Raw genomic sequence first — 57,671 nt, forward strand, 5'->3', positions numbered from 1 at the left:
GGGCTTGCCCCCTCCCCCTGACCGCAATTCGTGACTTTCAGTAAAAACTCCTTTCCGCATTCAGCGGTTTTTCCGAAGGAACGACAAGCAGATACTCGACTCCATTGCTTGTTCATTCCTTCCTGGAGTTACTGATGTCTACCCCTACGCAAAACGTCCCGGCCTTTGGCCTTGGCACCTTCCGCCTGCAAGGCAACGTGGTGATTGACTCCGTCAGCACCGGCCTGGAACTGGGCTATCGCGTCATCGACACCGCGCAGATCTACGAGAACGAGGCAGAGGTTGGCCAGGCCATCGCCAACAGCGGCATCCCGCGAAATGAGCTGTTTATCACCAGCAAGATCTGGATCGCCAATTTCGCCGAAGGCAAGCTGATCCCGAGCCTCAAAGAAAGCCTGCGCAAGCTCAAGACGGACTATCTGGACCTGACCCTCATCCACTGGCCGTCGCCCGAGGATCAAGTACCCGTCGCTGAATTCATGGGCCAATTGCTGGAAGCCAAGCGCTTGGGCTTGACGCGCCAAATCGGCATTTCCAACTTCACTATCGACCTGATGAAACAAGCGATTGCTGCGGTCGGTGCCGACAACATCGCCACCAACCAGATTGAATTGCACCCCTACCTGCAAAACCGCAAGGTGGTGGAGTTTGCCACCGCCCACGGTATCCAGATCACCTCGTACATGACCTTGGCCTACGGCGAAGTGCTCAAGGACCCGGTGATCCAACAGATCGCCGAACATCATCAAGCCACCCCCGCACAAGTGACCTTGGCCTGGGCCATGCAATTGGGTTACGCGGTAATCCCATCATCGACCAAGCGCACCAACCTGGACAGCAACCTCAAGGCCGTGCAGCTGACCTTGAGTTCAGCGCAGATGGAGCAGATTGCGACCCTGGAGCGCGGCCATCGCTTGACCAGCCCCAAGGGCATCGCACCGAAGTGGGACTAGACGCCCGCCACCGGCGTGCGGGATAACTCCCGCAGCCACGGTAACACCCGCAGGCCGGCGGCGGCCTCGGGTGGGTCGATGATGTCCATGAAGTGTTCGAGGTTGACGTTGTCCGGCACGCCGGGCAACCGCACCAGCACGGCCGGCGTTGAACCGGCCGGTGCCCCCAGGTCGAGGTGGTCGTAGACCAGCACATGCCGCACCTGGGGTTGGGGCTCACAGGTATGCACCGTAAGGCCCGCATTGATGATCAGTACGTCAAAGGGCTCGGCCGGAATGGCGGTGAGAATCTGCACCTCTTCGAAGGTCTGGACCGGGACAATCCGGTGATACCCCAGTTGATTGAGCATTTTTTCGATGTAGAGCCGTTGCAAGTGCTGTTCATCGGCGATCAGGATGGTCAGTGCTTTGTTCGGCATGGCAAACCCCTGGAAAGGCAGCGCTCGTCAGTGAGCGAGGCCCATTCTCCAGACATACTCCGATGAGAAAATCAGGCTTGTTCCCCTTTCACGTAGGACTTCTCCCAAGTACACCGAATGGTTACCCACCTCAGTCAAGCCTGCTTGCCATAACTATTCAAGCCGTGATCCAACGCCTCGATGGCCGCGCCCACTGCATCGACAGCAGCGCCCAGCGCTTTGCGATCGCGTAGCTCACAGGCGCGCTCCAACGTTTCACAGCAATCGGTCAATGCCTGGGCCTTGACCATGCGTGCCCCCCCTTTGACGCGGTGAGCAAGGTCATGCAACTTGGCGAAATCCACCGGATCCATCAGCGCAGGCAGTAACGCGCGATCGTCGTCGAGACTGACCAGCAAAGGTTCCAGCAACTCATTGAGGGCGGCGTGATCGGTCCCGGTCAATGCGATCAGCGAACTCAAGTCGAACAGCGGTCTAGCCGGTTCATCTTCGGCAGCGACCGTGCACACCGCCAAGGCTGAACGCAAGTCTTCAAGCCCGGTGGGCTTGAACAGGCAGCCGTCCATACCGGCTTGCTTGCAACGTTCGATTTCCTCCGGCTGGGCGTTGGCCGTAAACCCCAATAACAAGCATGGTTTCAGCCCGCGCTCGCGCTCATGTGCACGAATCTCACGCGCCAGGGCGTAACCATCCTTACGGGGCATATTGCAATCGGTGATCACGCCCTCAAAGTGGCCAGACTGCCACAGGGCAAGCCCCTGTACGCCGTCTTCCGCCGTGGTGATCTGGTGCCCCAGAAAGCCCAGTTGACGTGCCAGCAGCAGGCGGTTAGCCGGGTAGTCGTCCACCACCAGGATGCTCAACCCACACACAGGCGCAGTATGCGGCACAGGTGACGCAGTACGTGCCACGCTGGTCAGTGCCAACGTTAGCACCACATCGACCCGCGTACCCTTGCCGAGCACACTGCTCAAATGCAGTTGCCCCCCCATCATCTCGCACAGGTTGCGGCTGATCACCAAGCCCAGGCCCGAACCACTGCGCGCCGACTGCCCATGGTTGCTACCCTGGATAAAAGAGTTGAACAAGCGCTGCTGGTCCTCGGCGCTGATGCCAATACCGGTGTCTTCCACCCACAACCGCAGGGTCAACGGCCCATCATTGCCCAATGATGTTCCTTGTGCCCCCAAGCGAATGTGGCCGGAGGCGGTGAACTTGATCGCATTGCCCAGTACGTTGGACACCACCTGTTTGAAGCGCAGTGGATCGATCAATACCGCCTGGTCGGTCGATGAATCGAGTTCGACTTGCAACGTCAGGCCCTTGTCCCGCGCCAGCCCTTCAAACACCCGCACCAACGACGCCAGCAGGTCATGCAGGTTCGCGGGTTCCAGCGTCAGCGACAAATGGCCGGACTCTATTCGCGCAATATCCAGAATATCGCCGATCAACTCCAACAGACTGTGGGACGCCACCGACGCGACCTCCAACGCATCCCGATCGACACGGCCCAACTCGGCATTTTTCGCGGCCAGTTCGATCATGCCAATCACCGCATTCATCGGTGTGCGGATCTCGTGGCTCATGGTCGCCAGGAATGTGGTCTTGGCTCGGTTGGCCGAGTCGGCCTCCTCCTTGGCCTCCTGTAACTGGCCCAGCAAGCGTTGGCGCTCACTCACATCGACCCAGCCAGCGATCATGCCCACCACTTTTTCGTCGGCATCGCGATAAGGCAACATCCACTGGTAGATGGTCAGCACTTCGCCATTGGGCACCTTCAGCACGCGATCATGAATCTGCGGCTCGCCTCGCTCCATCAGACGCAAATAGTCGGCATGAAACGACTGGGCTTGGGGTGGGTTACCGGTGTCGGTTTCCACTACCGTCTTGCCGATCACGTCTTCCAACTTGAAGCCAAACACATCGAGGTAGGCGTTGTTGCAGGCCATCAACCGGCCCTGGCGATCACGCACATAGATGGGATGGGGCGTACCGTCGATCAGCACACTCATAAAACGCAACTGGTCGCTCAAGGCCCGCTCGGCCTGGGTGCGTTTGTGAATCAGGTTGCGCAGGTAAAACACCCAGCCCAGGGCCACCAGCAACAGCAATGCAGCCAAACCGAAGCCCTGGATGATCACGTTGCGGTGGCGCAACCAATAGCTGTCTTCGATGATGATCTCGCTACGCCAATGGTTGGTCAGCTCGTCCATTTCTTCCGGCGTGATGCTCATCAGCGCCTTATCGAGGATCGAATACAACTCCAACTCGCTGCGGTTGACGCCAAAGGTAATCCGCGCGGGTTCCGTGCCGACGGTGCTGGTGATACGCAGATGATCACGGTAATTGCGCGCGATCATATAACGCGCGCTGATCAGCGAGAGAACGGTCGCATCAGCGCCGCCCTTGGCCACCAACGCCAAGGCTTGCTCTGGATTTTCGACATCGACGAATTCAATGCCGGGGTAATCCTGCGCGATTTGGGCGGCGAGGCTGTTGCCGCCAATAAACGCCAGGCGCTTGCCGGGCAAGTCCTCCAACGTTACCAGGCGCTTGTCATCGTCACGCACCACCAACACGTAGGGATTGGACAGGTAAGGTCGGGTAAAGCGGATTTTTTCAGCGCGTTCAATACTCGGCGTAATCACCGCCAGCATATCCACCTGGCCCGTGCTGGCTTCGTCTATTTGTCTGGGCAGCGAATCGCCCTGTACCACATCAAACTTCAACCCCGTGCGCAAACTGATGCGCGACAGCACTTCGGCGCTCAACCCTTCGAACTGCCCGCGCTCGTCGAAGAATGACAGCGGCGCGAATTTATCGAGCACTGCCACTTTCACCCGAGGGTGCTTGTCCAGCCAACGCTGTTCGTTGGCGCTCAAGCGCAATTGGCTCGCTTCCAGCATGCCGCCGGCGCCCGCGCTCCAGCGTCGCAGGATTTCCATTTGCTGGCTGGCCGGCACGGCCGCCAGGGCAGCATTGACGATGTTCAACAGACGCGTATTGCTCTGGGTGAACGCGAACCCGAACGGGTTAACCTCCAGGGCGGAAAAGTCCGCCATGCGCACATTGTTTAGGTGATTCTTGTTGATCAGGTAACGCGTGCTGATGGCGTCGCCGAGGTACACATCCGCCCGTCCAAACGCCACGGCGCCGAGCGCCTCGAAGGTCGAGGCAAACAACTGCAGGTGTGCGCGCGGGTAGAAGGCCTGGACGGCGTCAGGCTGCATGTAGTGGTAGAGCATCGCCACACGCTTGCCGGCAAGGTCGGCGCTCAGCGCCTGGCGATCGCCCGTACGAGTCACCAGCACCGGCTGGTCATTGGCGTACGAGCGGGACAACACTAATTGCGGGTCGGCCGCTTCATAGCCATTGGCCGACCCCACGAAATCCACTCTCCCTGATTTGAGGGCGTCGATCACTTCGTCACGGGTGTCGTAACGCTGTACCTGTATGGAGATATTCAATGCCTGGGCGACCAGCGCGGCATAGTCACCGGTGATGCCCTCGAACTCGTCATAGTTATTGGTCTGGTCAAAGGGCGCGTAATCGGGGGCCGATACGCCCATCACCAACGTGCGCCGCTCACGTAACCAGCGCCAATCGGCCTCATCCAGCGCCACCGCTGGACTCTCAAGTGTGGAGTGGCCCAACAGCCGCAGGGTATGCGGCTGATCCTGGGCCATCACTGATTGAGCCCAACAAACCAACAGCAGGATAGCCGTCAGATTCAACAGCCGGAGGGTGATCATTTCAGATCAGATGATTGCGTTGGGCAAACTTGGACAAGTGCACCACCGAAGACATGTGCAGCTTTTCCTTGAGCCGGGTCTTGTAGGTACTGATGGTCTTGTGGCTTAGCAACATTTGCTCGGCAATTTCCTTGTTGCCCAGGCCAAGGGCGAGCATCTGCAACACCGTCAGTTCTCGATCCGACAACGACTCCACCAGCGCCAGCTCCGTGGTCTGTAAGTCGTCGCGACGCACCGAACTGGTAGCCACGTTTGGGAAGCAACTGTAATTGGACATCACGGCCTTGATTGCCTTTTGCAACTCGTCCAGCTCACCGGTCTTGGCCACAAACCCCATGGCCCCGGCGCGCATGCACCGGGTGGAGAAGAACACCGCCAAGTACGAGGTAAGGACCAGGATCTTGCAGTTCAGGCCCAAGGCCTTGATTCGACTGATGACTTCCAACCCGCCAAGCTTGGGCATCGCAAGATCAAGGATGACCAGCTCAGGGCGCTCCTCGCGAGCAATCTGCATGGCGTCCGCGCCGTTGCCCGCCTCAAAGATTTTATCGAAGCCTTCTTGCTTCAACAGATACTTCACAGTGGCGCGTATAAAAGGGTGATCGTCCACGATTAAAGCTTTGTTGCTCATAAGACTCCCCTGGGAGGATCAGTACGCTTACATATCACGCGGCACCTATCTACCTGTGAGAACTGACAGTGCCGACAAACGGTACTGATCACTCTGCACAACACTTCAGGCAGAACGGGCCCCTTCTCTTGAAAAAACACGGCAAACACGTAAAGCCGCACCGGCTGCCTGGGCAGGCGCAAGCGCGCAACCTTAACAACCGTGCGCGGGCTCAAATGAAGGGATAGTCTCGAATGCTTGTAGGACTTTTCCTCATAAAAGCATAGCCAGCTTTATGCAAGGCGATGTCTGACACCTGGGGACTACTCGGTCGTACTTGGACTCCAGAATGCCTGCACCACCAGCGTTGACATCGAAATGCGCGCGACCAGCGCATCCAGTTCATCACCGTCCACCGACGTCGCCACCAGGGTGGCTTCGACTTCCACTTCCTCATTACCGAACGGCCGTACGTCGACATCGCTGGCCGGGTAGTTGCAGCGCGCCAGCTCTGCCTCCAACAACGCCAATACGGCCTTTTGCTGAGTACGCCGAGCGATCACGTACAGGATATTGGTGACCTCCGCCGACACCACATCCAATGGCTGGCGGTTGATGTTATTGACGATCGGCCGCAGCAGCGTGTTGGCCGCCAGCACAAACAATGTGCCCAGCAGCGCTTCAAGCACCAGGTCGGCACCGGCGCAGGCCCCCACCGCCGCAGAGGCCCACAGAGTGGCGGCAGTGTTGAGTCCGCGCACATTGCCTTCTTCACGCATGATCACACCGGCCCCCAAAAAGCCGATGCCCGACACCACATACGCCACCACGCGCACCGCGCCTTCTGCGCCGCCGAGGCGGTTGGCCATGTCGACAAAAATCGCCGCACCCACCGCGACCAGCACATTGGTACGCAGCCCCGCCGTGCGCTGACGGTATTGACGTTCGAAACCGATCAATCCACCGAGGATGAAAGCAGCAGTGAGGCTCACCAGGGTATCGACCAGAGAATTGAGATTGATGTTATTGATTGCTTGCATGAAAAAGCTCCATGAATGCTGCTGGCTGAGAAAACCATCGCGCAGGTGTGCCCGTCGCTTCCCGGGGTCTATCCGGGGTGCTGGTCAGCGTCATGAGAGAGGATCGAAACAGGGCCAGGACTGGCCGCTGCCGGGATGCCGCTTCTCGCTTTATTGGCGAGACAACGGCATCGAGAAATGCGCGCTACCTTGCCAAGGATGGACCGGTTACCGAAACCGGCCGACAACTGTCACTCGAACAAGTACCCACAGAGGGTCTCCGCTATTGATGAAAACGCGCGAAGCTTACGCCGGGATGACAGGGGAGTAAATCGTAGGAAAGTTTCCCGTTGCGGGAATGAAAGGACTCTTCAGGGTAGGTTCAGGTCCACAAGTGCTTGGATTCACCAAGGGCCAACCTATGGAAGCAGGCTTTTTGTGGGAGCATGGCGTTGGGTCAGCTTGCAGGTGTGCTGACTGACACGCCGCCTTCGCGGGCAAGCCCGCTCCCACATTTGGCTTTGTGCCAGACTCAAGAAACAGTCACACCGCCAATCCCCTGTGGGAGGGGGCTTGCCCCCGATGACTGAGTGTCAGTCGGCACACCTGCCAGCTGACCCGCCGCCTTCGCGAGCAAGCCCGCACACACATTGTTGGCCGGTATACATTCATGACTATCGTGTGCCCGGTCGATCTCGCGCCACCAAGCTCAAGTAATGCTCAAGCGGCTGCCCCGCCACCCCCTTGACCTGAATCGACACCCTATTCACCTGGCCCCCCAGGGTGATCCCATCACGCGTACGCACCTGCACGTACCCACGCTTGGGCCAGAACCGCTCGGCTTTGGTATTACCGATAACCACCGTCAGTCGGAGCCATTGCGCACCGTTGCTGACGGCCCAAGCCTCAAGGTCTGCGTGCAATCGTTGCGCAATCCCCGTGCCCCGCACGCGCACATCCACCAGCAACAGCCCGATATGCCACACACCCACCGCCAGCATATCCGCCGCTATATTCACCACGGCAACCAGTTGGCCTTGAATGTCGCGATAACCCAGCCAGTACATTCGGCGGCAATGCCAACCCGCCGGTAACTCCCCGCGCAACTCCTCGCGCGCCTCGGTGGGTGTGGCCGGCTCGCCATTCACGGCGATAAAGTAATCCGGCGCACGCTCGAAAAACTGTTGCAGCTCGGCCTCGTCGCGACCGTCCAGCTCCACCACACGAATGCCGTCAACGGAACAACCCGGCAACCCAGCTGAATCCACATCCATGCTCAATCATCCCGCGTCAGCACTTCCAGCAATTCAATCTCAAAACGCAGATTGCTATTGGGCTTGATATGCGCGCCCATGGACCGTTCGCCATAGGCCAAATGCGCGGGCACGAACAATGTGCGTACGCCGCCCACCTGCATGCCCATCAGGCCCTGGTCCCAGCCCTTGATGACGCGGCCGGTGCCGATCACGCATTGGAACGGTTTGCCCCGCTCCCAGGAGGAATCAAATACGGTGCCGTCTTCGAGGGTGCCGGTGTATTGGGTGGTGATCAGCGCACCCTTGACCACGGTTTTACCGTCGCCAAGGCGGACGTCAGTGATCTGCAGTTCGTCGTTGTTCATCGGGGTTCTCGTAACCGGCATAAAGGCAGGGGTTTTCCCAGAATCGGGTGGGTTTGGCAAGCATCTGCACTATTCTGAGCCCCGAATGTCGTACGTCCATGCCCTCAACGCCGGAGCCCCCATGACCCAGGATGTACTCGCCAAGGAAACCAACCGCCGCCAGTTGCAGCAAATCATCTCCGGGCTCTCCGATGGGGTGATTCTGGCCGAAGTCGACCAAACCATTCTCTGGGCCAATGAAGCCGCGCTGACCATGCATGGCGTGGGCGACGTCATGGGCCTGGGCGCCAATGGCCAGCAATACGTCGAGCGTTTCGCCCTGCGCTATCGCAACAACCACGCCGTGCAGCCGGAAAACTACCCCTTGGCACGGGCGGCGGCCGGGGATGAATTCAGCGATGTGGTGGTGGAGGTCACCCCCACCGCCGACCAGGACAAAACCTGGGTGCATCGCCTGCGCAGCCTGGTGATCACCGACGCCAAGGGTGAACCGGAATTGCTGGTGCTGATCCTCAGCGACGCCACCGAATGGGCCAGCGCCGAGCAACGCTTCGAAAAAACCTTCAACGCCAACCCGGCGCCGGCGGTGATCTGCCGACTCAGTGACCTGCGCTATATCAAGGTCAACCAGGGCTTCCTGGAAATGACCGGCTACAACCGCGACCAGGTGATCGGCAAGTCCGTGTATGAGCTGGACGTGCTGGAACAAGCCGAGCGCAAGGACCTGGCCATCCAGCGTCTTGGCGAAGGTGCGACCATCCCGCAGATGCAGGCCGAACTGCGCCTGCCCGAAGGCGGCAGCAAACTGGTGATCGTCGCCGGCCAGCCGTTGGACATGAACGAGGAAGACTGCATGCTCTTCTCCTTCATGGACCTGGAGCCGCGCCGCAAAGCGGAAATTGCCCTGCGCCAGAGTGAAGAGCGCTTCGCCAAATCCTTCCGTCTTACCCCGGTGCCGACGCTGGTGTGCAGCGCGGACAACCGCCAGGTGGTGGACGTCAACGAAGCCTTCATGAACATCACCGGGTACATCAGCGAGGAGCTAATCGGCAAGGCCATCGAAGACATCGACTTTATCGACAGCCCCCAAGCCAGCGCGCAATTGTTCGCCAACCTGGAGAAAGCCGGCAACCTCGACGGTCATGACCTCAAGGTGCGCAAGAAAGGCAATGAGATCATCGACTGCGTGGTGTCCGCCGACACCGTGATCATCCAGGACATCCCCTGCTATCTGCTGGTGATGATGAACATCACCGAACGCAAGCGCTCGGAACTGGAGCTGGTTGCCGCCATCGAAGAAGTCATGCAGGACGCCTCGTGGTTCAGCCAAACGCTGATCGAAAAACTCGCCAACGCCAAGAGCGTCAACAGCCCCAGCCTGCCGAACGTGGCCTTCACCGACCTTACCGCCCGTGAACGCGATGTGCTGGGGTTGATCTGCGAAGGGCTGGCCGACAAAGAGATCGCCTCGCGCTTGAAACTAGCGCCCAACACCGTGCGTAACCATGTGGCCACGGTGTACTCCAAACTTGGGGTGCACAGCCGCAGTGCCGCCATTGTCTGGGCCCGAGAACGCGGGCTGTTTGCGGGGGATTTGCGGGTAAAAAAATGAGCACCGGCAGTGCAAATGCACTAGGTCGGCTAGTGCGAATTCGCCTTATTGCGGCGGGTCGCAATCAATAACCTTCAAGGCATCGAATATATGTCCTGAAGGAACCAGCATGTTTACCCTCGCCCAACTGCGAAACTGCATCGAAGAAGGCCTGTCGCCGCTGACCTGTGAGTTCACCCTGTGCCGGGATGCGTCACTGACCCTCAAGGTCTACGATGCCGAAACCGGCCGGGTTGACCTGGTGGTCACCGGCATCAGCACCAACCGGCTGCAGACCCCGCAAGAAGTGGAAAAGATGGTGGAAGAGTTGCGCTACGAACTGCAAAGCAACAACGTGGGCAAGCTCACGCTGGATGATTGGCCTTCAGCGACGCCCCAATGAAATAGAACACCCCTCCCCCCACGATAAACGCCCCCAGCATGTAGAACATATAGAGGGCCGGCAGGCTGGCCAGCACCAGCCCGCACAACACCGGCCCCAGGGCAGCACCAAGGTTGGACAGGTTCTGCGCACCGTAATACATGCCCCGCAGGTGGTCCGGGGCGATGCGGTCGATAAACATGTACTCGGCCGGAAACACGATGATCTCCCCCACCGTGAACACCGCCATCGCCAGCACCCACCACAACACGCTGGTGGACAGTGCAAAACCGATCAACCCCAGCATAAACATGCCCAGCCCGGCGATCAGCCACTGGCCCAGGTAACGGTGGGAGATACGCCGGCCGATCAGGTACTGCAAGGCAATCACCAACACCGCGTTGGTGGTCAGCACAGCGCTGACCACGGTGTAGGTGTATTCCGCCGTGGTGGTGGTCACCAGGTATTGCGACAGCCAGGCCGTGAACTGGCCGAACACCACCGCACTGAGCACGCCGCCGAGGGTGAAACACACCAAGCGGCGGTCCCTCAACAGCACGCCGCCGACGGCGAGGAACGACACGGGTTTCTGCGCCACGTCCACGGTGGTCAATGTGCGATCCCCCCAGCGTCCATACAGCAGGAAAAATCCCACACCCAATAGCGCCGACAAAATAAACGGCAGGCTGATATCCAGTTTGGCCACCATCGCCCCAAACGCCGGCCCGACCGCGTAGCCGATATTGGTCAGGGTGTACTTGATGGAAAACACCTCGCTGCGCGCCTCTTCGGGCAACAAACTGGCGAAGCCGGCCTTCACCGCGATATCAATCACCGCGTACGCCAGGTTGATCAGAATCAGGCAGCTGTAGAACACCCAGATAGTCTGCGCCAGCACCGTGCCGATAAAGCCCAGCACAAACAGCACGCTCAGGCCGAGCAATAGCCGGTAGCTGTTGATGCGGTCCACCAGGAAGCCGCCGTACACGCTGAGCAGTGAGCCGACAATCAACGAACTGCCGATCACCAGGCCGACCTGGGTGATGTCCAGGGCAAAGTGATGGGTGAGGTAGATAACCAGGTAGGGAAAGGTGATGGCCTTGGCCAGCGTCAGCAGCAACGTGGCGGACAGCAGCAAATTCACCGTGCGGGGATAGTTTCTTATTGTGGCAAGCATCCTGCTCTCTTTCATCGAAGGTAACGCGGCCTTTATAGCCGGTTACCTCAACGCAGGAAACAGGTCATTTTTTTACGGGGGTAATCTCGAGAATGGTGCCGTTGGTGGTCTTGAGCAGCACGAATTTATCGCCGACCCGCGCCCATTGGCTGTCAGCCTCGGGTTGCTTGAGGCCACGCTTTTTCCAGTCGCTGACCGCCGATTCCTTGCGCATCAACATATCCGGCGCGCGGTCGCCTTCTTTCAGCTCATGGGTGTTGATGTTGGAGGGTTGCACGGTTTCCTGTGGAGTATCCGCTGCCTGCACGACAAAGCTGGCGGTGGACAGGCTGGAGGCAACGAGCAGGCAGGCGGCTAGGGATTTGGCTTTCATGGGTACTCCTTCAAAGAATGATGCGTACCCAAGTTCCGACCGCCGACGCGCAGGATCATTCAACCCAAAACCCGTGGCGAGGGAGCTTGCTCCCGCTGGGCTGCGCAGCAGCCCCAAAAAGCTCAACCGAGAACCACCTGAACGAACGCGGTGTTTGGGTTGGGGCCGCTTCGCGACCCAGCGGGAGCAAGCTCCCTCGCCACGGGTGGATAGCCTTCATAACCAGGCGGCGTCCCATAGCGGGTAATCACCCACATGTTCGACCAAGCCTGCTCGTAAGGGGTTGCCGATGATGTAGCGGGCGATTTGAATAAGATCCTCTTCCGCGCGCGTAGCGCGGTCGTGGTATCCGCTTTGCCAGAACGCTCCCTGTGCGCCGATGGCCCGATTGATAGTCAACGTGCTTTTCGATTTAACCCGCTGCATTACTTGGGGCAACGACGCGCTCCGCAACTCAAACAACCAATGGAAATGATCCGGCATGATCACCCAGGCAAGCGAGTCGACCAGGCTTAGGTCATGGGTCTGCTTGAGCTCTGCGACCAGCAACCGCCCCAAGAAGAAATCGGTAAATACTGACCGCCGTTGATACACCACAGCAGTTACCAAATAGGCACGGCCCGATTCTGAGTAGCGACCACGGCGTAACAAATGAGAATTTGGCTTCTGACGCAACACACTGCTCCCGTGAATTGATATGAGTTCAACTCAAGCTAGCAGTCACCACCAATCTCTCTGCCCAATTCAATTTCCCCCTATTTCAAGCCACACACTGTGGCGAGGGAGCTTGCTCCCGCTGGGCTGCGCAGCAGCCCCAAAAAGCTCAACCGAGAACCACCTGGACGAACGCCGTGTTTGGGTTGGGGCCGCTTCGCGACCCAGCGGGAGCAAGCTCCCTCGCCACAATGTCTTCGCCAATACTGAACGTGCCAATTGCCAGAATGAAAATTACAATGTAATTTTTCATGAAATTATTCGACATAAATTTCATGACACCCCAAGAAGAACTCGCCACCCTCGCCGCGCTGATCCATGACCTGCGCAAGCACAAGAAGCTGACCCTCGCTCAACTCGCACAAAAGATCGAGCGTTCGGTGGGCTTTCTGTCCCAGGTCGAGCGCGGCCTGTCACGCCCGACCGTGGCGGATTTGACCGCTATCAGCCACGCCCTCGACGTGCCCACCACGTATTTCTACAGCCAGCCCAAACCCAAGGCAGTGGACTGGATTACCCGCCCCAACGAGCGGCGCACGGTGTATTACGCCAACGGCATCACCGACATTCTTGTGTCGCCGAGCATGAACGGCGCTTTTTCGATGCTCGACAGCCTGTTGGCCCCCGGTGCCAACAGCGGGGAGCAAACCATGAGCGACCGTGCCGAGCAGGCCGGTTTTGTGCTGGAAGGCGAACTGACGCTGTGGGTGGAAGGTGAGTCCGATTCGGTCACCCTCGGCCCAGGCGACAGTTTCCACCTGGCCAGTTTTGCCCATTGCCGCTACGCCAACCTGACCGACCTGCCCGCCCGCGTGCTGTGGGTTTACAACTAGGAGCTGCACCCGTGAAAAGCCATTCCTCAACGTTGCTGGCCGAAGTGCGGACCTTTCGCCAGAACCACCCTGACGTGCGTTACGTCGACCTGATCGCCCTGGACATTCCGGGGCATTTCTACGGCAAGCGCTACCCGGTGGAGATGCTCGAAAAAGTGGCTGCCGGCAGCCCGTTGAAGCTGCCGCAGAACGCCGTGTTGCTGGGGGCCCAAGGGGGGCTTTTCAAGATCGGCGACTACTGCTTCAACGACGGCGACCCGGATGCCAATCGCCGTCTGGTGCCGGGTACGCTCAAGCCGGTGAGCTGGGAGTCGCAGCCGCTGGGGCAGATGCTGATCACCTCGGACGGCACCGAAGGGCCCATCGAATTCGAACCCCGCGAAGTGCTGGCCAAAGTGCTGGAACGCCTGCAACACAAGGGCATTCACCCAGTGGTGGCGTTCGAGCTGGAGTTCTACCTGTTCGATAAAAAACTCGACGACGGCTTGCCGCAATTCGCCCGCGACCCGCTGAGCGGTGACGCCGACGACCAGCCCAATCTGCATATCGAACGCTTGTCGCGATTCAGCGAAGTGCTCGACGATATGGCGCAGACCGCCAAGGACCAAGGCATCGATATCACGGTGATCACCGCTGAAATCGGCCCCGGCCAGTTCGAGATCAATTTCGGTCATCTGGACGACGGCCTGCGCGCCGCCGACTGGGCTGCCCTGTTCTGCCGCAGCACCCGCGGCGTGGCGCTAAAACACGGCTATCGCGCCAGCTTCATGGCCAAACCGTACCTGCAATACCCTGGCAGCGGCATGCACGTGCATGTCAGCCTGTATGACGGCGCCGGCAATAATCTGCTCGCGGCCCATCAGCAGCAACCGTTGCGCCATGCGGTGGCCGGTTGCCTGGAATTGCTGCCCCACTGCATGCCGATCTTCTCGCCCAACCACAACGCGTTCCGCCGCCTGGGTGGTACGGTCAACGCGGCGACCCGCGCCAGTTGGGGATTTGAGGACCGCGACGCGTGCGTGCGCATCCCCGAATCCGACCCGCGCAACCTGCGTATCGAACACCGCCTGGCCAGTGCCGACGCCAACCCCTATCTGGTGCTGGCGGCGATCCTCGTCGGCCTGGAACACGGCCTTGAAGCCAAACGCGAACCCATCACCCCGCTGAACGAGGACCGCAACAGCGGCACCGACTTCCCCCTTGAAATGCTCGACGCCGTGCGTGCCATGCAGCATCAAACGGTATTGCGCGATAAGCTGGGCGCCGAATTTATCGACGTGTACTGCGAGAACAAACGCCAGGACCACCTGGCCTTCCAGCAAGAGATCCATGCGCGGGAATATCGCTGGTTTCTCTAACTTCCAAGGACTCACCGATGACCGACCAAAGCGCCCCGGCCCTCAAGGAAATCTTCAACGTCGAACGCCTGCAACATATCGCCACCGAAATGACGGCGGTGTACCCGGCATTCGACGCCAAGGGCTTCCTCAAGCACGCCAAGGCCGGGCTGGCCGAGTTGTCGGTAATGCAACGCATGGCACGGGTCAGCGAGAGCCTGCACGCGGTGATCCCGCTGGATTACCCGCAAACCCTCAAACTGCTTTACGCCCTGGCGCCAGGCATCAACAGCGGGTTTGTCAGCCTGTTCCTGCCGCACTTCGTGGCCAGTTACGGGCAGGGCGACTTCAAGCGCTCCATGGCGGCGCTCAACTACTTCACCACCTTTGGCTCTGCCGAATTCGCCATCCGGCACTTTCTGCTGCACGACTTCGAACGCACCCTGGCCGTGATGCACACCTGGTCGCTGGACGCCAACGAACACGTACGCCGCTTGGCCAGTGAAGGCTCGCGACCGCGCCTGCCATGGTCATTTCGCCTGGCCAACGTACAGGCCAATCCCCAATTGTGCGCGGCGATCCTCGACAACCTGAAGGCCGACCCCAGCCTGTACGTGCGCAAGTCAGTGGCCAACCACCTCAACGACATCACCAAGGACCACCCGGAGTGGGTGCTTACGCTTATCGAAGGCTGGTCCCTGGACAATCCCCACACCGCGTGGATCGCCCGTCATGCCCTGCGCAGCCTGATCAAGCAAGGCAACACCCGCGCATTGACGATTATGGGTGCCGGAGCCAAGGCCGAAGTGAGGCTGCATGGGTTGAGCGTGACACCCGCGGTGATCAACCTGGGCGAACGGATCAACCTGGCGTTCAGCCTGGAATCCACGGCCACCACGGCACAAAAGCTCGTGGTGGACTACGCCATCGACTACGTGAAAAGTGCCGGGCACAGTGCGAAGAAGGTGTTCAAGCTCAAGGCGTTTACTCTTGGCGCGGGGGAGCAGCACAACCTCAAGCGCGAGCAACATATTCGGGAATTGACCACGCGCAAGCACTATCCAGGGCGGCATGTGGTGCATGTGATGGTGAATGGGGAAAGGCTGGGCAGTGCCGAATTCGAACTGCGCGCCTGACACGATTCAAGCAACACTGCAATTCTAATGTGGGAGGGGGCTTGCCCCCGATGGCAGTGTGTCAGTCACTACATTCTCCAGCTGATACACCGCTATCGGGGGCAAGTCGAATCGTCGCACCGCCCCTCCCACAGTTTTGAGCCAGTTTTAGTCAGTTAGATTTCGCCGAGGAGCAAACTTTGCTCCCGCGCGCACAATTCCACCACGTAATCCCACAACACCCTCAACCGCACCGACTTGTGCAGCTCCCTGCGCGAGCTGATCCAGTAACTGCGCTGGATGCTCTCCCCCGGCAGCAACGCCACCAAATCCGGATCGCCGGCCGCCATGAAACAGGGCAACACCGCAATCCCCAACCCCGAGCGGGCCGCCTGGTGCTGGGCGATCACGCTGGTGCTGTGGAACACCACTTTAGGGTTGCGGCAGAAGCTGCTGAGGAATTTCAGTTCCTGGCTGAACAACAGGTCATCCACATAATCGATCCACGCGTGCACCGCCAGGTCCTCGCGTTTTTCAATCGGCGGGGTGCGGTCGAGGTAGGCGCGGCTGGCATACAGCGCCAGGCGGTAGTCGGTGAGTTTGCGGGTGACCAGTTGATCAACGCTGGGGCGTTCCAAGTGAATACTGATCTCGGCCTCACGGTTGAGGATGCTGACAAAGCGCGGCACGGCCACCAGTTCCACTTCCAACCCCGGATAGCGTTCGAACAACCCACCCATACGGCTGGCGAGAAACATCACGCCCAAGCCTTCGGCGACGCCTAGTCGAATCTTGCCCAGGGGCGCAGCGGAGTGAGTGAGTTCGTCTTCGGCCAGCAGCGCGACGTTTTCCATGGCTTCGGCGTGCTTGAGCAGGGCTTCGCCGGCGGGGGTCAGCTCATAACCCTGGGCATGCTGCACAAACAACGCGGTGCCCAGGCTCTTCTCGATGGCCTCGATATGCCGCGCCACGGTGGCGTGGGTGGTTTTCAGGCGCTGCGCGGCGGTGAGCAAGCGGCCGCTGCGTTGCAGTTCCAGAAAATACCGCAGGTCATTCCAGTCGAACATGACGCCTCCATTGCGTGAGCCTGGACCTCGCTGTTTAAAAACGCACAGCAGCTGGGTAAAAACTAACATTTTTAAGACGAAAACTAACAACTAGGATGGAGCCAATAAGAAAAACAAGCGAGACCTTAAATGACCATCGCAACTGCTGAGTACGATTACATCGTCGTAGGCGCCGGCCCCGCAGGCTGCCTGCTGGCCAATCGACTGTCCGCCAACCCCGCCCACCGCGTGCTGCTGCTGGAAGCCGGCGGGCGCGACAACTATCCCTGGATCCATATCCCCGTCGGCTACCTGTTCTGCATCGGCAACCCGCGCACCGACTGGTGCTTCAAAACCGAAGCCCAACAAGGCCTGCAAGGCCGTGCGCTGAGTTACCCGCGCGGTAAAGTGCTGGGCGGCTGCTCGTCCATCAACGGCATGATCTATATGCGCGGCCAGGCCCGGGATTACGACGGCTGGGCAGCAGAAGGCAACGAGGGTTGGGCCTGGAAGGATGTATTGCCGCTGTTCAAGCAGAGCGAAAACCACTTTGCCGGTGGTTCCGAGTTTCACAGCGACGGCGGCGAATGGCGCGTCGAGCAACAGCGCCTGCACTGGCCGATCCTCGATGCGTTTCGTGACGCAGCGGCGCAAAGCGGTATCGCCAACATCAATGATTTCAACCAGGGCGATAACGAAGGCTGCGGCTACTTCCAGGTCAACCAAAAGGCCGGCGTGCGCTGGAATGCGGCCAAGGCGTTTCTCAAGCCTGTGCGCCAGCGCCCCAACCTCACCGTGTTGACCGACGTGGAGGTGGACCGCGTGCTGCTGGAAGACGGCCGCGCGTCCCAGGTCGTTGCACGCCAGCAGGGCCAAGCGGTGAGCTGGAAGGCGCGCAAGGAAATCGTTCTATGCGCCGGTTCCGTGGGCTCGCCAGGGATTTTACAGCGCTCGGGCATCGGCCCCTCCAGCGTGCTCAAGCCGCTGGGCATCAATGTGCTGCACGAACTGCCGGGCGTCGGCGGCAACCTGCAAGACCATCTGCAACTGCGCCTGATCTACAAGCTGGAAAACGCCCGCACCCTCAACCAGATCGCCGGCACCCTGTGGGGCAAGATGGGCATGGGCCTGCGCTACCTGTATGACCGCAGCGGTCCGTTGTCGATGGCCCCCAGCCAGCTCGGCGCGTTTGCGCGCTCCAGCCCGGACCAGCCCTCGGCCAACCTCGAATACCACGTCCAACCGCTATCCCTTGAGCGCTTCGGCGAGCCGCTGCATGGGTTCCCCGCGTTTACCGCGTCGGTCTGCGACTTGCGTCCGCAAAGCCGTGGGCGGATCGATATCCGTTCGGCCAACCCGGCGGATGCGCCACTGATCCAGCCCAACTACCTCAGCCACCCGGAAGATCTGCGCGTGGCCGCCGATGCCATTCGCCTGACGCGCCGCATTGTCGCCGCGCCGGCCCTGAGCCAATTCAAGCCGGTGGAATACCTGCCCGGCGACTCGCTGCAAAGCGAAGAGCAATTGCAGGAAGCAGCGGCGCGCATCGGCACAACGATCTTCCATCCGGTGGGCACCTGCCGCATGGGCAGTGACAAGGATGCCGTGGTCGACGCCCAACTGCGGGTGCATGGCGTGCCCGGCCTGCGGATCGCCGATGCCTCGGTCATGCCGCGCATTACGTCCGGCAATACGTGTTCACCTACGCTGATGATCGCGGAGAAAGCCGCGCAGCTGATCCTTTCGCCGACTACTGTAGGAGCGAGCTTGCTCGCGAAAGACGCATCGGCGACGCGATCATCCAGGTCTCCCGCGTAAACGTTGGCGATTTTCGCGAGCAAGCTCGCTCCTACAAGGAAGATGTTGAAATAGCGGCGCCGAAACCGGCGCCGACAGTGGAACAACAATAAATAATCACTGTGAGGGCTACCCAATGTCAGAACATGCTCAACCCTTGGGCTCGGTCATAGACGCGAGCGCCGGCAACGACTCAAAGAAAGTCATCTTCGCCTCGTCCCTGGGGACGGTGTTCGAGTGGTATGACTTTTTCCTCTACGGCGCCCTGGCGGCCGTTATCAGCAAGCAGTTCTTCGCCGGGGTCAACGACACCACGGCGTTTATCTTTGCCTTGATGGCGTTTGCGGCCGGCTTTGTGGTGCGGCCATTCGGTGCGTTGGTGTTCGGACGCCTGGGCGACATGATCGGGCGCAAGTACACCTTCCTGGTCACCATTATCCTGATGGGCGTGGCGACGTTCTGCGTCGGGCTGTTGCCGACCTATGCCAGCATCGGTATCGCGGCGCCGATCATCCTGATCGTGTTGCGCATGCTGCAAGGCCTGGCGCTGGGCGGCGAATACGGCGGCGCGGCGACCTATGTGGCGGAACACGCGCCACCGGGCAAACGCGGCTTCCATACCAGCTGGATTCAATCCACCGCGACCCTCGGCCTGCTGCTGTCTCTGCTGGTGGTGCTGGCATGCCGTTACTTCACTGGCGACCAGTTCGAAGTGTGGGGCTGGCGTATTCCGTTCCTGTTTTCCATCGTGCTGCTGGGCATCTCGACCTGGATTCGCATGAGCCTGCATGAATCCCCAGCCTTCTTGAAAATGAAGGAGGAAGGCAAGTCCAGCAAATCGCCGATCCGTGACTCGTTCGGCAAGTGGGAAAACCTCAAAGTGGTGCTGATTGCGCTGTTCAGCATCAACGGCGGGCAGGCGGTAACCTTCTACGCCGCGCAGTTCTATGTGCTGTTCTTCCTCACCCAGTTCCTCAGAATGGACCCGGCCCTGGCCAATATGCTGCTGATCATCAGCGTGGTGATTGGCGCACCGTTCTTTATCTTCTTCGGCTGGCTGTCGGACAAGGTCGGGCGCAAACCCGTGCTGATGCTCGGCCTGCTGCTGGCGACCGTGTTGTACTTCCCGATCTTCAAGAGCCTGGCGCACTACACCAACCCGGCGATGGACCAGGCCAGCCAACAGGCACCGATCACCGTACTGGCCGACCCGGCCACCTGCACCTTCCAGTTCGACCCGGTGGGCAAGGCGAAATTTGACAGCCCCTGCGACAAGGTCAAGACCTTCCTGGTCAAGCAAGGCCTGCCTTATAGCAGCGCTGCGGCCCCAGCGGGCAGCCCGGTGCAGGTGAGCGTCGGCGAAGTGCGCATCGACGGCTATGACGAAGCGGCCCTGCGCGGTGCGGTGACGTTGGCGGGCTACCCCAGCTCGGCCGATGTGGCGCAAGTGAATAAAACCATGGTGGTGGTGCTGATCGTGGCGCTGATCCTGATTGCCGCCATGTGCTACGGCCCGTTGGCGGCGTTGATGGTGGAACTGTTCCCGACGCGGATCCGCTACACCTCGATGTCCCTGCCCTATCACATCGGTAATGGCTGGTTTGGCGGGTTCCTGCCGACGGTATCGTTTGCACTGGTGGTGTACACCGGGGATATCTTCTATGGCCTGTGGTACCCGGTGGTGGTGACAGCAGTGAGCCTGGTGGTGGGGATGGCTTGCCTTAAAGAGACCCGTCACGTCGATATCGATAACAACTGATCTTCCAGGCACCGAAGATCCCCTGTGGGAGGGGGCTTGCCCCCGATAGCGGTGTATCAGTTGAGGAATTTTTGACTGACACTTTGCAATCGGGGGCAAGCCCCCTCCCACACTTGTTTTGTGGTGCACTCACAAATTGCTGTATATCCATACAGATAAAGATTGATCAAATCCGTTCTTTTGCTCATGCTGCCCTCCATTCAACTGTGTAACGAATGGGCTGACCATGCGGCTGTACCTCTGTGAAAAACCCTCCCAGGCCAAGGATATCGCGGCCGTACTCGGCGCCAGTCGCCGGGGCGATGGCTGCTGGTTGGGCAATGGGGTCACCGTCACCTGGTGCATCGGCCACCTGCTGGAAACCGCTCCGCCCGACGCCTACGACGAAAAATACAAACGCTGGGTCCTGGCCGACCTGCCCATCGTCCCGGACAAATGGAAGATGCGCGTCAAACCCAAGACCGCCAGCCAGTTCAAGGCCGTCAAGCGCCTGCTGGGGGAAGCCCAGGAACTGGTGATCGCCACCGACGCTGACCGCGAAGGCGAGATGATTGCCCGTGAGTTGGTAGAGCATTGCCGTTATCGCGGGCCGATCCAGCGCCTGTGGTTGTCGGCGCTGGACGATGCCTCCATCCGCAAGGCCCTGGCCGCCCTCAAGCCCGGCGCCGACACTTTTAGCCTGTATCACTCGGCCCTCGGCCGCTCCCGCGCCGATTGGCTGATCGGCATGAACATGAGCCGGCTGTTTACCCTGCTTGGGCGTCAGTCCGGTTATCAAGGGGTGTTGCCGGTAGGTCGCGTGCAAACGCCCACCCTGCGCCTGGTGGTGGACCGCGACCGCAGCATCGCGGACTTTGTGCCAGTGGCGTATTGGGCGATTGACGTCGACCTGCACCACGACCACATGACCTTCACCGCCCAATGGCGCGCCGCCGAAGATGCCTGCGACGATCAAGGCCGTTGCCTCAACCCACAACTGGCTCGTGAAGCCGCCGATGCCATGACCCACGCCGCCCGTGCGCGACTGGTCAAGCTGCGCACCGAACGCATGCGCGAAGTGGCGCCCCTGCCCTTCGACCTCGGCACCCTGCAAGAAATCTGCTCCAAGAAGCTCGGCCTCGGCGCCCAGGAAACCCTGGATATCGCCCAGTCACTCTATGAGACCCACAAAGTCATCACCTACCCGCGCAGCGATTGCGGCTACCTGCCGGTGAGCCAGCACAGTGAAGCCCCCAAGATCCTCGCCGCACTGGGGCGCGCCGATACGGCAGTGAACGCGTTGATGCCGCATATTGATCCCCAACGCCGCTCGCGGGCCTGGAACGACGCCAAGGTCAGCGCCCACCACGGCATCATCCCCACCGGCGCCGGCAAGGACGTCGGGCAACTCACCGGCAAGCACCGCGCGGTCTACACCCTGATTCGCGCGCGCTACCTGGCGCAGTTCCTGCCCAATCACGAATACGATCGCACCCAGGCGGATTTCGACTGCGCCGGGCACGCGCTGCGGGCAGTGGGCAAAGTGGTGATCGAACCGGGCTGGAAGCGCGCCTTGCCCGAAGCCCTGGCGCCCACCAAGGGCCGTGAAGCCCCGGCCCCACAAGCCTTGCCAACCTTGGTGCAAGGCCAGGATTACGCGGTGGCCAAGGTCAACCTCAAGGACCTGTGGACGCAACCGCCCAAGCCTTTCACTGAGGGCGACCTGATCAAGGCAATGAAAAACGTCGCCAAACTGGTGGAAGACCCGCTGCTCAAGCAAAAGCTCAAGGACACCACCGGTATTGGCACCGAGGCCACCCGCGCCGGGATTATCCAGGGCTTGCTGGACCGGGGTTACCTGGTGAAGAACGGCAAGGCGCTGTCGGCGACCCCGGCGGCATTCAGCCTGATCGACGCCGTGCCCCGCGCTATCGCCGACCCCGGCACCACCGCGATCTGGGAACAGGCGTTGGACATGGTGCAAAGTGGCGAAATGAGCCTGGAAGAGTTTGTCGCCAAGCAGGCGGCCTGGATGAGCAAGCAAGTGGCACGCTGCAACGGTATGCGCATGACGATCACCGGGCCCGCCAGCCCGGCCGGGCGAGGAGCTGCTCCCTGGAAAAAGAAACGCAAGAGCGCCCCGCGCAAGACCACGGCCAGCCCAAAACGCGGCAAAAAGCCGACAACAGCGGGGTAATCATGGGAAAAACCCGGCGAATGACGTTTTTCGACGGGTTTAACGCCGCTTTGGACCTTGCCCTGGCGCAGGCCGTCTAGGATTCTTTAGGGGACCTGCTGACTTCCTAACAACAACACCGGAGTGGCCGCCATGAAAACCGTCGCACAAGTGCTTAAAGCCAAGGACCAAAAAAACCAGGACGTCCACACCATCAAATCGGATCACACCGTGTTTGAGGCACTGGTACGGATGTCGGAGAAAAACGTTGGGCCTTGCCGGTCGTCAAAGACGGTGTGGTGGTCGGTATCATCAGTGAACGTGATTACGCACGTAAGCTCATCCTCAAAGGTCTTTCGTCGGTGACAACCAGGGTGGATGAAGTCATGAGCACTCCGGTGATCACTGTCGACACCCACAAGAAGGTCGATGAGTGCATGAACATCATGACCGACAGTCATCTGCGTCATTTGCCCGTGGTTGAGGATGGCAAATTGATCGGCCTGCTCTCCATCGGCGACTTGGTGAAAGAGGCTATTGCCGACCAGGCCGACCTGATCAAACAGCTGGAGCAATACATTCGCGGCGAATAGGGGAACCCATGCTCGACACCCTGGAACATCAGGAAGACCACCTCGATACCCTGTACCGGGCCATGGCCGAACGACGCTTCCTGGTGTTGACCGGTGCAGGGATCAGCACGTCATCCGGGATTCCCGACTACCGCGACAGCGAAGGTGTACGCCGAGGCAAGGCGCCGATGATGTACCAGGAGTTCCTCGCCACCCCGCAGGCACGCCGCCGTTATTGGGCCAGGGCAATGCTGGGATGGCCGAGGGTGCGGATTGCCCAGCCAAACCAGGCTCACCTGGCGTTGGCAGCGTTGCAACAACGCCAACGCATCAGCGGGCTGATTACACAAAACGTCGACACCTTGCATGACCAGGCCGGAAGCCACGAAGTGATCGAGCTGCATGGCAGCCTGCACCGGGTGCTGTGCCTGGATTGCGGGCTGCGCAGTACACGCGATGTGATTCAACGCTTGATGGAAGTCCAGAACCCTTACCTGGCGGGCGTCGATGCCGTGCAGGCTCCCGATGGCGATACCCTGTTGGACCCGGCGTTTGAAGAACGCTTCCAGGTGCCCCATTGTCCCCATTGCAGCGGCCAACGGTTGAAGCCGGATGTGGTGTTTTTTGGTGAGAACGTGGCCCCCGCCACCGCCGCCAAAGCGATGACAGCGGTAGAACAGGCCGAAGGGTTGTTGGTGGTGGGCTCATCCTTGATGGCCTACTCAGCGTTTCGCTTGTGCAAGGCGATGGTGGAGCAAGGCAAGCCGGTGATTGCCATCAACCTGGGCAGGACCCGGGGGGATGAGTTGTTGCAAGTCAAGATTGAGGCGTCGTGTGAACGTTTATTGCCGTTACTCGCAGAACGCCTGCAATAGCCAAAACACCAAAAATCAAAATGTGGGAGGGGGCTTGCCCCCGATTGCGAAGTGTCAGTTACAGATGGGCTGGATGACACACTGCTATCGGGGGCAAGCCCCCTCCCACATAGGTTTCGTGTTGGATCTACCACTTGCAAACTACGACCACCCCCTCCAAAAAATGACGCCCAAGTCACATTTACCCGCATCTCCCCGCGCCCACGGCAATTTATGTAGTGACCAAAAATAATCACTACATAACCGTTGACGTAACGTTTTTGTCCTTGCATTATCGAGACGTCTCCCGGATCGGGAGCGTTGGTAACAAGCGTTTTGAACAAGCTCGTCTGACCGCCGAGCTGTTTTTTCCGGATGTGCACTGCCCACAAGGCAGATTGATGAAGCTGACCGGCCCGCAAGGTTCGGTACAAGGCGCTCAAACGCGGCTTGTCTTCGTTATGAAAGCATTGCGTAGCAGTTCATCAGCAAGACTACATGCATCAGGTTCAAGACCCTGCCCGTATTCGGCAGACCGTCGCTGACGCCCGGTTTTCGGAACCGGAGACAACTTAGTACTTAACGAATCAATTGATAGATCGCCAACTGGTCAAGGGGCTTACCTATGAATCTGAACAACCAACCAACTATCGATGAATTGGCTGAGATGTTCGCCGCGCAGAAAGACACACTCGACGACCATATCCTGTGGATTGGCAAATCGGGCGAAGTCAAAATGGACTGCCTGGAGCCCAATACCCAAGAAGCCGAGTTTGACCGCAATAACCGTGAACTGGCAGCGCGCCTTAAGGTGTACCGCCGTGGCCAGGGTTATGTCGGCAAGAAGGCCGCGGCTGATCGCAACTTTATCGAGCAAGTATTCGACACACTTAACACTGCCTGGGCGTCCTTCAAGGACAGTTCGCAAGTTAAGGTGATCGACCGCTACTACTAAAACCAACTCGATCAATGTGGGAGCTGGCTTGCCTGCGATAACGGTTTAAAGTTCAACACTGTTGTTGAATATTAAATAGCAATCGCCGGCAAGCCAGCTCCCACACTTGTTTGCGGTGTATTCAGAAGGTTGGAAACGTGCCCTTCCCCGCTTCATCCCGAAAAATATCAAACAGCACTTGCGCCGCCGCCGACAGTTCATGCCCTGGCTTGGTCAGTACCCCAATCGGTCGCTCGATCACCGGATCGTGCAACGTGATGCAATGGGCGCCAGCCTCTGCCATCTGCCTGGCGCACAACGCGGGTACGGCGCTGACACCCAGGCCACTGGCAACCATCTTGCCCACCGTCGCCAATTGATGACTCTCCAGCGCCACCGGCAATTTCACCTGCAACGCACCCAAGTGCTCCTCCAGCATCACCCGCACCGTAGACGGCCGTTGCAACGTGATAAATGGCTGCGCCAGCAGGGTTTTCCAATCGATGTCCGCACGCTGCGCCAACGATGAATCACCGGGCACCACAGCGACAAAGCGGTCCAGGTACAACGGTGTGAAAGCCAGTGAGGAACCTTCTGCCGGCTCAAACGCCACGCCCAACTCCACCTGACGGTCGCGCACCATTTCCAGCACCTGCTCATTGATCAAGTCATGCACCGTCACATTCACCTGCGGGTAGCGCTCACGGAAAATCTTCAGGATCGGCGGCAGCAGGTTGCCGGCAAACGATGGCATCGCAGCCACCGTCACCCGCCCACGCTGAAGGGTGAAGCGCTGGCGCAGTTCATCCTCGGCGTTGTCCCAATCCGCAATCAATCGACGGGCCAGGGGTAACAGGGACTCACCTTCAGGAGTCAGCGCAACGTTGCGCGTATTACGGCTGAACAGGCGCCCGCCCAGCCCCTCCTCCAAGCCCTTGATGGTCAAGCTCAACGCCGACTGGGAAAGGTGCAGACGCTCGCACGCGGCGGCAAAACTCAAGCTCTGGGCCACGGCGAGAAAGGCCCGCATCTGTTTAACTGTCATGAAGCGGCTCCGGACGGTTAGGCGACTATGCTGTTTTCTAAATCAATCAACCCTAAAAAACAACTTAACAAATCAATCCGTCGGCGCAACACTCGGTTCATTGGCTGGCCCACACATAATAAAAGAGGTGCATATGGCAGGTTTCGATAAACGCGTGGCGTCCTATGAAGAAGCGCTGGCAGGTCTGGAAGACGGCATGACCGTACTCTCCGGTGGTTTTGGCCTGTGCGGCATTCCGGAAAACCTCATCGCCGAGATCAAGCGCAAAGGCACCCGCGACCTGACCGTGGTTTCCAACAACTGCGGCGTTGACGGTTTTGGACTGGGCGTGCTGCTGGAAGAAAAACAGATCAGCAAGGTGATCGCCTCCTACGTCGGTGAAAATGCGCTGTTCGAGAAGCAACTGCTCAGCGGCGAAATCGAAGTGGTGCTGACCCCCCAAGGCACCCTGGCAGAAAAAATGCGCGCTGGCGGTGCCGGCATCCCTGCGTTCTTTACCGCCACCGGCGTCGGCACGCCAGTGGCCGAAGGTAAGGAGACCCGCGAATTCAACGGTCGCCCCTACTTGATGGAAGAATCCATCACCGGCGACTTCGCCATCGTCAAAGGCTGGAAAGCCGACCACTTCGGCAACGTGATCTACCGCCACACCGCCCAGAACTTCAACCCGCTGGCCGCCACAGCCGGCAAGATCACCGTGGTCGAAGTTGAGGAAATCGTCGAACCGGGCGAGCTGGACCCGGCGCAGATCCACACCCCTGGCATCTATGTCGACCGGATCATCTGCGGCACGTTCGAGAAGCGCATCGAACAGCGCACCGTGCGCAAATAATCCGCCCCCAGCCCGAACAATAAGAGGACACAAACATGGCGCTTACCCGCGAACAAATGGCTCAACGCGTTGCCCGCGAAATGCAGGATGGTTTCTACGTCAACCTCGGCATCGGCATCCCGACCCTGGTGGCCAACTACATTCCCGAAGGCATGGAAGTGATGCTGCAATCGGAAAACGGCCTGCTGGGCATGGGACCGTTTCCCACCGAAGAGACCATCGATGCCGACATGATCAACGCCGGCAAGCAGACCGTCACCGCCCGTATCGGCGCGTCGATCTTCTCTTCCGCCGAATCCTTCGCGATGATCCGTGGCGGCCATGTCGACCTCACCGTGCTGGGCGCATTTGAAGTGGACGTTCAGGGCAACATCGCCTCGTGGATGATCCCCGGCAAGCTGGTCAAAGGCATGGGCGGTGCGATGGACCTGGTGGCCGGCGCAGAAAACATCATTGTGATCATGACCCACGCGTCCAAGGACGGTGAGTCCAAGTTGCTCAGCCAATGCAGCCTGCCGCTGACTGGCGCCAACTGCATCAAGCGCGTGTTGACCGACCTTGCGTACCTGGAAATCGAAAATGGCGCTTTTGTCCTCAAGGAACGCGCACCTGGCGTCAGCGTTGAAGAGATTGTGAGCAAGACCGCCGGTAAACTGATCGTCCCGGACCACGTTCCAGAAATGCACTTCCAGTGAGGACAGATTCCATGCAAGACGTCGTGATTGTTGCTGCTACCCGCACCGCCGTGGGCAGCTTCCAGGGTTCGCTGGTGAATATCCCGGCACCGGAATTGGGCGCTGCTGTGATCCGTCGCCTGCTGGAGCAGACCGGCCTGGACCCGGCCCTGGTAGATGAAGTGATCCTCGGCCAAGTGCTCACCGCAGGCAGCGGCCAGAACCCGGCACGCCAGGCCTCGATCCTCGCCGGCCTGCCTCACGCGGTGCCGAGCCTGACCCTGAACAAAGTCTGCGGCTCCGGCCTCAAGGCCCTGCACTTGGGCGCCCAGGCCATCCGCTGCGGCGATGCCGAGGTGATCATCGCCGGCGGCATGGAGAACATGAGCCTGGCGCCCTACGTGCTGCCAGCCGCGCGCACCGGTTTGCGCATGGGCCACGCCAAGATGATCGACAGCATGATCACCGATGGCCTGTGGGATGCGTTCAACGACTACCACATGGGCATCACCGCCGAAAACCTGGTGGACAAGTACGGCATCAGCCGTGAAGCCCAGGACGCGTTCGCTGCGGCGTCTCAGCAAAAAGCCGCCGCCGCCATCGAGGCCGGGCGCTTTGTCGACGAGATCACCCCGATCCTGATCCCCCAGCGCAAAGGCGACCCCGTGGCTTTCGCCGTGGATGAACAGCCCCGTGCCGGCACCACTGCCGAGTCCTTGGCCAAGCTCAAACCCGCGTTCAAGAAAGACGGCAGCGTCACCGCCGGCAACGCTTCCAGCCTCAACGACGGCGCCGCTGCGGTGCTGCTGATGAGTGCCGACAAGGCCAAGGCGCTCGGCCTGCCGGTACTGGCGCGTATCGCCAGCTACGCCAACGCCGGTGTTGACCCGGCCATCATGGGCATCGGCCCGGTCTCGGCCACCCGCCGCTGCCTGGACAAAGCCGGCTGGAGCCTGGCCGACCTGGACCTGATCGAAGCCAACGAAGCCTTCGCTGCGCAATCCCTGGCGGTGGGCAAAGAGCTGGAATGGGACGCGGACAAGGTCAACGTCAACGGCGGCGCCATTGCCATCGGCCACCCGATTGGCGCGTCAGGCTGCCGTGTACTGGTGACCCTGCTGCACGAAATGATCAAGCGCGATGCCAAGAAAGGCCTCGCGACGCTGTGCATCGGTGGCGGCCAAGGTGTTGCCCTCGCCCTCGAACGCAACTGATCCAAAGAGCAACACGGAAAAGGCCCGGTTCCACGAAAACCGGGCTTTTTCTTTATGCGTTCCCTCTGAAACAACACAGTTCATATGTGATAGCGGGCTTGTGTGGGAGGGGGCTTGACCTAATGCCAGTCAGTTAAGGGCAAACACCGTACTTGTGGCGAGGGAGCTTGCTCCCGCTGGACTGCGCAGCAGTCCCATCTTTGGGGCCGCTACGCGGCCCAGCGGGAGCAAGCTCCCTCGCCACAGGTTACTTTCACACTTGCTACTTCTTAACTGACTGGCATTAGGGCTTGCCCCCGATGACTGAGTGTCAGCGACACACATGCAAGCTGACAAACCGCATTCGCCCGCGCCACCACCTTTCCCGCCACCTGCACCGCGCCCAGGTAGTCCAATGCTTTGCTTAAATCCACCAGACCCGCTTTAATCGCGGTCCAATTTTCCCCAAGGAACCGCAATGCGCCATCTGGACGGCAAACTAAAACCCTATCTTTTGTGCCTGTTGGCAGCCCTGACCGTTGCAGGTTGCTCCCCCAAAGACCACTCTCGCGCACGAGTCATCAACGGCGAACAAAGCCGGGCCGGTGCGCAATTGGCTTACGAGCATGAACTGACCCTGGCCCTGCCCGGCGCCCTGCTCGCGCCGCGCATGCAGGCCACGCGCGAGGCCTGCGAAACCGCACGCTTTGGCGCCTGTAATATCCTGGGCATCACCGAAGACGGCAACGGTGGCGAGATCATCCTGCGCATCGCCCCCACCGGGGTAGAGCCGATGGTCGCCATGGCCGCCGAAGGTGGAAAGCTCGGCCAACGCATCACCACCGCCGAAGACCTGGCCGACGCCGTCGCCGATGTCCGTCGTCGCCAGGATCGCCTGCAAGCCCAGCAACAACGCCTGGATGAATTGGCCAAGCGCAAGAACATCACCGTCAGCGACCTGATCGCCTTGAGCAAGGAACAGGCTGCCATCGAAAACGAATTGCAAGAACTGGCGCAAGTCGCTGCCAACCAACAACGTCGGCTGGATACCAACCGCGTGACCCTGAACTTCCGCTCCTCGGACGGTGCAAATCAACCGTCGCGGTTCAGCCGCATGTTCAGCAACCTGGGCGACAACCTGGTGAACGGCACCGCCGACGCCTTGGAGCGCGCCAGCTATGTGTTGCCGTTTGTAATCCTGGCATTCCCGGTGGTGTGGTTGTGGGTGTGGCTGTGGCGCCGTTTTGTCAAACGCCGCAGCTGATCAGCGCTTCATACAACGCTGATAACGCTCATCCACGCGCTGGGCAAACCACGCCGTGGTCAGGTTGCGGGTGATCTTCGGGCTCTTGAGCACGATGCCCGGCAAAATCGCCCGTGGCATCGGTTTACCGGCGGCTTTGTCGGCCAGGGCGAACACGCGCTTGTAGACAGTCGTGTCCTCGAAGTCCAACTGCCCACCCTGCTCCAATTGGCTACGGATGCTCGGGTTGCGCATATCCAGCTTCGCCCCCAGTGAACGCACCGCCAGCTCGGTGGTGCCGGGCAGCAATGAGCCGTAGCGAATCAAATCCCCATCCAACGCCAACGCTTTGCCGGAAGCACGGCTGACCGCCGCCTGGAACGCCGCATTGCGGCTGGCGTACCAACCGGCATTGAAGTCGGCGAAACGGTACAGCGGTTGATCGTAATTCACCGGATAACCCAGCAAATGGGCGATGCCAAAGTACATACCGCCACGCCGGGTGAAGACTTCACGTCGGATGGTGCCGTCCACGGTGTAGGGATAACCCCGTGCCTGCTTTTGCGCAAACTCGATGCTGACCTGCATGGGACCAGCGGTGTGCACCGGGTTGAATCCGCCAAACAACGTGTTGCCCAGGGGCACCATGCTGATGAAGTCGTCAAAGATGCCGCTGAGGTCCTTCTCCGTACGCGCCGCGTTCAGCCGTTCGGCGTAGGTTTTGCCGGTGGGTGAGCGCAATTGCAGGGTGGTGCGCACGACCACGGCAGGCACATACACCTTGGCGGCGCGGCGCAGCATTTCGTCCTGGGCGATCTTGCCCATGTTCGGCACGGCCGGGTCGACCTGGTAGGTGGATTCCTGTTCGGTGACCGCCAACACGGCGCAGATGTTTTCGGTGCTGGGGTAGATTTTCTGGGTGTCGAAGGCGGTGTAGATGTCCTGGGCCCAGCCGTTGCGGTCCGCCACCGTTGCGGGTAACAGGCGCACGATCTGCGCCTTCACCTCGGTTTCGCTGCGCTCTGGCTGCTGCGGGCCGCTGCGGGGAGTGGAGCAACCGGCCAGCACCAGCAAGGGAGTGAGGCACAGAATCAGGCGGCTTAGGGGCATGGGGCTTCCTTGGGTGACGACGGGCCAGGCATTGCAGATATCGACCGGTAAGTCTAATCAGGGTTCGCTAACTTGCTGCCCTGTTGTGAAACAGCCTGCGCCGAAATTTCCCACGTAACCGCCGGATAAGCTCTACTCCTCCATCCCACGAACCTCTGCAAAGTCCCTCGCCTGAATACACAGCGCGAGGGATTGCCGATGGATTTTCGTTTTAGTGCGTTGCTTGATCACGCGGCTCTCGCTGGGAGCCGTCAAGGATGATCAACGCGTCTCACATTGCCCATATCGAACATGAACTAGATGGTTTTCATCAGAGCCTGGCGCTGTATCGCCAGCAGATGAACGCCTGGTATTCCGGTGCGCTGGATTCGGCGAGTCATGCGTTGGATATGCCGTCGTTGCTGGGGATGGATCGGGTGTTGCGGGTGGGGGATTCGCAGCAGTCGGTGAGCATGACCGATGGCGATTTTTCGACTGTGGCCCGTTGCCCGGCGGGCGGCGAGTTGAAAATCGAGAGCCAGTTCGAGTCGGTGTATGACGTGCCGATTGGCGATATTCCGGTCGAGGTGATCGGGCTTGATGACGGCAGTTCCAGCGTGATCATGCTCGATGAGCACGGTAAGGGCTCGCACTTCTGCGCGGCGGGCGGGCGCTATCAGGTGCGGGTTCAGGGCGGCGTTTCTGCGGAGCAGGTGGACGCCTTGTTTGCCTCCTACGCAGGGCTGACGGCGGACCTGGAGCAGTGGCTTCGCGACCAATGGACGGATTTCAAACCCTATTGGCAGCAATCGACCGCCAGCGCGATTGGCAGCGGGTTGCTCGCTGGCAGTTGGGCCGCCCTTCGCGAGGTATGGGACAGCATCAAGCGCGTGCAGGCGATGCTTGACGATCCGCTGAAATTCGTCGAAGAACTCGGGGCCCAGGCGGCCAACCTGGCGCAGATCGCGACCGATGCGCCCAAGGTCATGGAACAGGCGATGTTGCTGGCCAGTGATGAGGCGGCGCTGTTCCTGATGTTGCGCACGGCGATGCTGTGGCTCGACGCGTTGCCGCCCAGTGCGCTGGCCGAAGTGGCAGCGGGGATGGTGGTGTCGTTGTTGATTGATGTGGTGATTGCGCTGGTGCTGACCATTGCATTGCCGGCGGCGGGTGTGGCGTATCTGGGTGTGCGGCTGGCCCGGTATGGGGCGCAGATTCTTGACGCGGCTGTGGGGTTTGTCAGGGGGCTGTTAGCGATTCTGACGAAGTTCATGCAGGCGGTGGATCGCTACAAGGCCGTGGCGGTTCGCGGGGTGGTCGGTGGGTTGAAGCAAGGCACGATGCGAATGCGCTGGAAGGCGCGGCAGAACGCGACGCTGAAGCAGAAAGAGCGTGTGGATGATGTGGCGGTTTCGGGGAAGAACCCGAACGGCTCAGTGGCTTCCAGTGCAGATAAAACCGCTACCAACGGCTGCCCGGTGTCGATGGTTACCGGGGAGGAATTGCTGACGTTAGTTGATGGTTCGCTGGACGGGATTTTGCCGTTCGAGTGGACGCGGCTGTATCGCACCAGTGCGGTGGAAATCGATTGCGGGTTGGGGTTTGGCTGGAGCCATTCGCTGTCGCATCGGTTGGAGGTGTCGGGAGATTCGGTGGTGTGGACCGATCATGAGAACCGGTCGACTGCCCTGCCCTTGCCTTCGTCTTCTCGTCCGGCGATTACCAATAGCCTGGCCGAAGCGGCGATCTACTTGGGCTCGGTGCCGGATGAGTTGGTGCTGGCGCAGGCGTCGCGTTTCTACCATTTCCGTAACGGTTTGCTGACAGCCATCAGCGACGCGTATGACAACCGGTTGCGCATTTCCCGTGACTATTCGGGGCGCATTGAGCGGGTGTCTAACAGTGTTGGGCGTTCGCTGTTCTTGCGCTATTCGTCAGATCGCATTGTTGCGGTTGAGTACCAGATTCAGCGGGCAAAGGGGCATGAGCCCTACATCTGGGTGACTGAGCAGACGGTTGTTTCCTACGCCTATGACGAACTTGGACGGTTGGTTTCAGCGACCAATGCCGTAGGCGAAAGCGAGACTTACCGGTACGACGATCAGCACGTGATTCTTGAACGCGTATTGGCCGGTGGCGCGAGTTTCTTCTGGGAGTGGGAAAGGTCCGGCAAGGCCGCGCGATGTGTCCGGCATTGGGCGAGTTTTTCCCAGATGGACACGCGGTATGCCTGGGATGACGAAGGCCGCGTCACGGTGTTTAACGCCGATGGCAGTCAGGAAATCTATGTGCATGACTCGCGTGCGCGGCTGGTGCAGCGCGTCGATCCGGACGGTGCCCAGCACTTCAAATCCTACGACGACAAGGGCCGCCTGACGGTTGAGCAAGATCCGCTCGGGGCAGTGACGGCGTATCAATATGACGAAGCCGGGCGTTTGGTGGCGCTGTTTCCGGGGGACGATGAGCCAACGTCCTACGAGCATGACAACGGCTTCGTACGGGTGGTACGGCGGGGTGAAGCGGTCTGGAAATATGAGCGCAATGATCAGGGCGATGTCACGCGCAGGATCAATCCTGATGGGCATATCACCGACTACACGTACAACAAATACGGGCAGCTGATTGGGGTTTGGTATCCCGATCACAGCCGCCAGCGGCTGGTGTGGAATGAGCGTGGGCAGCTAGTTGAAGAACAGCTGCCGAATGGTGGGATCAAGCGTTATCGCTATGACGATCTGGGGCGGCAGGTTGCCCGCGAAGACAAACATGGCGCGCTGACTCAGTATCAGTGGGATGGCGTTGGGCGCTTGGTTCGGGTGGTTCTTCCGGGTGGGGCTTGCCGGGAATACGGCTACAACGCTTACGGAAAAATCACTGCTGAACGGGACGAGTTAGGGAACGTCACCCGTTACGAATATGCGGATGGGTTGCACCTCATCAGTCGTCGCATTAATGCCGATGGCAGCCAGGTTAAATACCGTTACGACAATGTGCGTTTGTTGCTGACTGAAATCGAGAACGAAGTTGGCGAAATCTATCGGCTGGATTACCACTCCAATGGGCTGATCCAGCAGGAGATTGGGTTCGACGGTCAGCGTACGGCCTATGTTTATGACCTCAATGGCAACCTGCAAGAAAAGACCGAACATGGCGATGACGGCAGTCAGTTAGTCACCCGCTACGAGCGGGATCATGCCGGGCGGCTGGTACGAAAAATCCTTCCCGATGGGAAATCCGTCGACTATACGTACGACCGCCAAGGCAATCTCCTAAGCGTCGACGATAGCCACTGGTTTCTCGCCTACGAATACGACGCGCAAAACCGCCTCACCGCCGAGCACCAAGGCTGGGGCACCTTGCGCTATGGCTACGACGCCTGCGGCCAACTTCAAAAGCTGCGCCTGCCTGATAACAACCGCGTCGTTTTCAACCACGCCAAGGGCGGCCATCTCTCTACCGTCGAGCTAAATGGCAAAACCCTCACCTCTCACTTGTTCAAATCCGGCCAGGAACACCAACGCCAACAAGGCCAACTCCTCAGTCATTACCACTACGACGACCAACAGCGCCTGCACGCCCACGCGGTCACGCAGCAGGACCATTACCTTTTCCAACGCCAGTACGACTACGACAAATCCGGCAACCTCACTCGCCTGCTGGATACCCGCAAAGGCGAACACCACTACCACTACGATCCGCTAAACCGCCTCACCCGCGCCAACCATTCCCAGGACGTGCAAGAACGTTTCGGCCACGACCCGGCGGGCAACCTGCTGATGCACGACCGCCCCGGCCCGGACATCGTGGCGGGTAATCGTTTGATGAGTCAGGGTGATAACCACTATGACTACGATGCGTTCGGCAACCTGATCCGCGAGCGGCGTGGCAAAGGCCATGCACGGGTCACTGAATACCGTTACGACTGCCAGCATCGGCTGATCGGCATCACCCAACCCAACGGCCAAACTGCCAGCTATCGCTATGACCCGTTTGGGCGGCGTATCAGCAAAACCGTGGATGGCATCACCACGGAGTTTTTCTGGCAAGGTGACAAGCTGGTTGCCGAACATCACGCAGATCAGCATCGCAGCTATCTCTACGAGCCGGATAGTTTCAGGCCGCTAGCATTGCTTGAAGGCTTCGGCCAAAAAGCAGTAAAGCCCTACCACTACCAACTCGACCACCTCGGCACGCCGCAGGAACTGACCGATTCCGACGGCGAAATTGTCTGGTCTGCCCACTACCGTGCCTACGGTGAAATCTCCCGCCTTGATGCCGGAAAAGTCGACAACCCAATAAGGTTTCAGGGCCAGTACTTCGACCAGGAAAGCGGCCTCCACTACAACCGCCATCGCTACTACAATCCGGATATTGGTCGTTACCTGACACCGGATCCGGTGAAGTTGGCGGGGGGGATCAACGCGTACCAATACGTGCCAAACCCTACGGCGTGGGTAGATCCGCTCGGTCTGAGTTGCAAGAATACAAATTGCCCTGAAGGCCCATATAGCGCAATCGTTCCAGGGGGAGGGTTAGCTACACATGAGAAAGCAGGCGGACACTTGATTGAAAAACATGTCGGTAGAACTGATCAACAACTTGCTGAGCGATTGAGCCGTGAACCACATGTCCCCACAGCCTCTACTTTCCCAGACCGAGCAACAGCCGAGTCTGAAGTATCAAAGGTACTAGCCACCAATCAAGCTAAAATAGATAGGTTCGTCAGAGGAAACGACAATCAGATTGTAATTATCGAGAGAACTCAAAACCCTGTAGGGACCAGTTTGAAAAGAGGTGAGACGACAACGGTACCTGGAAGAGAAATTTACCTTATCATCCGTAGGGACACCAACATGCCCGATGGCTATAGAATCCACACTGGATACCCAAACCCATGAATAAAAACTATCCCGAACTACAGCAATTTCTGGCTGGCTATTTCAATCAGGATTGGGTTGATGATCACGAAAACGCAGACGAGGTGATCGCAAATTTCATAACCGAATCGTCAGAGACAACAATAGTTCAAGTAAAGCAAGAACTCACAAACTTGTTATCTGTCGTTCAATCAGAAAAGGAGCTTTACGATGTTTTGATTTCCGAGTTAGGTTGTTGTTATTACTACCCTAGCGAATGGAAAGACGGAGTATCGTGGTTAACACATGTCTACTCATCCTTGAGCAGACCTTACACTTCAAACCAAAGTTAAATTATTTTTTCCGGTAACACTGTGGAGACTCCCCCGCCACAGTATTAATTCACTAATTCAAATCCCCGCCAACGCCAAATCCATCGCAAAGTACGTGAAAATCAAATCCGCCCCGGCGCGCTTGATCGAACCCAGCGTCTCCCGCACCACGCGATCCTCATCAATCGCCCCCGCCTGGGCGCCGAACTTGATCATCGCGTATTCACCGCTTACCTGATACGCCGCCACCGGCAGGCGCGAGGCTTCGCGGATGTCGCGGATGATGTCGAGGTAAGCGCCGGCTGGCTTGACCATCAGCGCGTCTGCGCCTTCCTGTTCGTCCAGCAGCGATTCGCGCACGGCTTCGCGGCGGTTCATCGGGTTCATCTGGTAGCTTTTGCGGTCGCCCTTGAGGGCGCTGCCGCCGGCTTCGCGGAAGGGGCCGTAGAGGGCCGAGGCGAATTTGGTCGAGTAGGCCATGATCGGGATGTGGGTGAAGCCGGCATCGTCCAAGGCGCGGCGGATTGCCTGGACCTGGCCGTCCATTGCGGCCGAAGGGGCGATCACATCGGCACCGGCGCGGGCGGCGGCGACGGCTTGTTTGCCGAGGTTGACCAGGGTCGCGTCGTTATCGACGTGGGCGCCGTGCATGACGCCGCAGTGGCCGTGGTCGGTGTATTCGCAGAAGCAAGTGTCGGACATCACGATCATGTCCGGCACGGCGTCCTTGATGATCGAGGACATGCGCGAGACCAGGCCGCGTTCTTTCCAGGTGTCGCTGCCGTTGGCGTCCAGGTGATGGGACACGCCGAAGGTCATCACCGACTTGATGCCGGCGCGGGCGTAGCGCTCGATCTCGCTGGCCAGTTTCTTCTCAGGGATACGCTGCACGCCCGGCATGCTGGTGATCGGTACGAAGTCGTCGATTTCTTCTTCAACGAAAATCGGCAGCACCAGGTCGTTGAGGGTGAACTCGGTTTCCTGGAACAGGCCACGCAGCTCCGGGGAGCGGCGCAGGCGGCGTGGACGGGCTTGGGGGAACTGGCTGGTCATGGCTGTCCTGAAATAATCACAAGAATCTTTGGGGCCGAAGCTTATGCCCCCAGGCCCCCGCAGCACAAACGCCGGGGGGCCAATAGTGTATTGCCCGGGCGGTAATAATGTATTGATCTAGAGCTGTAGGCGCCCTTCGATACACACCGCGACGGCGCCGCCGACCCAGATTTCATCGCCCTGGCGTTCGACATAAATACGCCCCGCACGCCCAAGGGCCGTGCCCTGGCTGACCACGAAACGCTCCGGCGCCAGGCCTTCACCGAGCAGCCATTGGGCAACGCCGGCGTTCAGGCTACCGGTGGCCGGGTCTTCCTGGGCGCCGTCGCCTGCGACAAAGGCACGCACCTCAAACTGTGCGTCCACGTCATCACGCGCCGGATCGCACGGCGCAATCACCCCCACCGCCAAACCGAGCAGTTGCGAATAGTCCGGCTGCAACGCCAGCACCTGGTCACGATCAGCCACCATCAGCGCCAGCCATCCCGCGCCGTTATCGACCCATTGGCTGCGTATGATGGCTTCGGGACTCAAGCCCAGCGCCAGCCGCACGCGCTCCAGCAACGGCGCCTCCACCGCGCCGGATCGCAACAACGGCGGCGCGATAAAGGCCAGCTCATCGCCTTGGCGACGTACACGCACCAGACCGATTTCGCATTCCTGGATGATCTCCCGGCCTTTGGGCACACCGCCCGCCTGCAACCACGCGTGGCAACTGCCCAACGTCGGATGACCGGCGAACGGCAGCTCCTTCAAGGTGGTGAAAATCCGCACCCGGTAGTCGGCCCTGGGGTCGCGTGGGGTCAATAAGAACGTGGTTTCGCTGAGATTGGTCCAGTTGGCGAAATCAGCCATTTGTTGATCGGTCAGGCTGTCGGCGCCCAACACCACGGCCAGCGGGTTGCCCTTGAGCGCTACGCTGCTGAAAACGTCCAGTTGCTTGAAATCGAATGTCGACATGCGGTCAGCTCGGAATATTCAGGCCACGAATCACCGCCGGTCGAGCGACAAACCCGTCCAGCGCGCGCAGTACATTGGGGAAATCGGCAATACCCACCAAGTCGCCGGATTCGTAGAAGCCGATCAGGTTACGGATCCAGGGGAAGGTGGCAATGTCGGCGATGCTGTAGTCATCGCCCATGATCCAGGTGCGGCCCAGCAGGCGTTTTTCCAGCACGTCCAGCAAGCGTCGGGATTCGGCGGCGTAGCGGTCGCGGGGGCGTTTGTCTTCGTAGGCCTTGCCGGCGAATTTATTGAAGAATCCCAACTGGCCGAACATCGGACCGATACCGCCCATCTGGAACATCAACCACTGGAGGGTTTCATAGCGGGTCGCCGGGTCTTCGGAGAGCAGTTGGCTGGTTTTCTCGGCCAGGTAGATCAGGATCGCGCCGGATTCGAACAGCGCCAATGGCACGCCGCCAGGGCCATCGGGGTCGATGATCGCGGGAATCTTGTTGTTGGGGTTCAGCGACAGGAACTCGGGGGACAACTGGTCCTGGGTCTCGAAGCTGACCTTGTGCGCCTCATAGGGTAGGCCCAGTTCTTCGAGCATGATCGACACTTTGACACCGTTGGGCGTGGGCAACGAATACAGTTGCAGGCGCTCCGGGTGCTGGGCGGGCCATTTGCTGTTGATCGGGAAGGCAGCGAGTGGATTCATCGGAAATTCCCTTTGCTCAAAGCCCCCATCATAGTCATCCCCGCGCTGTCCTGCATGGGTCATCAATACGCAATATGCGCGGGTTATTATCCCGCGTGGGCGAACCAATAGGCCCTTGTGCACTCTTAAGTGCGCTCAACAGGTGAATGGAGTTACCTCGCTGTATCGACAGGGATCATTTGTCCGCTCTCACTGATGCACGGAAGACTCTCTACCAATGACAATCAAGCCTCTGAGCCTTGCGCTGCGCCTGAAACGCTATTCATACATCATGTTGCCGCTGTTGCTGGTTGGCGGCGCAATCGGTTTGACCCTGGAAGCGCGCACCAGCAACGCCGAACCCGCGGACGGCGTGCAAACCCTGGTATTTCTGCGCCACGGTGAAAAACCCGCCGGGGGCCTGGGTCAACTCAACTGCCAGGGTCTGAACCGCGCGATGAACCTCGCCACCCTGTTGCCGGAAAAATTCGGCAAGGCCGACTTCGTGTTTGCCGCCAACCCGACGCGGAACGTTGAAGAAGGCGAACTGGACAATTCCTACAGCTACATTCGCCCATTGATGACCATCAGCCCCAGTGCAATCAAATTGGGCCTGCCGGTAAACATCAACTTCTCGGCCAATGACACCAGTGACCTCGCCGACGAGCTGGTGGAAGACAAGTACCACAACGCCACGATCTACACCGCGTGGTCCCACGGCTATCTGCCAGAGTTGATCAACAAGGTGGCCAGTGAAGCGTCAGGTGAGAAACACACCATCACCGACGACTGGTCCGGCAGCGACTACGACACGCTGTATGTGCTGACGCTGACCTGGCACAACGGCAAGGCCTCGTTGCTGAGCCGTAACTACAAGCAAGGTCTGAACAACGGCGATACGAGTTGCCCCGATCCCACGCAGGTCAGCGCCGAAACCTGATGTAGTGAGCGGGCTTGCCCCGCGCTGGGTGGCGAAGCCGCCCCAAATCCATACACCTCGGTTCTACTGATACACCGAGGTGTCTGAGTTTAGGGCGGCTTCGCCACCCAGCGCGGGGCAAGCCCGCTCACTACAAAACCAGCCTATTCAGCACACGCTTATTGCCGGGCAGCCAACAGGCGCTTATGCCGATTGCGCCGCGCAATATTCAAGCACTCGATCACCGCCGAGAACGCCATGGCCGCGTACACGTAGCCTTTAGGCACATGGGCGCCGAAGCCTTCGGCGATCAGCGTCATGCCGATCATGATCAAGAAGCCCAGGGCCAGCATCACCACAGTCGGGTTGTCGTTGATGAATTTGGCCAACGGCTCGGCCGCCACCAGCATCACGATCACCGAGGTCACCACGGCAATGATCATGATCGGCAAGTGCTCGGTCATGCCCACGGCGGTAATGATGCTGTCGATGGAGAACACCAGGTCAAGCATCAGGATCTGCCCGATGGCGGCGGCAAAACCGATGGTCACGGTATTGCTGACGCTGGCCTTCTCCTCGGGCTCCGGGTCCATGCTGTGGTGGATCTCGGTGGTGGCCTTCCACACCAGGAACAAGCCACCGGCGATCAGGATCATGTCTTTCCACGAAAACGCCTGGCCCAGCACTTCGAACACCGGTGCGGTCAACTGCACGATAAACGCGATGGTGCTCAACAGGCCCAGGCGCAACACCAACGCCATGCTGATGCCAATGCGCCGAGCCTTGGCCCGGTGCTGCTCGGGCAGTTTGTTGGTGAGGATCGAGATAAAGATCAGGTTATCGATGCCCAGCACGATTTCCATGACGATCAGGGTGGCCAGTGCCACCCAGGCGGTGGGGCTGGCGGCCAGTTGTAAAAGGTAATCCATGGGTCAGTCCTGACGTGAAAGTGCTGGGGAATTAGGTTTCTTTGGTATCGGAATTATCTTCGGCTTCTTTTTCCTGCTTCTCAGGCTGGATCAACCCCTGGGTCGCTTCACTCAATGCCTGCTCGGCGGCCTTATGGGTGTCATCGATGGCCTGTTTGGCGGATTCGGTGGCCGTGCCCAACACCTGCTGCGCGCTCTTCTCGACTTGATCGCAACCACTGATCACTACCAATGAAAGCGCAAACAACGATGCCGCGCCCAGGAAATTGCGTTTCATGATGTCTTCCTCGTTAGAACCATTGGGTCCAAGTAGTGGCCCCGCGATAGCGAGGCATTCTATGCAGGCGAACAGTTCAGTAAAATTCGTATTTTTCTCGCGTATACTTCGACTTTTACGAAGTGACAGCCGCCATGCTCAATTACCGCCAACTGCACTACTTCTGGGTTGTGGCCAAGACCGGCAGCATCGTGCGCGCCTGCGAGCAGCTCAACCTCACGCCCCAAACCATCAGCGGGCAGATCAGCCTGTTGGAGCAAACCTTCGGTATCGCGTTGTTTCAGCGAGTGGGTCGCCAGCTGGAACTGACCGAAGCCGGGCGGCGGGCCCTGCCCTATGCCGAGCAGATGTTCCAGACCGGCAATGAACTGGAAGCGATGTTGCGCGCACAGCCGAATGAACAGCAGGTGCTGTTCCGGGTTGGGGTAGCGGATGTGGTGCCCAAGTCCATCGTCTACCGGCTGATCGCGCCGACCATGGAACTGAGCGAGCCCATCCGCATCACCTGCCGTGAAGACAAGCTTGAACGGCTACTGGCGGACCTGGCGATACAACGCCTGGATTTGGTGATCTCCGACAGCCCGATGCCTACGCACCTGGACATCAAAGGCTACAGCCAGAAACTCGGCGAATGCGGCATCAGCTTTTTCGCCACCCAGGCCTTGGCTGACGAATACGCAGGCGCTTTCCCACAGTGCTTACAGGGAGCGCCGCTGTTGATTCCAGGCGCGGAGACGGTGGTGCGCAGCCGCTTGCAGCGCTGGTTCGCCGAGCAGCAGATCCAACCCAAGATCATCGGCGAATTCGATGACAGTGCCCTGATGCAGGCCTTCGGCCAATCCGGCAGTGGGATTTTTATCGCCCCCAGCGTGATTGCCGACGAGGTAGTGCGCCAATACGGCGTGGCGTTGATCGGCCAGACCGATGCGGTCACCGAGTCGTTCTACGCGATCTCGGTGGAACGCAAGGTCAAGCACCCCGGCATCGTGGCGATTACCGAAGGTGCGCGACGGGAGTTGTTTACCGCCCTGCCCTGACGGCATTGTGGCCAGGGAGCTTTTGTGACGAGGGAGCTTGCTCCCGCTGGAGTGCGCAGCGCTCCCAAAAATATTGGGGCCGCTTCGCAGCCCAGCGGGAGCAAGCTCCCTCGCCACAACAAACCATGAATCAGGCGTAAGTCGACACCGATTTGGCAGTCATCAGCCACAACGCCAGCAGAATCGACACCAGGATAAACCCGGACGCCGCAAAGCCCAGGCTGCCCAGGCCGAGGGTGTCGATCACATGCCCACCGACCATCGCGCCCAAGCCAATCCCCAGGTTGGCCCCGGCGATGTTCAACGACGCGGCAAACGCCGGGGCGTGGGGCGCGGCCTTCATCAAGCGCACATGGCTGACCAGGAACATCGCCGCCTGGGTCACGCCCCACACGGCCATGGCGGCTGCCAGACCGATAGTCGAGTGAATCGCCGGCACCAGGGCCACCATGCCTGCAATCATGAAACCGCAGAACACCATGGACGCGATCAGCGGATGGCGATCCACCGCCCGGCCACCCAGGGAGTTGCCGATCAGGCCCACCGCCCCGAAGCCCATCAGGCACCAGCCCACCAGCGTGCCGTCGAACCCGGCCAGCCGCTCAAGGATGTCGGCGAGGTAGGTATAAGCGGTGAACATGCCGCTGAACACCAGGATCGATAACAGGATATGGCCCTGCATCAGCGGGTTGCGCAGGATCTTGAATTGCGCGCGCAGCGTCACTTGATCATTTTTAGGCTGAGTCACCGGCAGATAGATAAACAGCAGCAAGGCCTTGGCCAACGCCACCACCGCGAGGATGGCAAACGCGGTGCGCCAGCCGAACATATCGGAAATCAAGGTGCCCACCGGAATGCCGAACACGGTGGCGCAAACGATACCGAAACCGATCTTCTCGATCGCGCGCCCGGCGAATTCCGGGCCGACGATATCCACCGCCGTTTCGCTGGCCAGGGCCCAGAACACTGGCAAGCCCAAGGCCGGGATCAACCGCGCGACAGCCATCACCCAGATATTCGGTGCCAACGCAGCCACGGTATTGGCCACGCCAAACATGATCAGGATGCTGATAAACAGCCGCTTGCGTGGGAAGCGGGCGCAGTACGCCGTGAGAAACGGCCCAAAGGCGGCCACGGTAAACGCGAACAAGGTCACCAAGAGCCCGGCCTGGGACACGCTGACATTCAGGTCCCGAGCGATGGAGGGCAGCAAGCCGACGATGACGAACTCTGTGGTCAGCACGGTAAACCCGGCAGCCGACAACAGCAGGATGGGGAACAGCATCAAAAACTCCAGAAACGACAACATCAACGACAACCCGAGGGTTCGCTGACAGGTAGGATGAGAAAGGGATGCCGAATCTTAACAGAGTGTGTCGAACGCAGGGCATGAAAAAGCCCGGTGGTGCCTGCTGGCACACACCGGGCTTTAACGTATCGAGGCTTAGAACGCGCCCATGTAGTCGCGCTTGCCCACTTCCACACCGTTGTGACGCAGCAGCGCGTAAGCCGTGGTGACGTGGAAGAAGAACTGCGGCAGGCCGTAGGTCAGCAGGTAGGACTGGCCGCTGAAGCGCTTCTCTTTCGGGGTGCCTGGGCGGGTGACGATCTCGATGCCTTCCTTGCCGTCGATCTGCTCGGGCTTGATGGTGTCGACAAACGCCAGCACCTTGGTGATCAGAGCTTGCAGGTCGGCGAAGGTCACTTCGCCGTCTTCGTATTTAGGCACTTCGATCTCGGCCAGGCGTGCGGAAACGCCCTTGGCGAAGTCGACGGCGATCTGTACCTGGCGCACCAGTTGGAACATGTCCGGGAACAGGCGCGCTTGCAGCAAGGCGTTTGGCTCGATGTTCTTGGCGGTGGCGTGGGCTTCGGCTTTGGCCAACACACCGCTCAGGGCGGTGAGCATTTGCTTGAAGACTGGGATGGAAGCGGCGTACAGGGAAATAGTCATGGCAGTCTCATGGGTAATGGCACGGTTGAACAGGTGGCGATTATAGACCTGCCCGTCGCTTGTCTTTTATTTTTTCCGGCTTACGCTAGGCACTTCTACTGCATAGGGACGCTGCGATGACCGCCGAGCACGATACCGACACCCCTGAGCCGCGCTTGAACAGCACGGAAATCCGCATCCTGGGCTGCCTCATCGAAAAACAGGCGACCAACCCGGAAACCTACCCCTTGACCCTCAACGCCCTGGTGCTGGCCTGCAACCAGAAGACCAGTCGCGAGCCGGTGACCAACCTCAGCCAAGGCCAGGTCGGCCAGAGCCTGCGTGTGCTGGAAGGCCAGGGCTTTACCCGCTTGGTGATGGGCAGCCGCGCCGACCGTTGGGAGCATCGCGTGGACAAGGCGCTGGAGCTGGTGCCGGCCCAGGTGATCCTGATTGGCTTGTTGTTCCTGCGCGGGCCGCAGACGGTCAACGAACTGCTGACCCGCAGCGGCCGCATGCACGATTTCGAAGATGCCGAGCAGGTGGTGCATCAACTGGAGCGCCTGATTGCACGTGGCTTGGCGGTACTGGTGCCGCGTCAGGCGGGGCAACGGGAAGACCGGTATACCCATGCCCTGGGCGATCCGGCAGATATCGAGGCGATCCTGGCCGCGCGGGGCAACCCGGTGGAGCGTGGGACGGGTGGGGTTTCAGCCGAACGCATCGAGGAACTGGAAGCACGGATCACAGCGTTGGAGGAGCGACTGGCCCAGTTGGAACAGGCATAAGACGCCATCAACGCTGAGGGCGGGTACTTTTCTCAATGAGGCACATGGGAGTACCCGCCACCGGTTCCTGCATGACTTGCACCTGCACATCAAACACCTGGCGCATCAACTCGGCGCTGATCACGTCCCCCGGCGCACCATCTGCCATCAACTGGCCGCCATGCATCACGGCCAAGTGATCGGCATACCGGCATGCCTGGTTGATATCGTGCAACACGGTAATCACCGTCTTGCCCTCAGCGGCCAACTCTCGCATCAAATCCATCAATTCAACCTGATGGCTGATGTCCAGGTAGGTGGTCGGCTCATCCAACAACACCACCGGCGCATTCTGCGCCAATACCATGGCGAGCCAGGCGCGTTGCCGCTGGCCGCCGGACAGGTCAGCCAACGGACGATCCGCCAACACGTCCAGCTCCAGGCGCTGCATGGCTTGCGTCACATGGGACTGATCACTGCCGCTCAAGCGCCCCCACAGCGAGTTGTGCGGGCTGCGGCCATAGGCAACTAACTGGCGCACGCTGACGCCTTCCGGCACCGGCAATACTTGCGGCAGGAATGCGATCTGCCGCGCCAGCTGGCGGGCAGTCAAGCTCGCGTAGGCCTGGCCATCCAGGGTCAGTTCACCCTGGGTCGGCTTGAGAATGCGCGCGAACGCCTTGAGCAAGGTCGACTTGCCGCAGCCGTTCGGCCCGATCAAAGCCGTGACCTTCCCCGCCGGCGGCGTAAACGACAAGCCTTGCACGATACGTGTCGCGCCATAACCGATATCGAGCTGGTGTGCGTGAAGAATACTCATGTCATCAGCCCTTGAACCGTGCCAGCAACCAAAGAAAATACGGCGCGCCAATCACCGCCGTGAGCACCCCGGCGGGAATCTCGCTCGGCGCGATCAACGTGCGGCCCAGCGTGTCGGCCAGCACCAGCAATAGCGCGCCGATCACCATCGCTGCCGGCAGCAGGTATTGGTGATGCCCGCCCACTAACCTGCGCGCCATATGCGGTGCGACCAGGCCGATAAAGCCAATCGGGCCGATCACGCCCACCCCCAAACTGGTGAGCAATACCGCACACGCCATCGCCCACCAACGCGTGGGGGTCAGCGCAGTGCCCAAGCTGTGCGCGGCCTCATCGCCCAGGGCAATCAGGTTCAGCGGCTTGGCCAGACACAGCCCCAGCGGAATCAGTGCGAGGAACGGCAATACCAGCGCCACATGGTGCCAGTTGCGGCTCCACAGGCTCCCCGTGAGCGCGAGCAACGCGGTGTTGATATCCAACGGGTGGGACAGGATCAAAAACTCGGTGACGCTGGACAAGGTCACCGCAATCGCCACCCCGGACAACGCAAAGCGCACCCCGGAAAAACTCACGCCGCTGTTGTACAACGCCAGCAGCAACGCACCGCCGGCACCGCCCAGGCACGCCACCAGTGGCAGCCAGGCAATCGGCAGCTGCGGCCAACTGATAATCGCCACGGTCAGCGCCAGGCCTGCGCCCTGGGTCACGCCGAGGATTTCCGGCGAGGCCAGCGGGTTACGGATCACGCCCTGCACAATCGCCCCGGCGAGGCCGAAGGCGGCGCCGGCGAGGATCGCGATCAGGCTACGCGGCAGGCGGTGGTTCCATACTTCAAAATCGAGGGCATCGTGGGCCAGCAGGCGCTCCAACACGGTGCCGGGCGTGAGCCACACGGTGCCGGCGCTGAGGCTGATCAGCGTGGCCAGCAGCAACAAGGCCAGCAGCAGAGACAGGCGCAAGTGTGGACGGATCATAGGGCGCGCCTGGCGAGAAAGAGGAAGAACGGTGCGCCAATCAACGCAGTTACCACACCCGCCGGAGTCTCCACCGGGAAAGCCACGGCGCGGCTGAGCAGGTCGGCGCCCAGTACGATCACTGCGCCCAAGGTAGCGCTCAGCGGGATCAACCAGCGGTAGTCGTTGCCGAGAAACTGACGAAGGATATTCGGCGCGATCAACCCGACAAACCCAATCGGCCCCACCGCGCAAACACTCGCCCCTACCAGCAACAGACTGGCGATAAACACCTGCAAGCGCAGGCTGGCAATGCCCACGCCCAAGGAGCGTGCGGCATCTTCGCCGAGGTTGATCAGGTTCAAACGCGGCGCACACCACAGCGCCCACAGGCCACCGATCAGGGTGCACGGCCAGAGCAGTTGCACCTGTGCCGCGCCGACATTGGCCAGCGAACCGGCCAGCCAATTCAGTACGCTTTGCGCCTGGGCTTCGACCAGAATCACCGTGAGCCGGGTCAACGCTGCACACAACGCCGCAACCGCCACCCCGGCCAACACCAACCGGCCCTGAGCCGTGGTCGGCGACCACGCGCCGCCGAGGCTGAACACCGTGACCCAGGCCAACGCGCCGCCCAGGCAGGTCATCAGCAACGCGCCACCGGCAAACGGTGGTGCGACCAAACCGGTCGAGAACAACGCCAGGCCCAACGCTGCCCCCGCCGTCACACCAAACAGCGATGGCGAGGCCAGACGGTTACGGGTGATGCCCTGCATCAGCGCACCGGCCAGCCCCAGGCAAGCACCGACCAGCGCCGCACACACAGCACGCGGCACGCGCAGCTGCGCGACGATATAAGCCATATTGCCGCCCACGCTGCCCTGATGGATCAGGCCATTCCACGCGTCCGATGCGGTGATCGTAAACGGCGACCAGCTATACAGCGAAAACCAGAACAACCCGGCCCCCAGCAGCACAATGCCGACGGCGGCGAAACAACGCTGCACGCTTATTGGCTCAATACAGCTTTGCCGCCTTTAAGAATCGCCAGCGCATCTTCGGCGATCTGCTCCGAGGCCAGCACGCCACGGTTGCGCGCCCAGCTGTCGCCGTCGACTTCGGCGACGTGCTGGTTACGCACGGCGCCGAGTACTTGCCACAGCGGCTGCTTGCTCCAGGCATCGACAATGCTCGGGCGGCGGTAATGGCCGACCAGCAACCAGCCCGGGTCCAATGCCAGCAGTTGTTCCAGGCTGACGAATTCGGTGGGCGCGGCGTTGGCGCGTACCGAGGGCACTTTCAGGCCGATGGCCGTCAGCACGCTACCGGCATAGGAATCCGGGCCGTGCACGGAGAAGCTGTCTTCACGGGCGACGCCGAACAACACGCTGGCGCCTGCGGGGATCTGCTGGGCAATGGTTTTCAGGTTGTTGCGGTTTTTCTGGATACGCGCTTCCATCTGCGGGCTTTTGCCCAGCGCCTTGCCGATCAACTCGGCGGATTTGAGGCTGCCCTCGTAGTCCTCACCGCGCGACGGCAGCAACAGGGTCGGCGCGATGCTCGCCAAGTCGCTGTACAAGGCTTGGTGACGGTTAAGGTCGGCCACGATCAAATCCGGTTTGAGCCGGGCGATTTCCTCGATGCTCGGCTGCGAACGCAGGCCCACGGATTTCCATTGGCCGATGGCCTGGCGCACACGGGGCAAGACGCGGTTCGCATCGCCGTCATCGGCAGCGCCTACTGGGGTCACGTCAACGGCGGCGAGGCTGTCGAGAAAGGAGAATTCCAACACCACCACGCGCTTGGGCGCATCGGGCAGATGCACGGCATGTTGGCCGTCATTGAGGTCGATGGGGGCCGCGTTTAGTACGCTTGAAGAGAACGCCAGCAGGCAGGCAGCAAGAGTGGGGATGGAGCGCAACATTCGCATGACAAGGACCTCGGCGTTGAAACACCCCGGCTAGACAGGCCGGGGAAAACGGCGGGTACTATTCCATATTGGGGCGGTGTGATCAAAAGACATTCTCATTAAGAGGCGAGTGTGAGCGCAGGTTTGTCAGTTAAGGCAACAAAGAGGTGACGCCATTCTTGTAGTGAGCGGGCTTGCCCCGCGCTGGGTGGCGAAGCCGCCCTAAACCCAGGCACCTCGGTTTTTCAGTTAGGCCGAGTTGTATGGATTTGGGGCGGCTTCGCCACCCAGCGCGGGGCAAGCCCGCTCACTACAGAGGCCATCTTTGGCAAGCCCCCTCCCACACTGATCTCCATTCACAGTGGGATCGGTGTTTGGTTAGAAATCGACGGTGGCCGACAGCAGGTAAGTACGCGGTGTCGACAAGGTCAGCCCCGGCTCGCTGTCATCCGACGCGCCGGCCGAGCTCCAGTAGCGTTTGTCTGCCACGTTCTCCACATTCGCCCGCAGGGTCACGTGTTTGTCGTCCACCTTGAACCCGTAGCGTGCACCGACGTCGATGCGGTTCCAGGCGTCGATTTCCTTGACGTTGGACTGGTCCAGGTACTGCGAGCTGGAATAGATGCCACGGCTGGTCAGGGTCAGGCCTTCCAGGCCCGGCACGTCCCATTCGGCACCCAGGTTGACGTTGTACTTGGGCGTGGCCGGTGCGCGGTTGCCGTCCCAAGCGCCGTTGGTGGTGTCCTTGAGTTTGCTGTCGATGTACATCACCCCGCCCAGCAGGCGCACGTTCTTGAGCAGTTCGCCGAATACGCTCAACTCCGCACCGGTGTTCTGGCGCTTGCCGTTGGGGCCGAACAGCTGCGTGGTGGCGTTGGTTTCATAAGCCGGCTGTTTGATGCGGAACACGGCGGCGGTGACGGCAAAGGTGCCAGCGTCGTATTTGGCGCCCACTTCCACCTGGCGGCTGATGAAGGGCGGGAAGATCTGGTCTTCGTTGCGCGAGGTGGACGGCGCGATCTTGCCCTGGCTCAAGCCTTCCATGTAGTTGGCGTACAGCGACAGCTTGTCGGTGGCCTTGAACAGCAGGCCGCCGGAGGGCGAGACTTTTTCTTCGTCGTAGCCGGTGTCGCCTTTGATGCCGTTGTTCCAGTCCGTCACCTTGACCCGCTGCCAGCGCGCACCCAGGGTCAACAGCAGGCGGTCGTCGAAAAAGCCCAGGGTGTCGGACAAGGCCACGCCGCTGAATTTGTTTTCGGTGTAGACCTTGGCGTCCTGGCGCGTCGCGGTCGACGGCGTTGGAGTTTGCACCGGGTCATACAGATTGCTCGGTGCCGCCGCATAACGGGCGCCGCCGTTGGTGAAGTCCATGTCGAAGTAGCTGGCCGCCAGGTTGACCTCATGGCTGACCGACCCGGTATGGAACCAGTTGCGCACACCGGCGTTGTAGGTGCGCACATTTTCATCCCGGGTGAAGTCCCGCGGCGACACGCTGAAATTGCCCGCAGCATTGGTCACGGAAACCGCATGGCGCAGGAAGTCGTGGTTGCTTTTACGTGCGCCGAAACCGCCGTACAACATGACGGAATCGCTCAGATCATATTCAGCATTGACCGTACCAAAGGTGTCCTTGGTGCGCGCCTTGCTCCAGGACTGCGCATAGTTGCGGCGCACATCGTTGGCACTCGGCACCGGCGCGGCAGCGGCGACCTGCACGCGTTCCTGGGGCGCATCGGTGTCGCGTTCGGTGTGGCCGATATCGGTGGACAGGCGCAAGCGCTCACCGCGGAAATCCAGGCCCAGCACGGCCATTTCGCGGTCGACGCTCTGGTGGTCCCATTCGGTGTTGCCGGACTGTTTCACGCCGTTGAAGCGCAGGCCGAATTGATTGTCTTCGCCAAACCGTCGCCCTACGTCCACCGCGCCGCCGGCCTGACTTTCGGAGGCCCAGGTGCCGGTGAATGAGGTGATGTCCTTGTCGGTGGCACGCTTGGGCACCACGTTGATCCCACCGCCCACGCTGCCCCGTGGCGAGATGCCGTTGATCAACTGGGTCGGGCCTTTGAAGATGTCGACGCGGTCGGCCATTTCCATATCGATGGTGTAGGTCGGCAGCACGCCATACAGGCCGTTATAGGACACATCACTGTTGAACAGGCTGAACCCCCGGATGGTGAACTGCTCGTAGCGCCCACCGGCCGGGTTGGTGGCGCGCACCGAGGGGTCGCTGGCGATCAGGTCGCCGAGGGTGCGGGCCTGCTGGTTTTTCACCGCGTCCTGGGTGTAGGTGGTCATGCTGAACGGGGTTTCCATAAAGTCCCGCGTGCCCAGCAGGCCTTGGTTGCCACGCCGCGCCACCTGGCCACCGGCGTAGGTGTCGCCGTCATACAGGCCGGTGGTGCCGAGGATCGATGTCGGTGCCAGTTCCAACGTACTGCCGTCCGGCACTGGCACCAGCATGTAGGCCTGGTCGCCCATGGGTTGCAATTGCAGACCGGAGCCCTGCAACAAGCGGGCAAAGCCCTCCTCCACGCCGTACTCACCGGACAAGCCACTGCTGCTGCGCCCGCTGACCAGCGCCGGGTCCACCGACAGATTGACCCCCGCCAAACCGGCAAACCGGGTAAGCGCCGCACTCAGGCTGCCGGCTGGCACCTGGTAACTGCGGCGGGCGGCGGCGTCTTCGGCAAAGCTGACAGTGGCGAAAAACGGACTGGCACTGAGGCTCAGCAGCAGGCTCAGTTTGAGCAAGGGGCGTACGACGGGCATTAGCGGAAGCTCTCAATGATGTTCACTTACCTGGAATGACCGGTGACGCGCAAAAAAGGGACAGGGCTTTCCGATTATTTTTCAGATCCCGCCAAATACCTCGGCCTGCTGCCCGGCCATTTCCAGCAGCGCGTCCACCACCACGCGCACCTTGGGCTGCATGTAGCGGGTGTGTGGCCAGATCACGTGGATCGGCATGGTTGCCCCTGCATGCTCATCCAGTACCGTCACCAGCGCGCCGCTGCGCAGATGTTCGGCCACCAGCCACGTGGGCAATTGGCACAGGCCACCGCCATCGAGGGTGGCGCACAGCATCATCTCGCCGTCGCCGAACTCATGGCGCACGCGTATTTCCTGTTCCTCTACCGCGCCCTTGGCGTTCCTGAGCAGCCAGGTCTTACGCAGGCCAATACGCCAGCCAATGATGCAGTCGTGAATCAGCAGGTCTGCCTTGTTCACCAACGGCGGTGATGTGCGCAGGTACTGGGGTGCGGCGCAGATCACCAGGCGCTGTTCGCCGAGACGACGGGCGACCAGTTCCGGATCGTCCTTGAGCTCGCCGATACGCACCGCCAGGTCGATGCCCTCGTCGATCATGTCGACCTTGCGCTCGCCGAACGTGAGGGTCAGGTCCAGTTGCGAATACCGACCCGCCAACGCGATCAGCAACGGCGCGATATGCCGGCGACCAAACGCGGCAGGCAGGTCGATCCGCAAACGGCCCTTGGGCTCGGCCACACCGCTGAGAAAGCTGCCCTCGACGCCGCGCAATTCCTCCATAACCCGCAGGCAACTGGCCAGGTACACCTCGCCTTCGTGGGTCAGGCTCAATTTGCGCGTGCTGCGGTGCAGCAACTTGATACCCAGCCGCTGCTCCAGGCGCGTAACACTCTTGCCCACCGCCGAACTGGTGACCCCCAGTTGCAAGGCGGCGGCCGTGAAGCTGCCCAGTTGGGCGGCCAGGATAAATTCAGGGATGCCGTCGAATTGCAGGGTTTCCATCATCGTCTCCGCCAGTGGGTGCGTCGATTCTAGCCTGACAGGATCAACTGAGCGTCTTTTTACCCCATTAATCAAACCTCAACGCTGGAATAAGCTAGGCGTCACTTTTTAACGACCGTCCCAGCGAGGTCTTATGCACACCGATCTGAACCGTCTTGTCAGCCTGGAAGCCATCCGCACCCTGCGCATGCGCTACTGCCATCACCTGGACGCCAACCGCATGGACGCGCTGGCGCAGTTATTTACCGAAGACGCCGTGTGCCATGTCGCCGGTGCTGGATGGACCGGCCGCGACGCGATCAAGGCCGGACTGTCCCAGGCCTTTATCGACTTCGATACCGAACAACGTGGCCAGTACCCGTTCCTGCATGCCGTGTCCAACCACTGGATCGAGATGCTCGACGACGACCACGCCGAAGGTCGTTGCTACCTCACCGACTGGGTCACCCAGCGCCCGGCCGGGGAAAACCCGTTGCTGCTGCTGGGCGTGTACGTCGATGAATATCGCCGCGTCGACGGCGAATGGCTGATCAGCCACACGCGCCTGGACGTGGTGTGGCCGTCCTGAATTTTCATCACTGACGGAACGCATGCAGCACAATTGGCCTCTGGCCGACGTTGATCGTGCGGCGTTTTATGGCATCGAGGGGAGCCCGACGCGAGGGTACACGGACTATTCGGTTGCATCGCAAGGCTGAAGCACTGTCCTTGATGTTGATCACCATTGAAATGTGGGAGGGGGCTTGCCCCCGATGAGGGAGTGTCAGTTGATGCATCTGTAACTGACACACTGTCATCGGGGGCAAGCCCTAATGCCTGTCAGTTAAGGGAAACACTGTACTTGTGGCGAGGGAGCTTGCTCCCGCTGGGCCGCGAAGCGACCCCAAAAATGGGACTGCTACGCAGTCCAGCGGGAGCAAGCTCCCTCGCCACAGGTTACTTTTCACCCTTACTATTTCTTAACTGACTGGCATTAGGGCAAGCCCCCTCCCACATGTCCCGCATTTGAATCCCGGGCACTAAAGGCTTCACCCCGCAACCGATCGCGGCTAACCTTGGGCACCGGCCAAGCCTGCGCTTGCCGAACACAATGATTTCGGAAGCCTGTGCCCCCATGGATATTTCTTCGACACCTCCCTCGCCCGCCAGCAACAAGGAAAATGCCGGTGGGCGCGTCCAGGTCATCGACCGTTCGATTGTGCTGCTGCGCACCCTCGCCGGCCTCAAGCACGGCGCCAGTGCGCTGGATCTGGCGCGCTTGACCGGTATCGACCGCACCACCATTCACCGCCTGCTCAAGACCCTCACCCACTGGAGCCTGATCGAATCCCAGGGCGGCACTTATCGCATCGGCCCGGAGTGCCTGATCTACTCGGCGGCCTATCTGAACCGCCTGAACCTGCGCAAGATCGCCCTGCCCTACGCCATCGAATTGCAACGGGTGATCGGCGAGCGCCAGGCAATTGTGTCGCTGTCGGTGCCGGTGGGCGATCAGGTGGTGTTGATCGAGCGCATGTGGACACCCACCACGCCGCTCAATGTGATTGTCGACCTGGCCGACCAGTTTCCCATCGACGGCAGCCCCAGTGGTCGCGCCGTCCTCGCCACTTACAGCGATGCGGCGGCCCAGGCGATCCTCGGCGAGGCGCGTCATGCCAAGGCACTGCCCGCGTTGGAGCTGATCCGCAGCCAGCAGGACTTCGCCTTCGGCCACGGTGAGTTCAAGCCGGGGCTGTCGTCGGTGGCGTTTCCGATTCGGGTCGAGGCCGGCCAGGCGATTGGCGCGGTGGTCGTCGCCGGGTTGGAGATGGAAGACGAAACCCATCCGGGATCGTCCCTGGCCAGCCATGTGCGCCGCGCCTGTGAAGGCATCGCGGCGCAGTTGGGCAACCTCTAGGGCTGCAGGTCCAGTGCGGCAAGCAGGCGGTTTTTCTGCACCTTGCCGTAGTGGGAGCGCGGCAGTTCATCGATGAAGTAGACACGGCGCGGCACCTTGAAGCGCGACAGCTCGGCGCGGCAGTGGTCCATCAACTGTTGCGCCGACACGGCCTGCGAACCCTCCAGCACCACGGCCGCACACACCTGCTCACCCCATTCCAGATCGGCCAGGCCGAAGACGTGAACGTCCTGCACGCCGGGATGGCTCATCAGGCTTTGCTCAACCTCGCCGGGCTGCACGGATTTGCCGCCGCTGCGGATGATGTCCTTGCAGCGTCCCAATACCCGCAACAATCCATCGCTGCCGATACGCCCCAGATCGCCGCTGCGCAGCCAGCCGTTGTCCAAGGCCTTGGCGCTGAGATCGGGGAGTTGCCAGTAGCCACTCATCAATTGCGGGCCGCCGAGCAGGATTTCGCCGAGGCCATTGGCGTCGGGCCGGTCGATGCGGATGGCGGCGCTGAACAGCGGGCGGCCGACCACGCCTTCGCCGCTGTCACCCGATGCGCGTACCGCCGCCATTTGCGCGGGCGAGAGGTAGCAACTCCAAGGCGCCTCGGTCATGCCGTAGAGCACGCCGATCCGCTCACTGAACAGGCTGCAAGAGCCTTCGAGCACTTCACCCGTCAGGGCGGCGGCGCCGACATCCAGGCTTTTGAAGGCCGGCAGATCAGCGGGCGCGCTGCCGGTTTCACGCAGCAGGCGCAGCAATTGCGTCGGCACCAGGGAGCTGAAGGCCACGTTGAATTCGGTGAGTTGGGCGATGAAGGTCTTGCCGTCGAAACGCCCGCCCAGAATCACCTGCCCGCCGCTGAGCACGTGCGCGAACACCGCCACCGCTGCTATCGGCCACAGCGGGCGCACGTTGAGCAGTACATCACCGACCGCCGCGCCCCGGCCCATGACGATGTTCTGCAAGACGGCACACAGGCTGGCATGGCGATGCATCACCGCCTTGGGCGTGCCGGTGGTGCCGCCGGTGTAGTTGAGCGAGGCCAACGCCTGGGGCGATTGGGCCGCACGCGCGGCAACGTCGACAACAGGATGTTCCGTGACGGCAGCCAGTGGCAGGCAACGGATACCCAGCCCTTGCGCCACCCCGGCGTAGGCGTGGGAAAACAGCAGCAAGGCCGCGCCGGCGTCCTGCAATTGGGCGAGCAACTCATCGGCGGACAAGGACGGGTCCAACGGCACGCGCACGCGGCCGGTGGCCATGCAGCCGTAGTCGGCGAGCAAATAGTCGAGGCTGGCATCGGCCAACAAGGCCACGCGTGCACCGGCCGGGATGTGCAATTGGTCCAACGCCTGACCGACGCCACTGAGGGCGCGATCCAGCTCGGCAAAGGTCAGTGTTTTTTGGTTGGCGGGCTCGTGCAACGCGATGCGGTCCGGCCATTTGAAGGCTGCCTGACTCAGCAGCGTACTGATATCCATGCTTACCACCCACTCAACACAATGCGCCCATTGACCTGGCGTGACTCCAACAACGCATGGGCCTCGGCCACCTGGTGAAACGGCAATACGCGATCGATCAGCGGCGTGACCTGCCCCCCCTTGATCAACGCCAAGGCCAGGCGCACTTCTTCCAGCGTGGCACTGCCCGAGCCCTGCAGGCGAATCCGTCGGCCGATCAACAAGCCGGGATTAACCGGCACCGCCGCCGGCGCGACGTTGCCCAACACCACCACGCGCCCACCGAGGGCCATGCTGCGCAAGGTGTCTTCCAGGGTGCTGCCGAGGTTCTCCATGGCCACGTCCACGCCGCGCTTGCCGGTGAGTGTCCACACCTCGGCGCTGTAGCCGGCGCTGCTGACGATCACCTCATCGGCGCCCAGGCGGTGCAGGAATTCGCGTTTATCGGCGCTGCCAGTCACCGCGATCACGCGCGCGCCCGCAGCTTTCGCCAGTTGGATCTGATGCGCGCCGAGGCCGCCGCTGGCGCCGTTGATCAACACGGTCTCGCCGGGTTTGAGCGCCGCTTCGCCGTGCAGCGCACGCACGCTGGTGCCAATCGGGCAAGACGCCAATGCGGCCTGGACGTAAGCCAGCCCGTCGGGCAGTTCGATGGCGGAAATCGCCGGCACCCGCAGGTATTCGGCGTAGGCGCCTTCGGTGTCCACCGATGGCAGGCCGAGGGCGCGGCACAGGTCCTGGCGACCGCGCAGGCAGTCGCGGCACTGGCCGCAGAAGCGCCGTTGATACACCACGACCCGAGCGCCCACCGTCAGATGATGGACGCCAACGCCCACCTCGACCACTTCCCCCGCCACTTCATGGCCCAACACCACACCGGTATGCGCCCCCGGCAAATGCCCGGCACGGTGCAGCAAATCATGATGACAAACCCCAGCCGCCTCAACTTTAACCAGCACTTCACCGGCGCCAGCCTGCGGGGTGGGCACCTCCTCGACCTGCAATTGCTCCGGTCCACCGAAGGCTTTTAGAACTATGGCTTTCATTTTTTATAACCGTTTTTGACCTGATAAGAATATGTTCATATAACAAACATATTGTTTGCATTGTGCACATGCTTTAAGTTTTCCTCACTTTGGCGCGGACCTCAAGGGGCAATCGCGTCTTTCTTTCACACCTGATGAACAGCCCTTAATGACAGTCGACTATCAACCTATTGGCGATGGCATCCTGGTGGTTACCCTTAACCGCCAAGAGCGTCTCAACGCCCTGGACAGCCAGGCCAAACACGAATTGGCCGAGGCCTGGCAACGCGCCCAGGCCGACAGCGCCGTGCGCGCCATCGTGTTGCGCGGTGCCGGGGAGCGGGCGTTTTGCGCCGGCTCCGACCTCAAGGAAATCCAAACCACCGGCGAAACCGTCAGCAGCGACGTGCTCGCCCGCGCCCTGCCGGGCGTCGGCAACGACTTGAGCAAGCCGGTGATTGCCGCCCTGCACGGCCACACACTGGGCCTGGGCATCAGCTTGGCGATTCACTGTGATTTCCGGATTGCCCGCCACGACACGCGCTTTCACTTCCCGGAAGTGCAGCACGGCATGTTGTCCGGTTTCAGCGCCATCACCCTGCCCAGCCTGATTGGTGAGGCCGCCGCGCTGGATATCATGCTCAGCGCGCGCCAATTCGACGCGCAGCAAGCGCTGGCCATCGGCCTGGTCAACCAGGTGGTGGACGACGCCTACGCCAGTTCATTGGAATTGGCCGCACGCCTGGCCAGCCACTCTGGCAAGGCGGTGGAATGGACCAAGATCCTGCTGCTGGCCGAACGCAAGGCCCGGCTTATCCGGCAGATGGCACTGGTCGACCAGGCCCGCACGGACGTGATGCTGGGACGCTGATCCTTTCCCCATAACTAGAAACTGCCAACACAAAGCCTCCCCAGTACTGTCAGGAACTCCCACCACCAGGAATGGAACGCGGCACCTAAACACTGGAGCCTCACCATGTCTCGCCCGTATACCCGCTCGCGTCCCAGG

Annotated in this window: 51 protein-coding genes and 1 pseudogene (1 of these 52 running past the window's edge); 25 read left to right on the plus strand and 27 right to left on the minus strand. The window is 60.5% G+C overall.

The annotated features are described in order from the left end of the window. Nucleotides 1-134: 134 nt before the first annotated feature. Nucleotides 135-953, plus strand: coding sequence for a 2,5-didehydrogluconate reductase DkgB (dkgB, locus tag DYL61_RS06330; RefSeq protein ID WP_135307657.1), 819 nt, complete (start codon nt 135-137; stop codon nt 951-953). On the opposite strand, the gene DYL61_RS06335 is transcribed toward dkgB, so the two are convergent. From DYL61_RS06335 to DYL61_RS06360, 6 genes are all read right to left on the minus strand, one after another. Further along, a complete protein-coding gene (locus DYL61_RS06335; RefSeq protein WP_135307658.1) occupies nt 950-1,372 on the minus strand; it encodes an ANTAR domain-containing protein in 423 nt (140 codons plus the stop codon). The two genes, dkgB and DYL61_RS06335, sit on opposite strands and share 4 nt — an antisense overlap. 134 nt (nt 1,373-1,506) lie before the next feature. Then, the gene (locus tag DYL61_RS06340) at nt 1,507-5,124 is read right to left on the minus strand and encodes a transporter substrate-binding domain-containing protein (RefSeq protein ID WP_135307659.1); all 3,618 of its coding nucleotides are present in this window, start codon (nt 5,122-5,124) and stop codon (nt 1,507-1,509) included. A 1-nt stretch (nt 5,125) separates the two neighbouring features. Further along, entirely contained in the window at nt 5,126-5,755 is a 630-nt protein-coding gene (locus tag DYL61_RS06345; RefSeq protein ID WP_135307660.1) for a response regulator transcription factor, read from the minus strand. A gap of 302 nt (nt 5,756-6,057) precedes the next feature. Beyond that, the gene (locus DYL61_RS06350) at nt 6,058-6,774 is read right to left on the minus strand and encodes an MgtC/SapB family protein (protein ID WP_135307661.1); all 717 of its coding nucleotides are present in this window, start codon (nt 6,772-6,774) and stop codon (nt 6,058-6,060) included. A gap of 653 nt (nt 6,775-7,427) precedes the next feature. After that, on the minus strand, nt 7,428-8,027 hold the full coding sequence (locus DYL61_RS06355) for a GNAT family N-acetyltransferase (protein WP_135307662.1): 600 nt from the start codon (nt 8,025-8,027) through the stop codon (nt 7,428-7,430). Nucleotides 8,028-8,029: 2 nt separating this feature from the next. Continuing rightward, on the minus strand, nt 8,030-8,374 hold the full coding sequence (locus tag DYL61_RS06360) for an FKBP-type peptidyl-prolyl cis-trans isomerase (RefSeq protein WP_105700191.1): 345 nt from the start codon (nt 8,372-8,374) through the stop codon (nt 8,030-8,032). A gap of 121 nt (nt 8,375-8,495) precedes the next feature. On the opposite strand from DYL61_RS06360, the gene DYL61_RS06365 reads away from it, so the two are divergent. Both DYL61_RS06365 and DYL61_RS06370 read left to right on the plus strand, forming a co-directional pair. Continuing rightward, complete coding sequence (locus tag DYL61_RS06365) at nt 8,496-9,986, plus strand: PAS domain S-box protein (RefSeq protein ID WP_135307663.1); 1,491 nt, start codon at nt 8,496-8,498, stop codon at nt 9,984-9,986. Nucleotides 9,987-10,095: 109 nt separating this feature from the next. Continuing rightward, entirely contained in the window at nt 10,096-10,368 is a 273-nt protein-coding gene (locus tag DYL61_RS06370) for a DUF1652 domain-containing protein (protein ID WP_135307664.1), read from the plus strand. Here the strand turns inward: DYL61_RS06370 and DYL61_RS06375 are convergent. The 3 genes from DYL61_RS06375 to DYL61_RS06390 all read right to left on the minus strand — a co-directional run bounded on the left by DYL61_RS06375 (nt 10,331) and on the right by DYL61_RS06390 (nt 12,572). Then, on the minus strand, nt 10,331-11,524 hold the full coding sequence (locus DYL61_RS06375) for an MFS transporter (protein ID WP_135307665.1): 1,194 nt from the start codon (nt 11,522-11,524) through the stop codon (nt 10,331-10,333). The genes DYL61_RS06370 and DYL61_RS06375 overlap by 38 nt on opposite strands. 64 nt (nt 11,525-11,588) lie before the next feature. Further along, nucleotides 11,589-11,897 (minus strand): RcnB family protein, encoded by a 309-nt coding sequence (locus DYL61_RS06380; protein WP_135307666.1) that lies wholly within the window; start codon nt 11,895-11,897, stop codon nt 11,589-11,591. 216 nt (nt 11,898-12,113) lie between these two features. Continuing rightward, nucleotides 12,114-12,572: an REP-associated tyrosine transposase gene (locus DYL61_RS06390; protein ID WP_135307667.1), complete on the minus strand. Its 459-nt coding sequence runs from the start codon at nt 12,570-12,572 to the stop codon at nt 12,114-12,116. A gap of 314 nt (nt 12,573-12,886) precedes the next feature. Between DYL61_RS06390 and DYL61_RS06395 the strand changes: the two genes are divergently transcribed. From DYL61_RS06395 to DYL61_RS06405, 3 genes are read left to right on the plus strand one after another with little or no spacing between them, the layout of a single operon-like run. Beyond that, nucleotides 12,887-13,444, plus strand: a complete 558-nt coding sequence (locus DYL61_RS06395) for a helix-turn-helix domain-containing protein (protein WP_105700123.1) — start codon at nt 12,887-12,889, stop codon at nt 13,442-13,444. An 11-nt stretch (nt 13,445-13,455) separates the two neighbouring features. Then, entirely contained in the window at nt 13,456-14,802 is a 1,347-nt protein-coding gene (locus tag DYL61_RS06400) for a glutamine synthetase family protein (RefSeq protein ID WP_135307668.1), read from the plus strand. A 17-nt stretch (nt 14,803-14,819) separates the two neighbouring features. Next, nucleotides 14,820-15,917: a DNA alkylation repair protein gene (locus tag DYL61_RS06405; protein ID WP_135307669.1), complete on the plus strand. Its 1,098-nt coding sequence runs from the start codon at nt 14,820-14,822 to the stop codon at nt 15,915-15,917. 155 nt (nt 15,918-16,072) lie between these two features. On the opposite strand, the gene DYL61_RS06410 is transcribed toward DYL61_RS06405, so the two are convergent. After that, nucleotides 16,073-16,963 carry a LysR family transcriptional regulator gene (locus tag DYL61_RS06410; RefSeq protein WP_135307670.1) on the minus strand — a complete coding sequence of 297 codons (891 nt, stop codon included), beginning with the start codon at nt 16,961-16,963 and terminating at the stop codon, nt 16,073-16,075. Nucleotides 16,964-17,092: 129 nt separating this feature from the next. Between DYL61_RS06410 and DYL61_RS06415 the strand changes: the two genes are divergently transcribed. From DYL61_RS06415 to DYL61_RS06440, 6 genes and pseudogenes are all read left to right on the plus strand, one after another. Further along, entirely contained in the window at nt 17,093-18,760 is a 1,668-nt protein-coding gene (locus tag DYL61_RS06415; RefSeq protein ID WP_135307671.1) for a GMC family oxidoreductase, read from the plus strand. 115 nt (nt 18,761-18,875) lie between these two features. Next, a complete protein-coding gene (locus tag DYL61_RS06420; protein ID WP_135307672.1) occupies nt 18,876-20,498 on the plus strand; it encodes an MFS transporter in 1,623 nt (540 codons plus the stop codon). Between the two features lie 226 nt (nt 20,499-20,724). Then, the gene (locus DYL61_RS06425; RefSeq protein ID WP_135307673.1) at nt 20,725-22,674 is read left to right on the plus strand and encodes a DNA topoisomerase III; all 1,950 of its coding nucleotides are present in this window, start codon (nt 20,725-20,727) and stop codon (nt 22,672-22,674) included. A gap of 132 nt (nt 22,675-22,806) precedes the next feature. Continuing rightward, nucleotides 22,807-23,246: pseudogene (locus DYL61_RS06430) on the plus strand (CBS domain-containing protein). Nucleotides 23,247-23,254: 8 nt separating this feature from the next. Further along, nucleotides 23,255-24,100, plus strand: coding sequence for an NAD-dependent protein deacetylase (locus DYL61_RS06435; protein ID WP_135307674.1), 846 nt, complete (start codon nt 23,255-23,257; stop codon nt 24,098-24,100). 604 nt (nt 24,101-24,704) lie between these two features. Next, on the plus strand, nt 24,705-25,034 hold the full coding sequence (locus DYL61_RS06440; protein WP_135307675.1) for a hypothetical protein: 330 nt from the start codon (nt 24,705-24,707) through the stop codon (nt 25,032-25,034). Nucleotides 25,035-25,155: 121 nt separating this feature from the next. On the opposite strand, the gene DYL61_RS06445 is transcribed toward DYL61_RS06440, so the two are convergent. Further along, nucleotides 25,156-26,058, minus strand: coding sequence for a LysR family transcriptional regulator (locus tag DYL61_RS06445; protein WP_135307676.1), 903 nt, complete (start codon nt 26,056-26,058; stop codon nt 25,156-25,158). Between the two features lie 133 nt (nt 26,059-26,191). Here DYL61_RS06445 and DYL61_RS06450 point away from each other — a divergent pair, with 133 nt between their 5' ends. From DYL61_RS06450 to DYL61_RS06465, 4 genes are all read left to right on the plus strand, one after another. After that, nucleotides 26,192-26,890 carry a CoA transferase subunit A gene (locus DYL61_RS06450; protein WP_010211319.1) on the plus strand — a complete coding sequence of 233 codons (699 nt, stop codon included), beginning with the start codon at nt 26,192-26,194 and terminating at the stop codon, nt 26,888-26,890. Between the two features lie 35 nt (nt 26,891-26,925). After that, on the plus strand, nt 26,926-27,585 hold the full coding sequence (locus tag DYL61_RS06455) for a CoA transferase subunit B (RefSeq protein ID WP_003211625.1): 660 nt from the start codon (nt 26,926-26,928) through the stop codon (nt 27,583-27,585). Nucleotides 27,586-27,596: 11 nt separating this feature from the next. After that, nucleotides 27,597-28,778 carry an acetyl-CoA C-acetyltransferase gene (locus DYL61_RS06460; protein ID WP_135307677.1) on the plus strand — a complete coding sequence of 394 codons (1,182 nt, stop codon included), beginning with the start codon at nt 27,597-27,599 and terminating at the stop codon, nt 28,776-28,778. Nucleotides 28,779-29,235: 457 nt separating this feature from the next. After that, nucleotides 29,236-30,021: a DUF4349 domain-containing protein gene (locus DYL61_RS06465; protein ID WP_135307678.1), complete on the plus strand. Its 786-nt coding sequence runs from the start codon at nt 29,236-29,238 to the stop codon at nt 30,019-30,021. Here DYL61_RS06465 and DYL61_RS06470 read toward each other — a convergent pair whose 3' ends face one another. Beyond that, nucleotides 30,022-31,110: a DUF1615 domain-containing protein gene (locus DYL61_RS06470; RefSeq protein ID WP_135307679.1), complete on the minus strand. Its 1,089-nt coding sequence runs from the start codon at nt 31,108-31,110 to the stop codon at nt 30,022-30,024. Nucleotides 31,111-31,367: 257 nt separating this feature from the next. Here DYL61_RS06470 and DYL61_RS06475 point away from each other — a divergent pair, with 257 nt between their 5' ends. Next, entirely contained in the window at nt 31,368-35,987 is a 4,620-nt protein-coding gene (locus tag DYL61_RS06475) for an RHS repeat-associated core domain-containing protein (RefSeq protein WP_135307680.1), read from the plus strand. Further along, complete coding sequence (locus DYL61_RS06480; RefSeq protein ID WP_135307681.1) at nt 35,984-36,298, plus strand: contact-dependent growth inhibition system immunity protein; 315 nt, start codon at nt 35,984-35,986, stop codon at nt 36,296-36,298. Before DYL61_RS06475 ends, DYL61_RS06480 begins: the two co-directional genes overlap by 4 nt. Nucleotides 36,299-36,355: 57 nt before the next feature. Here DYL61_RS06480 and hemB read toward each other — a convergent pair whose 3' ends face one another. From hemB to DYL61_RS06495, 3 genes are all read right to left on the minus strand, one after another. After that, on the minus strand, nt 36,356-37,330 hold the full coding sequence (gene hemB, locus DYL61_RS06485; RefSeq protein WP_135307682.1) for a porphobilinogen synthase: 975 nt from the start codon (nt 37,328-37,330) through the stop codon (nt 36,356-36,358). Nucleotides 37,331-37,447: 117 nt separating this feature from the next. Further along, nucleotides 37,448-38,290, minus strand: coding sequence for a PhzF family phenazine biosynthesis protein (locus DYL61_RS06490; RefSeq protein WP_135307683.1), 843 nt, complete (start codon nt 38,288-38,290; stop codon nt 37,448-37,450). Between the two features lie 4 nt (nt 38,291-38,294). Beyond that, nucleotides 38,295-38,993: a glutathione S-transferase N-terminal domain-containing protein gene (locus tag DYL61_RS06495; protein WP_105700023.1), complete on the minus strand. Its 699-nt coding sequence runs from the start codon at nt 38,991-38,993 to the stop codon at nt 38,295-38,297. A 217-nt stretch (nt 38,994-39,210) separates the two neighbouring features. Between DYL61_RS06495 and DYL61_RS06500 the strand changes: the two genes are divergently transcribed. Next, nucleotides 39,211-39,912: a histidine phosphatase family protein gene (locus DYL61_RS06500; protein WP_135307684.1), complete on the plus strand. Its 702-nt coding sequence runs from the start codon at nt 39,211-39,213 to the stop codon at nt 39,910-39,912. Nucleotides 39,913-40,070: 158 nt separating this feature from the next. Here DYL61_RS06500 and DYL61_RS06505 read toward each other — a convergent pair whose 3' ends face one another. After that, complete coding sequence (locus DYL61_RS06505; RefSeq protein WP_105700019.1) at nt 40,071-40,820, minus strand: TerC family protein; 750 nt, start codon at nt 40,818-40,820, stop codon at nt 40,071-40,073. A 31-nt stretch (nt 40,821-40,851) separates the two neighbouring features. After that, complete coding sequence (locus DYL61_RS06510; protein ID WP_135307685.1) at nt 40,852-41,097, minus strand: hypothetical protein; 246 nt, start codon at nt 41,095-41,097, stop codon at nt 40,852-40,854. Nucleotides 41,098-41,231: 134 nt separating this feature from the next. Here DYL61_RS06510 and nhaR point away from each other — a divergent pair, with 134 nt between their 5' ends. Continuing rightward, nucleotides 41,232-42,134 carry a transcriptional activator NhaR gene (nhaR, locus tag DYL61_RS06515; protein ID WP_135307686.1) on the plus strand — a complete coding sequence of 301 codons (903 nt, stop codon included), beginning with the start codon at nt 41,232-41,234 and terminating at the stop codon, nt 42,132-42,134. A 130-nt stretch (nt 42,135-42,264) separates the two neighbouring features. On the opposite strand, the gene DYL61_RS06520 is transcribed toward nhaR, so the two are convergent. Together DYL61_RS06520 and DYL61_RS06525 are read right to left on the minus strand one after the other, a co-directional pair. Next, nucleotides 42,265-43,419, minus strand: coding sequence for an MFS transporter (locus DYL61_RS06520; protein WP_135307687.1), 1,155 nt, complete (start codon nt 43,417-43,419; stop codon nt 42,265-42,267). A gap of 159 nt (nt 43,420-43,578) precedes the next feature. Further along, nucleotides 43,579-44,088: a DUF1993 domain-containing protein gene (locus tag DYL61_RS06525; protein ID WP_135307688.1), complete on the minus strand. Its 510-nt coding sequence runs from the start codon at nt 44,086-44,088 to the stop codon at nt 43,579-43,581. Between the two features lie 116 nt (nt 44,089-44,204). On the opposite strand from DYL61_RS06525, the gene DYL61_RS06530 reads away from it, so the two are divergent. Then, a complete protein-coding gene (locus tag DYL61_RS06530; RefSeq protein WP_135307689.1) occupies nt 44,205-44,855 on the plus strand; it encodes a YceH family protein in 651 nt (216 codons plus the stop codon). A 7-nt stretch (nt 44,856-44,862) separates the two neighbouring features. Here DYL61_RS06530 and fecE read toward each other — a convergent pair whose 3' ends face one another. The 6 genes from fecE to DYL61_RS06560 all read right to left on the minus strand — a co-directional run bounded on the left by fecE (nt 44,863) and on the right by DYL61_RS06560 (nt 52,286). Further along, nucleotides 44,863-45,654: a Fe(3+) dicitrate ABC transporter ATP-binding protein FecE gene (fecE, locus tag DYL61_RS06535; RefSeq protein ID WP_135307690.1), complete on the minus strand. Its 792-nt coding sequence runs from the start codon at nt 45,652-45,654 to the stop codon at nt 44,863-44,865. Between the two features lie 4 nt (nt 45,655-45,658). After that, nucleotides 45,659-46,627 carry an iron chelate uptake ABC transporter family permease subunit gene (locus DYL61_RS06540; protein WP_135307691.1) on the minus strand — a complete coding sequence of 323 codons (969 nt, stop codon included), beginning with the start codon at nt 46,625-46,627 and terminating at the stop codon, nt 45,659-45,661. Continuing rightward, the gene (fecC, locus tag DYL61_RS06545) at nt 46,624-47,613 is read right to left on the minus strand and encodes an iron-dicitrate ABC transporter permease FecC (protein ID WP_135307692.1); all 990 of its coding nucleotides are present in this window, start codon (nt 47,611-47,613) and stop codon (nt 46,624-46,626) included. Before fecC ends, DYL61_RS06540 begins: the two co-directional genes overlap by 4 nt. Nucleotides 47,614-47,615: 2 nt before the next feature. After that, nucleotides 47,616-48,530 carry a Fe(3+) dicitrate ABC transporter substrate-binding protein FecB gene (locus tag DYL61_RS06550; RefSeq protein ID WP_420825066.1) on the minus strand — a complete coding sequence of 305 codons (915 nt, stop codon included), beginning with the start codon at nt 48,528-48,530 and terminating at the stop codon, nt 47,616-47,618. A gap of 363 nt (nt 48,531-48,893) precedes the next feature. After that, nucleotides 48,894-51,284, minus strand: coding sequence for a TonB-dependent receptor (locus tag DYL61_RS06555; protein WP_135307694.1), 2,391 nt, complete (start codon nt 51,282-51,284; stop codon nt 48,894-48,896). Nucleotides 51,285-51,365: 81 nt separating this feature from the next. After that, nucleotides 51,366-52,286 (minus strand): LysR family transcriptional regulator, encoded by a 921-nt coding sequence (locus DYL61_RS06560; protein ID WP_135307695.1) that lies wholly within the window; start codon nt 52,284-52,286, stop codon nt 51,366-51,368. A gap of 133 nt (nt 52,287-52,419) precedes the next feature. On the opposite strand from DYL61_RS06560, the gene DYL61_RS06565 reads away from it, so the two are divergent. Both DYL61_RS06565 and DYL61_RS06570 read left to right on the plus strand, forming a co-directional pair. Further along, entirely contained in the window at nt 52,420-52,854 is a 435-nt protein-coding gene (locus DYL61_RS06565; RefSeq protein WP_135307696.1) for a nuclear transport factor 2 family protein, read from the plus strand. 546 nt (nt 52,855-53,400) lie between these two features. Next, nucleotides 53,401-54,183 carry an IclR family transcriptional regulator gene (locus DYL61_RS06570; RefSeq protein WP_135307697.1) on the plus strand — a complete coding sequence of 261 codons (783 nt, stop codon included), beginning with the start codon at nt 53,401-53,403 and terminating at the stop codon, nt 54,181-54,183. On the opposite strand, the gene DYL61_RS06575 is transcribed toward DYL61_RS06570, so the two are convergent. Together DYL61_RS06575 and DYL61_RS06580 are read right to left on the minus strand one after the other, a co-directional pair. After that, nucleotides 54,180-55,658: a class I adenylate-forming enzyme family protein gene (locus tag DYL61_RS06575; RefSeq protein WP_135307698.1), complete on the minus strand. Its 1,479-nt coding sequence runs from the start codon at nt 55,656-55,658 to the stop codon at nt 54,180-54,182. The genes DYL61_RS06570 and DYL61_RS06575 overlap by 4 nt on opposite strands. A gap of 2 nt (nt 55,659-55,660) precedes the next feature. Next, nucleotides 55,661-56,683 (minus strand): alcohol dehydrogenase catalytic domain-containing protein, encoded by a 1,023-nt coding sequence (locus DYL61_RS06580; protein ID WP_135307699.1) that lies wholly within the window; start codon nt 56,681-56,683, stop codon nt 55,661-55,663. A gap of 148 nt (nt 56,684-56,831) precedes the next feature. On the opposite strand from DYL61_RS06580, the gene DYL61_RS06585 reads away from it, so the two are divergent. Then, nucleotides 56,832-57,533, plus strand: a complete 702-nt coding sequence (locus tag DYL61_RS06585; RefSeq protein ID WP_135307700.1) for an enoyl-CoA hydratase/isomerase family protein — start codon at nt 56,832-56,834, stop codon at nt 57,531-57,533. 105 nt (nt 57,534-57,638) lie between these two features. Then, nucleotides 57,639-57,671 carry the 5' portion of a TonB-dependent receptor plug domain-containing protein gene (locus tag DYL61_RS06590; protein ID WP_135307701.1) on the plus strand. The gene runs 2,481 nt beyond the window's last position, so only the first 33 of its 2,514 coding nucleotides appear in the window; the start codon lies at nt 57,639-57,641; its stop codon lies beyond the right edge, outside the window.

Source organism: Pseudomonas nabeulensis (genome assembly GCF_004682045.1).
GTDB lineage: Bacteria > Pseudomonadota > Gammaproteobacteria > Pseudomonadales > Pseudomonadaceae > Aquipseudomonas > Aquipseudomonas nabeulensis.

Coding starts and splice junctions, on each gene's coding strand:
- DYL61_RS06360 (WP_105700191.1), bottom strand. CDS start 8,374: ATGAACAACGACGAACTGCAGATCACTGACGTCCGCCTTGGCGACGGT.
- DYL61_RS06405 (WP_135307669.1), top strand. CDS start 14,820: ATGACCGACCAAAGCGCCCCGGCCCTCAAGGAAATCTTCAACGTCGAA.
- DYL61_RS06465 (WP_135307678.1), top strand. CDS start 29,236: ATGCGCCATCTGGACGGCAAACTAAAACCCTATCTTTTGTGCCTGTTG.
- DYL61_RS06395 (WP_105700123.1), top strand. CDS start 12,887: ATGACACCCCAAGAAGAACTCGCCACCCTCGCCGCGCTGATCCATGAC.
- DYL61_RS06510 (WP_135307685.1), bottom strand. CDS start 41,097: ATGAAACGCAATTTCCTGGGCGCGGCATCGTTGTTTGCGCTTTCATTG.
- DYL61_RS06425 (WP_135307673.1), top strand. CDS start 20,725: ATGCGGCTGTACCTCTGTGAAAAACCCTCCCAGGCCAAGGATATCGCG.
- hemB (WP_135307682.1), bottom strand. CDS start 37,330: ATGACCAGCCAGTTCCCCCAAGCCCGTCCACGCCGCCTGCGCCGCTCC.
- DYL61_RS06555 (WP_135307694.1), bottom strand. CDS start 51,284: ATGCCCGTCGTACGCCCCTTGCTCAAACTGAGCCTGCTGCTGAGCCTC.
- DYL61_RS06370 (WP_135307664.1), top strand. CDS start 10,096: ATGTTTACCCTCGCCCAACTGCGAAACTGCATCGAAGAAGGCCTGTCG.
- DYL61_RS06500 (WP_135307684.1), top strand. CDS start 39,211: ATGACAATCAAGCCTCTGAGCCTTGCGCTGCGCCTGAAACGCTATTCA.
- DYL61_RS06345 (WP_135307660.1), bottom strand. CDS start 5,755: ATGAGCAACAAAGCTTTAATCGTGGACGATCACCCTTTTATACGCGCC.
- DYL61_RS06495 (WP_105700023.1), bottom strand. CDS start 38,993: ATGAATCCACTCGCTGCCTTCCCGATCAACAGCAAATGGCCCGCCCAG.
- DYL61_RS06380 (WP_135307666.1), bottom strand. CDS start 11,897: ATGAAAGCCAAATCCCTAGCCGCCTGCCTGCTCGTTGCCTCCAGCCTG.
- DYL61_RS06565 (WP_135307696.1), top strand. CDS start 52,420: ATGCACACCGATCTGAACCGTCTTGTCAGCCTGGAAGCCATCCGCACC.
- DYL61_RS06415 (WP_135307671.1), top strand. CDS start 17,093: ATGACCATCGCAACTGCTGAGTACGATTACATCGTCGTAGGCGCCGGC.
- DYL61_RS06540 (WP_135307691.1), bottom strand. CDS start 46,627: ATGATCCGTCCACACTTGCGCCTGTCTCTGCTGCTGGCCTTGTTGCTG.
- DYL61_RS06490 (WP_135307683.1), bottom strand. CDS start 38,290: ATGTCGACATTCGATTTCAAGCAACTGGACGTTTTCAGCAGCGTAGCG.
- DYL61_RS06525 (WP_135307688.1), bottom strand. CDS start 44,088: ATGACTATTTCCCTGTACGCCGCTTCCATCCCAGTCTTCAAGCAAATG.
- DYL61_RS06410 (WP_135307670.1), bottom strand. CDS start 16,963: ATGTTCGACTGGAATGACCTGCGGTATTTTCTGGAACTGCAACGCAGC.
- DYL61_RS06570 (WP_135307697.1), top strand. CDS start 53,401: ATGGATATTTCTTCGACACCTCCCTCGCCCGCCAGCAACAAGGAAAAT.
- DYL61_RS06375 (WP_135307665.1), bottom strand. CDS start 11,524: ATGCTTGCCACAATAAGAAACTATCCCCGCACGGTGAATTTGCTGCTG.
- dkgB (WP_135307657.1), top strand. CDS start 135: ATGTCTACCCCTACGCAAAACGTCCCGGCCTTTGGCCTTGGCACCTTC.
- DYL61_RS06480 (WP_135307681.1), top strand. CDS start 35,984: ATGAATAAAAACTATCCCGAACTACAGCAATTTCTGGCTGGCTATTTC.
- DYL61_RS06440 (WP_135307675.1), top strand. CDS start 24,705: ATGAATCTGAACAACCAACCAACTATCGATGAATTGGCTGAGATGTTC.
- DYL61_RS06475 (WP_135307680.1), top strand. CDS start 31,368: ATGATCAACGCGTCTCACATTGCCCATATCGAACATGAACTAGATGGT.
- DYL61_RS06560 (WP_135307695.1), bottom strand. CDS start 52,286: ATGGAAACCCTGCAATTCGACGGCATCCCTGAATTTATCCTGGCCGCC.
- DYL61_RS06550 (WP_420825066.1), bottom strand. CDS start 48,530: ATGTTGCGCTCCATCCCCACTCTTGCTGCCTGCCTGCTGGCGTTCTCT.
- nhaR (WP_135307686.1), top strand. CDS start 41,232: ATGCTCAATTACCGCCAACTGCACTACTTCTGGGTTGTGGCCAAGACC.
- DYL61_RS06420 (WP_135307672.1), top strand. CDS start 18,876: ATGTCAGAACATGCTCAACCCTTGGGCTCGGTCATAGACGCGAGCGCC.
- DYL61_RS06520 (WP_135307687.1), bottom strand. CDS start 43,419: ATGCTGTTCCCCATCCTGCTGTTGTCGGCTGCCGGGTTTACCGTGCTG.
- fecE (WP_135307690.1), bottom strand. CDS start 45,654: ATGAGTATTCTTCACGCACACCAGCTCGATATCGGTTATGGCGCGACA.
- DYL61_RS06445 (WP_135307676.1), bottom strand. CDS start 26,058: ATGACAGTTAAACAGATGCGGGCCTTTCTCGCCGTGGCCCAGAGCTTG.
- DYL61_RS06340 (WP_135307659.1), bottom strand. CDS start 5,124: ATGATCACCCTCCGGCTGTTGAATCTGACGGCTATCCTGCTGTTGGTT.
- DYL61_RS06460 (WP_135307677.1), top strand. CDS start 27,597: ATGCAAGACGTCGTGATTGTTGCTGCTACCCGCACCGCCGTGGGCAGC.
- DYL61_RS06355 (WP_135307662.1), bottom strand. CDS start 8,027: ATGGATGTGGATTCAGCTGGGTTGCCGGGTTGTTCCGTTGACGGCATT.
- DYL61_RS06575 (WP_135307698.1), bottom strand. CDS start 55,658: ATGGATATCAGTACGCTGCTGAGTCAGGCAGCCTTCAAATGGCCGGAC.
- DYL61_RS06585 (WP_135307700.1), top strand. CDS start 56,832: ATGACAGTCGACTATCAACCTATTGGCGATGGCATCCTGGTGGTTACC.
- DYL61_RS06435 (WP_135307674.1), top strand. CDS start 23,255: ATGCTCGACACCCTGGAACATCAGGAAGACCACCTCGATACCCTGTAC.
- DYL61_RS06455 (WP_003211625.1), top strand. CDS start 26,926: ATGGCGCTTACCCGCGAACAAATGGCTCAACGCGTTGCCCGCGAAATG.
- DYL61_RS06530 (WP_135307689.1), top strand. CDS start 44,205: ATGACCGCCGAGCACGATACCGACACCCCTGAGCCGCGCTTGAACAGC.
- DYL61_RS06450 (WP_010211319.1), top strand. CDS start 26,192: ATGGCAGGTTTCGATAAACGCGTGGCGTCCTATGAAGAAGCGCTGGCA.
- DYL61_RS06470 (WP_135307679.1), bottom strand. CDS start 31,110: ATGCCCCTAAGCCGCCTGATTCTGTGCCTCACTCCCTTGCTGGTGCTG.
- DYL61_RS06350 (WP_135307661.1), bottom strand. CDS start 6,774: ATGCAAGCAATCAATAACATCAATCTCAATTCTCTGGTCGATACCCTG.
- DYL61_RS06365 (WP_135307663.1), top strand. CDS start 8,496: ATGACCCAGGATGTACTCGCCAAGGAAACCAACCGCCGCCAGTTGCAG.
- DYL61_RS06505 (WP_105700019.1), bottom strand. CDS start 40,820: ATGGATTACCTTTTACAACTGGCCGCCAGCCCCACCGCCTGGGTGGCA.
- DYL61_RS06335 (WP_135307658.1), bottom strand. CDS start 1,372: ATGCCGAACAAAGCACTGACCATCCTGATCGCCGATGAACAGCACTTG.
- DYL61_RS06580 (WP_135307699.1), bottom strand. CDS start 56,683: ATGAAAGCCATAGTTCTAAAAGCCTTCGGTGGACCGGAGCAATTGCAG.